This is a genomic window from Psychrosphaera sp. B3R10 (assembly GCF_018861025.1).
Taxonomy (GTDB): Bacteria; Pseudomonadota; Gammaproteobacteria; order Enterobacterales; family Alteromonadaceae; genus Psychrosphaera; species Psychrosphaera algicola.
In genome coordinates, this window is the sequence record NZ_JAHKQH010000007.1 from 173,014 (window position 1) to 230,684 (window position 57,671).

At 40.4% G+C, this 57,671-nt stretch carries 54 protein-coding genes (2 of these 54 only partly in view); 14 read left to right on the forward strand and 40 right to left on the reverse strand.

Going from position 1 to position 57,671, the window contains the following annotated elements; all coding sequences use genetic code 11:
- The 9 genes from fliS to KO525_RS02180 form a co-directional block, all read left to right on the forward strand.
- A protein-coding gene (fliS, locus tag KO525_RS02140) for a flagellar export chaperone FliS (protein WP_215962134.1) crosses the window boundary here: on the forward strand, positions 1 to 335 show its 3' portion. It extends 82 nt beyond the left edge of the window; 335 of the gene's 417 nt are visible here — the last part of the coding sequence; its start codon lies off the left edge, out of view; it ends in the stop codon at positions 333 to 335.
- 165 nt (positions 336 to 500) lie between these two features.
- On the forward strand, positions 501 to 836 hold the full coding sequence (locus KO525_RS02145; protein WP_215962135.1) for a hypothetical protein: 336 nt from the start codon (positions 501 to 503) through the stop codon (positions 834 to 836).
- Positions 837 to 899: 63 nt separating this feature from the next.
- Positions 900 to 1,901: a UDP-N-acetylglucosamine 4,6-dehydratase (inverting) gene (pseB, locus tag KO525_RS02150; RefSeq protein WP_215962136.1), complete on the forward strand. Its 1,002-nt coding sequence runs from the start codon at positions 900 to 902 to the stop codon at positions 1,899 to 1,901.
- Positions 1,898 to 3,049 carry a UDP-4-amino-4,6-dideoxy-N-acetyl-beta-L-altrosamine transaminase gene (gene pseC, locus KO525_RS02155; RefSeq protein WP_215962137.1) on the forward strand — a complete coding sequence of 384 codons (1,152 nt, stop codon included), beginning with the start codon at positions 1,898 to 1,900 and terminating at the stop codon, positions 3,047 to 3,049. The genes pseB and pseC overlap by 4 nt, the downstream gene beginning before the upstream one ends.
- Positions 3,046 to 3,747, forward strand: a complete 702-nt coding sequence (pseF, locus tag KO525_RS02160) for a pseudaminic acid cytidylyltransferase (RefSeq protein ID WP_215962138.1) — start codon at positions 3,046 to 3,048, stop codon at positions 3,745 to 3,747. Before pseC ends, pseF begins: the two co-directional genes overlap by 4 nt.
- A 1-nt stretch (position 3,748) precedes the next feature.
- Positions 3,749 to 4,777, forward strand: a complete 1,029-nt coding sequence (locus KO525_RS02165) for a hypothetical protein (RefSeq protein WP_215962139.1) — start codon at positions 3,749 to 3,751, stop codon at positions 4,775 to 4,777.
- Positions 4,774 to 5,673 (forward strand): DapH/DapD/GlmU-related protein, encoded by a 900-nt coding sequence (locus tag KO525_RS02170; protein ID WP_215962140.1) that lies wholly within the window; start codon positions 4,774 to 4,776, stop codon positions 5,671 to 5,673. Before KO525_RS02165 ends, KO525_RS02170 begins: the two co-directional genes overlap by 4 nt.
- The gene (pseI, locus tag KO525_RS02175; protein ID WP_215962141.1) at positions 5,663 to 6,700 is read left to right on the forward strand and encodes a pseudaminic acid synthase; all 1,038 of its coding nucleotides are present in this window, start codon (positions 5,663 to 5,665) and stop codon (positions 6,698 to 6,700) included. Before KO525_RS02170 ends, pseI begins: the two co-directional genes overlap by 11 nt.
- Positions 6,701 to 6,904: 204 nt before the next feature.
- Entirely contained in the window at positions 6,905 to 7,885 is a 981-nt protein-coding gene (locus KO525_RS02180) for a sulfotransferase family 2 domain-containing protein (RefSeq protein WP_215962142.1), read from the forward strand.
- Positions 7,886 to 7,940: 55 nt separating this feature from the next.
- Here KO525_RS02180 and KO525_RS02185 read toward each other — a convergent pair whose 3' ends face one another.
- Together KO525_RS02185 and KO525_RS02190 are read right to left on the reverse strand one after the other, a co-directional pair.
- Entirely contained in the window at positions 7,941 to 9,239 is a 1,299-nt protein-coding gene (locus KO525_RS02185; protein WP_215962143.1) for a DUF4910 domain-containing protein, read from the reverse strand.
- A gap of 2 nt (positions 9,240 to 9,241) precedes the next feature.
- Entirely contained in the window at positions 9,242 to 9,997 is a 756-nt protein-coding gene (locus tag KO525_RS02190) for a phosphosulfolactate synthase (RefSeq protein WP_215962144.1), read from the reverse strand.
- Positions 9,998 to 10,602: 605 nt separating this feature from the next.
- On the opposite strand from KO525_RS02190, the gene KO525_RS02195 reads away from it, so the two are divergent.
- Genes KO525_RS02195 through KO525_RS02215 form a run of 5 tightly spaced genes read left to right on the forward strand, consistent with a single transcriptional unit; the run spans position 10,603 to position 15,795 of the window.
- Entirely contained in the window at positions 10,603 to 12,294 is a 1,692-nt protein-coding gene (locus KO525_RS02195) for an L-aspartate oxidase (RefSeq protein WP_215962145.1), read from the forward strand.
- Positions 12,287 to 12,646: a 2Fe-2S iron-sulfur cluster-binding protein gene (locus KO525_RS02200; RefSeq protein WP_215962146.1), complete on the forward strand. Its 360-nt coding sequence runs from the start codon at positions 12,287 to 12,289 to the stop codon at positions 12,644 to 12,646. The genes KO525_RS02195 and KO525_RS02200 overlap by 8 nt, the downstream gene beginning before the upstream one ends.
- A 1-nt stretch (position 12,647) precedes the next feature.
- Positions 12,648 to 14,123 carry an argininosuccinate lyase gene (locus tag KO525_RS02205; RefSeq protein ID WP_215962147.1) on the forward strand — a complete coding sequence of 492 codons (1,476 nt, stop codon included), beginning with the start codon at positions 12,648 to 12,650 and terminating at the stop codon, positions 14,121 to 14,123.
- A 4-nt stretch (positions 14,124 to 14,127) separates the two neighbouring features.
- The gene (locus KO525_RS02210) at positions 14,128 to 15,531 is read left to right on the forward strand and encodes a class I adenylate-forming enzyme family protein (RefSeq protein WP_215962148.1); all 1,404 of its coding nucleotides are present in this window, start codon (positions 14,128 to 14,130) and stop codon (positions 15,529 to 15,531) included.
- A gap of 24 nt (positions 15,532 to 15,555) precedes the next feature.
- Positions 15,556 to 15,795 carry an acyl carrier protein gene (locus KO525_RS02215; RefSeq protein WP_215962149.1) on the forward strand — a complete coding sequence of 80 codons (240 nt, stop codon included), beginning with the start codon at positions 15,556 to 15,558 and terminating at the stop codon, positions 15,793 to 15,795.
- Between the two features lie 83 nt (positions 15,796 to 15,878).
- Here KO525_RS02215 and KO525_RS02220 read toward each other — a convergent pair whose 3' ends face one another.
- From KO525_RS02220 to fliJ, 38 genes are all read right to left on the reverse strand, one after another.
- Positions 15,879 to 16,673, reverse strand: coding sequence for an AAC(3) family N-acetyltransferase (locus KO525_RS02220; RefSeq protein WP_215962150.1), 795 nt, complete (start codon positions 16,671 to 16,673; stop codon positions 15,879 to 15,881).
- A gap of 1 nt (position 16,674) precedes the next feature.
- Complete coding sequence (locus tag KO525_RS02225; RefSeq protein WP_215962151.1) at positions 16,675 to 18,687, reverse strand: 6-hydroxymethylpterin diphosphokinase MptE-like protein; 2,013 nt, start codon at positions 18,685 to 18,687, stop codon at positions 16,675 to 16,677.
- Positions 18,688 to 18,925: 238 nt separating this feature from the next.
- Positions 18,926 to 19,615, reverse strand: a complete 690-nt coding sequence (locus tag KO525_RS02230; protein ID WP_215962152.1) for a phosphoadenylyl-sulfate reductase — start codon at positions 19,613 to 19,615, stop codon at positions 18,926 to 18,928.
- Between the two features lie 31 nt (positions 19,616 to 19,646).
- On the reverse strand, positions 19,647 to 21,377 hold the full coding sequence (gene fliD, locus KO525_RS02235; RefSeq protein WP_215962153.1) for a flagellar filament capping protein FliD: 1,731 nt from the start codon (positions 21,375 to 21,377) through the stop codon (positions 19,647 to 19,649).
- Positions 21,378 to 21,479: 102 nt separating this feature from the next.
- Positions 21,480 to 21,929, reverse strand: a complete 450-nt coding sequence (locus KO525_RS02240) for a flagellar protein FlaG (RefSeq protein WP_215962154.1) — start codon at positions 21,927 to 21,929, stop codon at positions 21,480 to 21,482.
- An 82-nt stretch (positions 21,930 to 22,011) separates the two neighbouring features.
- The gene (locus KO525_RS19845; protein ID WP_215962155.1) at positions 22,012 to 23,757 is read right to left on the reverse strand and encodes a flagellin; all 1,746 of its coding nucleotides are present in this window, start codon (positions 23,755 to 23,757) and stop codon (positions 22,012 to 22,014) included.
- Between the two features lie 239 nt (positions 23,758 to 23,996).
- Complete coding sequence (locus KO525_RS02250) at positions 23,997 to 25,754, reverse strand: flagellin (RefSeq protein ID WP_215962156.1); 1,758 nt, start codon at positions 25,752 to 25,754, stop codon at positions 23,997 to 23,999.
- Between the two features lie 289 nt (positions 25,755 to 26,043).
- Positions 26,044 to 26,655, reverse strand: coding sequence for a 3'-5' exonuclease (locus KO525_RS02255; RefSeq protein WP_215962157.1), 612 nt, complete (start codon positions 26,653 to 26,655; stop codon positions 26,044 to 26,046).
- 331 nt (positions 26,656 to 26,986) lie between these two features.
- On the reverse strand, positions 26,987 to 28,810 hold the full coding sequence (gene flgL, locus KO525_RS02260; RefSeq protein ID WP_215962158.1) for a flagellar hook-associated protein FlgL: 1,824 nt from the start codon (positions 28,808 to 28,810) through the stop codon (positions 26,987 to 26,989).
- Positions 28,811 to 28,820: 10 nt separating this feature from the next.
- A complete protein-coding gene (gene flgK, locus KO525_RS02265; protein WP_215962159.1) occupies positions 28,821 to 30,851 on the reverse strand; it encodes a flagellar hook-associated protein FlgK in 2,031 nt (676 codons plus the stop codon).
- 11 nt (positions 30,852 to 30,862) lie between these two features.
- Entirely contained in the window at positions 30,863 to 31,963 is a 1,101-nt protein-coding gene (gene flgJ / locus KO525_RS02270) for a flagellar assembly peptidoglycan hydrolase FlgJ (protein WP_215962160.1), read from the reverse strand.
- Between the two features lie 256 nt (positions 31,964 to 32,219).
- On the reverse strand, positions 32,220 to 32,630 hold the full coding sequence (locus KO525_RS02275) for a hypothetical protein (RefSeq protein ID WP_215962161.1): 411 nt from the start codon (positions 32,628 to 32,630) through the stop codon (positions 32,220 to 32,222).
- Positions 32,631 to 32,663: 33 nt separating this feature from the next.
- Positions 32,664 to 33,758, reverse strand: a complete 1,095-nt coding sequence (locus KO525_RS02280) for a flagellar basal body P-ring protein FlgI (protein WP_215962162.1) — start codon at positions 33,756 to 33,758, stop codon at positions 32,664 to 32,666.
- 8 nt (positions 33,759 to 33,766) lie between these two features.
- A complete protein-coding gene (gene flgH, locus KO525_RS02285; RefSeq protein ID WP_215962291.1) occupies positions 33,767 to 34,444 on the reverse strand; it encodes a flagellar basal body L-ring protein FlgH in 678 nt (225 codons plus the stop codon).
- 65 nt (positions 34,445 to 34,509) lie between these two features.
- Positions 34,510 to 35,298, reverse strand: coding sequence for a flagellar basal-body rod protein FlgG (gene flgG, locus KO525_RS02290; RefSeq protein WP_215962163.1), 789 nt, complete (start codon positions 35,296 to 35,298; stop codon positions 34,510 to 34,512).
- Positions 35,299 to 35,311: 13 nt separating this feature from the next.
- Positions 35,312 to 36,079 (reverse strand): flagellar basal-body rod protein FlgF, encoded by a 768-nt coding sequence (gene flgF / locus KO525_RS02295; RefSeq protein WP_215962164.1) that lies wholly within the window; start codon positions 36,077 to 36,079, stop codon positions 35,312 to 35,314.
- A 199-nt stretch (positions 36,080 to 36,278) separates the two neighbouring features.
- Positions 36,279 to 36,728, reverse strand: a complete 450-nt coding sequence (locus KO525_RS02300) for a DUF2802 domain-containing protein (protein WP_215962165.1) — start codon at positions 36,726 to 36,728, stop codon at positions 36,279 to 36,281.
- A 99-nt stretch (positions 36,729 to 36,827) separates the two neighbouring features.
- Positions 36,828 to 37,322 carry a chemotaxis protein CheW gene (locus KO525_RS02305; RefSeq protein WP_215962166.1) on the reverse strand — a complete coding sequence of 165 codons (495 nt, stop codon included), beginning with the start codon at positions 37,320 to 37,322 and terminating at the stop codon, positions 36,828 to 36,830.
- Between the two features lie 27 nt (positions 37,323 to 37,349).
- Positions 37,350 to 38,240 (reverse strand): chemotaxis protein CheW, encoded by an 891-nt coding sequence (locus tag KO525_RS02310; RefSeq protein ID WP_252736899.1) that lies wholly within the window; start codon positions 38,238 to 38,240, stop codon positions 37,350 to 37,352.
- A 4-nt stretch (positions 38,241 to 38,244) separates the two neighbouring features.
- On the reverse strand, positions 38,245 to 39,012 hold the full coding sequence (locus tag KO525_RS02315; RefSeq protein WP_215962167.1) for a ParA family protein: 768 nt from the start codon (positions 39,010 to 39,012) through the stop codon (positions 38,245 to 38,247).
- A 209-nt stretch (positions 39,013 to 39,221) separates the two neighbouring features.
- A complete protein-coding gene (locus KO525_RS02320; protein WP_215962168.1) occupies positions 39,222 to 40,397 on the reverse strand; it encodes a chemotaxis response regulator protein-glutamate methylesterase in 1,176 nt (391 codons plus the stop codon).
- A gap of 9 nt (positions 40,398 to 40,406) precedes the next feature.
- A complete protein-coding gene (locus KO525_RS02325) occupies positions 40,407 to 42,542 on the reverse strand; it encodes a chemotaxis protein CheA (protein WP_215962169.1) in 2,136 nt (711 codons plus the stop codon).
- A 17-nt stretch (positions 42,543 to 42,559) separates the two neighbouring features.
- Entirely contained in the window at positions 42,560 to 43,303 is a 744-nt protein-coding gene (locus KO525_RS02330) for a protein phosphatase CheZ (RefSeq protein ID WP_215962170.1), read from the reverse strand.
- An 18-nt stretch (positions 43,304 to 43,321) separates the two neighbouring features.
- Positions 43,322 to 43,705, reverse strand: a complete 384-nt coding sequence (cheY, locus tag KO525_RS02335; RefSeq protein WP_215962171.1) for a chemotaxis response regulator CheY — start codon at positions 43,703 to 43,705, stop codon at positions 43,322 to 43,324.
- Positions 43,706 to 43,832: 127 nt separating this feature from the next.
- Entirely contained in the window at positions 43,833 to 44,555 is a 723-nt protein-coding gene (locus KO525_RS02340) for an RNA polymerase sigma factor FliA (RefSeq protein WP_215962172.1), read from the reverse strand.
- A gap of 11 nt (positions 44,556 to 44,566) precedes the next feature.
- A complete protein-coding gene (locus tag KO525_RS02345; protein ID WP_215962173.1) occupies positions 44,567 to 45,421 on the reverse strand; it encodes a MinD/ParA family protein in 855 nt (284 codons plus the stop codon).
- Positions 45,414 to 47,003, reverse strand: coding sequence for a flagellar biosynthesis protein FlhF (gene flhF / locus KO525_RS02350; protein WP_215962174.1), 1,590 nt, complete (start codon positions 47,001 to 47,003; stop codon positions 45,414 to 45,416). The genes KO525_RS02345 and flhF overlap by 8 nt, the downstream gene beginning before the upstream one ends.
- 27 nt (positions 47,004 to 47,030) lie before the next feature.
- Positions 47,031 to 49,133 carry a flagellar biosynthesis protein FlhA gene (gene flhA / locus KO525_RS02355; RefSeq protein ID WP_215962175.1) on the reverse strand — a complete coding sequence of 701 codons (2,103 nt, stop codon included), beginning with the start codon at positions 49,131 to 49,133 and terminating at the stop codon, positions 47,031 to 47,033.
- Between the two features lie 127 nt (positions 49,134 to 49,260).
- Positions 49,261 to 50,391 (reverse strand): flagellar biosynthesis protein FlhB, encoded by a 1,131-nt coding sequence (gene flhB, locus KO525_RS02360; RefSeq protein ID WP_215962176.1) that lies wholly within the window; start codon positions 50,389 to 50,391, stop codon positions 49,261 to 49,263.
- A gap of 14 nt (positions 50,392 to 50,405) precedes the next feature.
- The gene (gene fliR / locus KO525_RS02365) at positions 50,406 to 51,179 is read right to left on the reverse strand and encodes a flagellar biosynthetic protein FliR (RefSeq protein WP_215962177.1); all 774 of its coding nucleotides are present in this window, start codon (positions 51,177 to 51,179) and stop codon (positions 50,406 to 50,408) included.
- A gap of 6 nt (positions 51,180 to 51,185) precedes the next feature.
- Positions 51,186 to 51,455 carry a flagellar biosynthesis protein FliQ gene (gene fliQ / locus KO525_RS02370; protein ID WP_215962178.1) on the reverse strand — a complete coding sequence of 90 codons (270 nt, stop codon included), beginning with the start codon at positions 51,453 to 51,455 and terminating at the stop codon, positions 51,186 to 51,188.
- 8 nt (positions 51,456 to 51,463) lie between these two features.
- Positions 51,464 to 52,216: a flagellar type III secretion system pore protein FliP gene (gene fliP, locus KO525_RS02375; RefSeq protein ID WP_215962179.1), complete on the reverse strand. Its 753-nt coding sequence runs from the start codon at positions 52,214 to 52,216 to the stop codon at positions 51,464 to 51,466.
- Positions 52,217 to 52,220: 4 nt separating this feature from the next.
- On the reverse strand, positions 52,221 to 52,721 hold the full coding sequence (fliO, locus tag KO525_RS02380; RefSeq protein WP_215962180.1) for a flagellar biosynthetic protein FliO: 501 nt from the start codon (positions 52,719 to 52,721) through the stop codon (positions 52,221 to 52,223).
- The gene (gene fliN, locus KO525_RS02385) at positions 52,681 to 53,079 is read right to left on the reverse strand and encodes a flagellar motor switch protein FliN (protein ID WP_215962181.1); all 399 of its coding nucleotides are present in this window, start codon (positions 53,077 to 53,079) and stop codon (positions 52,681 to 52,683) included. The genes fliO and fliN overlap by 41 nt, the downstream gene beginning before the upstream one ends.
- Positions 53,080 to 53,109: 30 nt before the next feature.
- Entirely contained in the window at positions 53,110 to 54,180 is a 1,071-nt protein-coding gene (fliM, locus tag KO525_RS02390; RefSeq protein ID WP_215962182.1) for a flagellar motor switch protein FliM, read from the reverse strand.
- 27 nt (positions 54,181 to 54,207) lie between these two features.
- Positions 54,208 to 54,744 carry a flagellar basal body-associated protein FliL gene (fliL, locus tag KO525_RS02395; RefSeq protein WP_215962183.1) on the reverse strand — a complete coding sequence of 179 codons (537 nt, stop codon included), beginning with the start codon at positions 54,742 to 54,744 and terminating at the stop codon, positions 54,208 to 54,210.
- Positions 54,745 to 54,919: 175 nt separating this feature from the next.
- Positions 54,920 to 57,013 (reverse strand): flagellar hook-length control protein FliK, encoded by a 2,094-nt coding sequence (locus tag KO525_RS02400; protein ID WP_215962184.1) that lies wholly within the window; start codon positions 57,011 to 57,013, stop codon positions 54,920 to 54,922.
- Between the two features lie 242 nt (positions 57,014 to 57,255).
- A protein-coding gene (gene fliJ, locus KO525_RS02405) for a flagellar export protein FliJ (RefSeq protein ID WP_215962185.1) crosses the window boundary here: on the reverse strand, positions 57,256 to 57,671 show its 3' portion. 34 nt of this gene lie beyond the right edge of the window; only the last 416 of its 450 coding nucleotides appear in the window; the start codon falls outside the window, past its right edge; it ends in the stop codon at positions 57,256 to 57,258.

The window sequence follows — 57,671 nt, forward strand, 5'->3', positions numbered from 1 at the left end:
TGGTGTTCAAGGCAATTCTTGGTAAACTTACGGCAGCGACAGTTTGCATTGAGCAAAACAAAATAGCCGACAAAGGGCAATTAATTTCCGAAAGCATAACACTAATCACCTCACTCGCTGAAAGTCTGGATATGGAAAAAGGCGGTGATATTTCGCAAAACTTAAGCGCACTATATGAATTCTGCACATCTTACTTAGTGCAGGCGAATAGTGAAAACGATATTGCTAAAGTCAACGAAGTGCATACCATCATCACAAATATAAAAGAAGCTTGGGACAGTATCCCTAAGCAAGCTCGCGACGAGCATTTAGAGCAACGCGCCGCAGTAGGCTAACAATCCTCTCCTAATATCTTGTTTTATAACTATGTTTGGTTGAAGTTTAGACATTTGAGCTAGATCCAACCAAGCATATTTGCAACCAAGTCACATTTACGTTACAACAAACATAACCATGTTGACGCTTAGTCAATTACGGGTTTGTCTATTCTGGAGAGACCAATGACAAATCATGAAGTTGAAGCACAATGCAATCAATTAATTCAGCAAATCGAACAGATTAATATAAAACTGAACGAGGCTAAATTTAGCCTTGAAACCGATGATGAAATTGACAATACAGAATTGATCAAACAGCGTCAGCACCTTCTTGAAAACCTGTTTTCAACAGACCACTCTTCGTGGTTACAAAACAATGAGTCGAAGCTGTTAGCAATTAAAAAAGAAGTTGATCAGACAACGGCTAAATACCAAGATTGGCTTGAGACAGTAAAAAGCCAATTGTTAAAAAACCAAAAATCAAAAAAAGGCCTTAAAGTTTATAAGAATATTCTTTAGTGGCCTAAAAATTGGATAACAATTTGTATCCTGAGTTCGACTCTTAAATAGAAGATGAATGTTATGTTTGATAATAAAACCATTTTAATTACCGGTGGCACAGGCTCTTTTGGTAAAAAGTATACTGAAACGCTATTAAGACTTTACCGTCCAAAAAAAATAATCATCTTCTCTAGGGACGAGTTAAAGCAATTTGAAATGCAGCAAACCTACAATGACTCCTGCATGCGTTATTTTATTGGCGACGTACGAGATAAAGAAAGATTAAATATGGCGATGCGTGGGGTCGATTATGTCATTCATGCAGCGGCTTTGAAGCAAGTTCCAGCGGCCGAATATAACCCGATGGAATGCATTAAAACCAATATCAACGGCGCTGAAAACGTCATTCATGCGGCCTTACATAATCAGGTTAAAAAAGTCATTGCGTTGTCAACCGACAAAGCCGCAAGTCCGATAAATCTATATGGCGCCACAAAGCTCGCTTCAGATAAATTATTTGTCGCGGCAAACAACATTTCGGGTTCTCAAGACACTCAATTTTCAGTCGTCCGTTACGGCAACGTGGTGGGTTCTCGCGGTTCTGTTGTGCCATTTTTCAAAAAGTTAATCGCCGAACAAACCGACCATTTACCTATTACCCATTTAGAAATGACTCGTTTTTGGATAACTCTCCAACAAGGTGTTGATTTTGTATTAAAAAACTTTGCAAGAATGTCAGGTGGAGAAATTTTTATTCCTAAAATTCCGTCAATTAAGTTGACCGAATTGGCAAAGGCCATTGCTCCTGATATCCCGATCAAAGAGATAGGTATTCGACCAGGTGAAAAATTACACGAAGTTATGTGTCCACAAGACGACAGTTACCATACCTTTGAATTTGAAGACCACTTTGTCATAGGGCCAACAATTCGTTTTTACAGTCGTTCAAATGACTTCTCCACCAATCAATTAGGTGAGACAGGCAAACCTGTTGAACATGGATTTGAGTACAACTCATTAACCAATGAAGACTTTTTGAATGTAGAACAGATTGCACAATTAAATGAAAGTTTAGGTATATGATCTCCTACGGTAAACAACACATTGAACAGGCTGATATAGATGCCGTTATCGACGTACTAAAGTCAGATTTTTTAACGCAAGGACCTGCGGTAGCTGCTTTTGAAAGTGCATTTGCAAGCTATACAGGTAGCACGTATTGCGTAGCTGTTAATAGCGGCACATCGGCACTTCATATGGCATGTAACGCACTTGGTGTTGAACAAGGTAGCCTTGTTTGGACTACACCAATTTCTTTTGCCGCGTCTGCCAATTGCGCCTTATATTGCGGTGCTACCGTAGACTTTGTGGACATTGAGCTTAATACCGGTCTTATGTGTTTAGACACACTCGAACGTAAATTGTTAAAGGCAAAGCAAAATTGTGATTTGCCGAATGTGGTCATTCCGGTCCACTACGCAGGCCAAAGCGTTGATATGGCAAAACTAAGAGCACTGGCTGACGAGTTTGGATTTGGCATTATTGAAGACGCTTGTCATGCTACTGGGGCTAAGTATAACAATGAACCCGTAGGCAACTGCCAATATTCAGACATAAGCGTATTTAGTTTTCACCCCGTTAAAAATATGACGACTGCAGAAGGTGGCGCCGCAACGACAAACAACGCCACAATAGCGCAAAGTATGCAGCAGTTTCGTACGCACGGTATCACCAAGTCACCGGATGTAATGTTAGATAAAGATCCTGCGCCTTGGTATTACGAACAACATGATTTAGGTTTTAACTACCGTCTTTCAGATATCCATGCCGCCCTTGGAATTAGTCAATTGGCGCACTTAGATGACTTTATAGAAAAACGTAATCAAATAGCGGCTCATTACGACTCCCTTTTTGAATCATCAACAAACGTTGCGACGATTAAAACACATTCGTTTAATCGTTCAGGTTTTCACTTGTATCCTATTTTATTGAAAGACGAAGCAACCCGCAGAGAGGTTTACGATTCACTGCGTGCCAATGACGTAATTTGCCAGGTTCATTATTTGCCCATTTACCAACTGCCCTATTACCAAAATCTAGGTTTTAAATCTGGTTACTGCCCAAATGCAGAATCATTTTACAAACGAGAGCTATCCATTCCAATTTTTGTCGATTTAACCTATGAACAACAAGAACTTGTTGTGTCTCTAATAAAGCAGGCGATATCGTGAAAATTGCAGTGATCCCAGCCCGCGGAGGCAGTAAACGGATTCCGAAAAAAAACATCAAGTTATTTGACGGATTGCCTATTATTGCATATTCGATAAAAGCGGCGATAGAATCCAAACTCTTCGACCGTGTTGTCGTTTCGACAGACAATCAAGAAATAGCGGATGTTGCTTTGAAGTACGGCGCTTCTGTTCCATTTCTACGCCCTGATGATTTATCTGACGACTTTACGGGTACTAGACAAATTGCGAATCATTGTCGCCTTTGGTATGAAAAACAAGGTATTGACGTAACTTACACCTGTTGCCTTTACGCCACAGCCCCTTTTGTTACATCAGCTGATCTCACTTCATCGTTTCATCAATTATCGACAAATGCAGATAAACATTATTGTGTTGCCGTCACTGAATTTGAATACCCGCCACAGCGAGGATTTACCATTGATTCAGGCGCTCCAGAAATGATAATGCCACAGCACCTTGACACTCGTTCGCAAGACTTGCCCTCTGTTTTCCACGACGCTGGGCAGTTTTATTGGACCAAAGTCACACCTGAATGGAAAGACGAATCGATGCTGGCCTCTGCACTTACACTGCCATTTTGTTTACCTCGGTATCAAGTTCAAGACATTGATACTCAAGATGATTGGGTAAGAGCTGAAGCAATGTTCCAAGCTCTGAAAACCATTAAACGAGTTTAAATTGGCTAACAAACATGTCTTATTTAGGTTTGACGTTGGCGGTAACGTTGGTGCCGGTCACTTTGTCCGTTGTCAACTTATTGCTAGGCAACTAGTCAACTCAGGTATTACTTGCTTAGCGGTGATCAGTGCTGATTCAGAAATTCCAAACATTAATGAAAGATCAGCATTTACTAAAACGTTAACATTAGCAAGCCCTGACGATGGCAAAGAGCTAACTGAGATTTGTCATGCATTACAGATTACGACTCTCTTTATTGATCACTATCATTGTGACTATGATTACCAAAAGAAGTTATTAGAAGCCGACGTAAAATGGGGCCAATTTGACTATTTTTGTTCCGGCCATTATCTAGGACAGTTTGTCGTAAATATTAATCCTAGCCGCACTGCTGAAGATTATAGGCATTGTATTTTAGGGCAAAAGACCGAAATATTATGCGGACTTGATTATGTGGTTATCCGCGAACAGTTTTGTCAGTTACCCCACAGCGACTTACCTTCTCGAGACAACTCTCACGGCGCGACGGTTTTTGTTAGCTTTGGTGCCGGCACAACAGCCCCATTTGTCCTAGATTTATTGCAAACGATGCAAAAATCAAAAGCGGTAAAACAAATTCATTTTTTGACGACCTCACTCAATAGCCAGCTGCCAAAATTAAAACAGATCATTGACGATAAAAAGTGTCAAATTTGGGTTGACCATAGTGATGTCGCAACACTTTTAGGTGAGTGTCATTATGGCGTCATCAGTTGCGGAACAATGAGTTACGAATTGGCAAAATTAGGTGTGCCTTTTACCGCTGGCTATTTAGCCGATAATCAAAAAGTTTTACTTACTGGATGGCAACAAAGCGGATTAATTGATAGCGTAGGATTTTGGCCAGATGTCGATTTAAAACAACTGCTTTTTGATTTACAAAAAAATCTGGCGAATATCGAATTATTAACAAAACGAAGTCAAAAGCTACGTTTGGCTGTTGACGGCTTAGGTGCTCAACGAATTGCGGAAAAACTAATTTCAATATGACTTTTAATATTGCAGCTGTCTTGCCTGAGTTTGAAACTCAATTAATTGGCGACATCGGCCAACTCAAAAATGTAAAACAAACGGCATTTGCCTGGAGCAATACCCCGTTTTCTATCGCTTTGGCAACCGGTCCAAAATACTTTAAACAAGCTCTAGCAAACCCAAATATAATTGCCATCATAACAACCCAGATATTTTCTGAAGAAACGCATAATAAAACGGTGATTAAAACGGCCAATGCCGATGAGTTATTCCATGTGATCCATAATCGTTTTCCACCTGTGATAAACAATACAAAAGCTTATATCGGCGAAAACTGCAAGATATCACCTCAAGCGACCATTGAAGACAATGTCCGGATTGGTAACAATTGCCATATCGAAGCCGGCGCTTATATTGGCAGTAATACAGTGATAGAAGATGATTGTTACATCGGGCCAAATGCCACGATTGGCACGCAAGCACTGTTAAGTAAAAAAATTAATGGACAGAACCGCCATATTGAACATTTTGGTGGTGTACTGATAAAAACAGGCTGTGCCGTTCATGCCAGTAGTAACATATCAAAAGCGGTTTACAGCAATCATATGACACATATCGGCGCTCACTGCCAATTGGGTATCCAAGTGAATGTATCCCATGACGCCTATCTTGCAGATAACTGTATATTAAGTGGCAATGTTTCAATTACTGGCCGCGCAAAACTAGCGGAAAATGTGTGGGTTGGGACGGGGTCAACAATATCAAACTGGGTCGTGGTAGGCGCAAATGCACTTATACGCGCTGGCAGTGTCGTGATACAGGATGTTGGTGAAAACCAAGATGTTTCCGGTAACTTTGCAAGTCCACATGTTAAACGACTAAAACAACACATCGAGCAAACTCATGCTAAATAAATCGATTAATGTCAACGGTAGGGAAATTAATGAGCAGGCTTCGCCGTATATCATTGCGGAAATATCCGGCAATCATAAAGGCGATAAAGAGCGAATGTTTCACTTGATGCGCGAAGCTGCTAAAGCCGGTTTTGACGCAGTCAAAATCCAAGTATTTAACGCCGATGATATGACGTTAGATAAACACGACGATGAATTTGTTATCTCATCTGGCCTTTGGCAAGGACGTTCTCTATATGATGTCTATCAAGAAGCAGCGACTCCAGAAAGCTGGTTTGACGAATTATTTGCCGTTGCCCGTGAAGAAAACATAACCCTCTTCCCATCTATTTTTTCAGAACGTGGCCTTGCCTTGATGGAGCAGTATCATTGCCCGATCTACAAAATTGCGTCATTTGAAGCAATGGATATCCCGCTGATTGAAAAAGTTGTTGCCACCGGAAAACCCGTCATTATTTCAACCGGGATCATTGACGACAATCAAATAGACGATCTTTTTACACACATTCCTAATGCCAAAGAACTTATTTTATTGCATTGCATTAGTAACTACCCAGCTCCGGTAGAGAGCTTTAATTTGTCTACAATGACCGACATTAAACATCGATTTAACTGCTTAACGGGATTGTCTGACCACAGTGTCGGCAATACGGCGGCTGTTGTCGCGACTGCTCTCGGTGCAGTCGCTATCGAAAAACACATCACGGTTGATCAAAATGATGGGGCCATCGATTCTGAATTCTCGCTACCGATTGCCGAATTTAAACGCTTTATACAAGATATTCGAAATAGTCATGACAGTTTAGGACAAGTTGATTATTCTAGTACTTCACCTAGGAAGAACTATCGTTCCCTTTATGTAGTAACTAATATGAAAAAGGGCGATACGATTACCTACGACAATGTAAAAAGCATTCGCCCCGGTCATGGTCTAGCGCCCAAACATTTAGATGAAGTTATAGGCCAACCTGTTAATCAAGCGATTCAGCGCGGTACACCTTTAGATTGGTCGCATATCAAAAGCTAACATAAAGCCCGGTATGATTTGTGCTTAACTTAATCTACTGCAAATGCTTTATTTGCATGATGAATCAGAGCGACTCTAATAACAATTACGTTCCCGCTATCAAATAAGCTCTAGCGGCGTTTATCAATAATTGCAAACGATAATCAAATAAATAAAACCGAGTTTAAGTCCAAACTTGGTTCGACAGAAAATTAAGGATGTTCCATGCCATTTCAAACCGAATTGCAGGATTTAGTAAAACAAGTCAACCCTGAGCTCAATTTCTATAGCAGTTTGATGAACGTCAATCGAGATTCAATCAAACCGATATTTCTTTATCATGTACCTAAAACTGGTGGCTTAAGTTTTCAAACGGCAATTGAGTGGGCGCGCTTAAACCTTATAACTGCACTTAAACTTAAAGGCATCGATAATCCGTTACCCCTTGTTGCTCGCACTGCAAATCCAAATGAACTTAAAAATTTAAATCATAATTTTTTCTATTTACTCAGTACCCATTTACCTTATGGCTCACATTTTTTGCCCAAAACGAGCGACTTTGAATTAATGTGCATTTTCAGAGATCCAATAGATAGAATCAGCTCGGCATTCAGCTACCAATGTATGCGCCAAAATATTATTCCTACGCAGAAAAATTTCATCAAGTTTTTCCGTAATCCAGAAAACATAAACCGGTTCTGCAAACAATTACACCCGAATGCGATTAACGAAGAAGTTGAAGATAGTAAGGCGGTGATAAAAAATCTAGATGAAAACTTCTCTACGGTAGTGACCTTAGATACATTACATGATGCCATAGAATACTATTTATCTTTGTTTAACTTACCGAATGTTTTGCAAAAAAGAACGAACCGAACATTAAAGCAATTCAAAATCGATACGACGCAATTTACAGACGAAATTAATGAACTGAACGAAGAAGATTTGCTCCTTTATCAAGATGTTAAAAGTAATAGCAAAATTCCGGAATTAAAAGACCAAGAAAGCAACGCCATCAACAATATAACTTCAATTATATTTGAGCAACAATCTACAAAAAAGGTGGCAACTCGAGGCATACCGATTGAAACAAAAGGATTTCAAAAGAAGATGCAAAAGATAGTTAATAATTCATTAACGCCATTCGATTTGATGTTAATGAATTTTCCACAAATTATTGGTGAACAGGAAGGCATTAATAAATAGAAAATACATAACTTGATATGTAGCGTGACAGCAGGTTGTATCCTGCTGCTGCGCTTTATTCATACGAAAGTAAATCTACGGCTTTTAGTTTTTCAACATAACCATATAATTCTGCAAATGGCGCATCTATTTTCTCCGCAATATCTAACAATGAATGTTTCCCATCGCAGTAAGAAATCATATTCATCATCATGCGAAACTTTTTAGCAGAACCTTTAACACTCATACTTGGATATAAGCCTCGTTTACCAAGTTGAGGCTCGCCAAGCACTAATACCTTAGGAACAATATTGTATTCAAGAATGTCTATTGCCTGTATTACTGCGTTTGCTCCACCAGCAAGGCCGCTTGGCGAAATAAAATTCAAGTCATCTAACGAGGTATGATATTCGGGGTACGTCCCGTACTTACTGCGCATAATCGTCGCAACCGGTAAATCAACGCCAGGTGCACAATATTGCCGTTCATCACTGCCCCGTTGAAGCCATGTATATTTTTTGTAGTCCGGTGCAATGTGATGCATGACATGTTTCACGATACGGTCAGACAAGGTGTCTCCGGCGCGGGATGGCAAATAGGAATAAGCATTGTCATCACCAATGCAAGTTAGATTGAACCCAGCAAAAACGTGTTGCTGCAAATGTGCAAGGTGCTGACTTAAATACGTAATCGAGCCGATTGTTTCTGGTATAAAAACAATTCGATAGGTGTATTTTAAGCTTTTTTGTTGCATTAGCCATTGGCACACTGCGGCTGTAACTGTCGGCCCTGACAACTCATTATTTGCCATAGACGGGTGACAAACATAAGTCGATATAAACACTTCTTCGGATGACTCACCGGGAATAACGAGCTCACCATAATTCAGTACGCCGGGTCCTAGTTCTGAGTCAACCACAACTTGATAATCACCTGGAGCAAGCAACTCCCTTTGGTTATTAGCTAAACAAAATCCCCAACGTTTGGAATAATAACTGGTCACATATGGAATCGCATCGGGTTGCTCCGGTAGAGAATACAAATGTGGTTGTAATTGTTCTAACGTTAACGTTTCGTTTGTCGGAATTGAATAACCAACGACATGAAGGTTGTTATCTTTAAAATCAACAACCTTTTGGCCATCAGGACCCAAAATATAGGCATCTTTAATTTGCCACTCATCTGGTACCGTCCAGTCAAATACCTGCGTGCCAGATGGCACAGCATGTATTGTCAAACCTGGCAGCAAATCTTGCAAATAAGTTAGTGTTTGTCGGGTACCCGGGCCGGTAATACTTCGACAAATCGGAAATAAGTCTTGGCACCATTTATAAATTTTTTGCCCTAGCGCATCAATGTCGGCACCTGACAACATAATTACTTCCCGCCGTGAAAGACTTCTAACGTGTCGGCTCTGAGACCTAATCGCAATGTTTCCAGCGAAATAGCGTCTTCAAGCGCAATATTTCCCATATTCACATTTGCGCCATATTGCTTTAATAACCAGACTTGTTGTGATTTTTGCGGTGCTTCAAAAATAAGATCGGCAAGCGTAAGCCCAGACTCAAAAATATCATCAACCAAGCCCATTCTAATTTCGCCATCACCTCGGTAAAGTCCGCTAGTGCCACTTTCTCGGCCTTCCAAAATAACTAAGGATGCGCCGGCTGCACGTTCATTTTTAATCTGCCTTACCCATTTACTTGGTGACATTATGACGGTTTCGTCTTTACTTCCCACTTCAGAATAAACGGTAAAGTCTTTAGCTAACTTTTCGATTATTGCGCCCTTTTCCTTTTCAGGAATTTCAATTGCACCGTCTGAAATTTCAATAATTTTCAAGCCTTGGTCTTTAACGTAGGCAATAAATTCGTCTATCTTATTTGTCATATAAGCATATTCAAATAAAGTTCCACCTAAGCAAATTTCAACGTCGTAGCTTCGATATAACGCTAACTTTTCAGCTAAATTTTGAGTCACAAGGCTAGTTCCCCAGCCGAGCTTAACGACATCAACAAACTGACTTCCTGTATCTAAAATACCTTTGATATGTTCTAAACCATATCCTTTATCGAGTAAATTGGTACGGCCAATCGGTCTTGGTTTTGCTTGTCTAAATTCTATAAGACTCATAATGCCTCTCTCATTCGTTTGCCCTAACTAGGGTGTTTCCTTGAAACAATGGTTTAAACTATCTTATTTGCCAAAATAACAAGATTTATTCATTTTTAACTTGTTACGCTATGGGACAACTTAGTTATCAGTGAAGAAAGCAATTATCGCACCTACTTTTCTTAATCTTCTCTAAATGTAATTTTTGGTACGGTAAGTGCTACACCTATTTCAATTAATATACTAAATCGATATGTGGTCTTCGTTATAAATCAACGAGTATGCCATTAGGTTTCTACACCAGTTGTTTATAACAATGAACCATATTTAGTTTACCGAGTTCACTTTGGTATCATAAACTTAGTTTTACGCCAATTATGAAGTTTAATCATTTAGTATCAGATAGTTAAATTAAAAAATAGTACTATACGTTAGATTAAAACATTCAACTGCGTAATTTGACTATAAAATGTGTCAACTAAAACTCAGTAATTTAATTAATTAGTAAAGCCCCAGTAAACATATAAACTATTGTATAAAAAGATGATAAACCAACTAATGGCAATTAACTCGTTAAATCTTTAGCTTTATCGATAAGTTAATAAAGATAAGTCAACAGGCGTTAAATGGATAAGAAACAGCAAGTCATGCAGCAACGAGCTAAAGCATACGATGTTATAATCGTTGGGGCTGGATTGTCTGGACTCGCAGCCGCTGTGACCTCTAGCGAACAGGGGCTAAGTACGTTAGTTATTTCTAAAATCCCATCTCTACATAGTCACTCGGTCAGTGCGCGTGGCGGTATGAATGCCGCTATTGAAGAACCTAATTCTGAGCAACATAAGTTAGATACAATAAAAAGTGGTAAACACTTAAGCAGCCCAAAACAAGTGGACTTTTTATGCACCGAAGCCCCCAAAGTAATTAAATGGATGGAGCAGCTTGGGGTTAAGTTTGACCAGCAGGACAACCATTACCGTTTAAAAACATTTTCCGGCAATAGCTTGCCTAGGGCTTGTTATTCAAAAGGCCGCACCGGTTTAAATTGTGTCAAGGCATTGCTTGCCCAGGCGAAAAAAAATGGTGTCGAATTTAACGAACACTTTTATGTTGCTGATTTAGTTGTTGATAATAATAAAATCATTGGTGTGGAAGGTATAGATAGACGAACAACTGAAAGCCAAATTGTAGTTTCGCCGCAAGTTGTTTTAGCTACCGGTGGTGGTTTAAATTTTTACCAGTTATCGAGTAACGCGACATCAAGCACTGCCGACGGTCTTGCCATGGCTTTAAGAGTTGGTGCGCAATTGCATAATATGGAGTTTGTACAATACCACCCACTCGGCCTAGCCCACAATGGTATTCAATTTCCGGAACCCGTAATCAACGCAGGTGCTCAACTTTTTAATTCAAACAACGAGCGGTTTATGCTCACTATTGATAAACAAAACGCTGAGCAAGTTAGTCGAGATGTACTTTCAATTGAAATTGAGAAGCAACGACAAAACGGACAGAAAGTTTATATCGACTTCAGTCATGTGCCAGAGGAACAAAAGTCAACTTGTGCAGAAGCTGAACTCATAGCTAAAACCTATACGAGTCTTGCATTATATAAGGATAGATTTGAAATCGCGCCATCGGCGCATTATCTAATTGGTGGTATTTTGGTTAATGAAAACTGCCAAGTAATGACGTCAAACGCTGTAATTGAAGGGCTCTATGCGGTAGGTGAATGTGCTTCAGCTGGTGTTCATGGCGCAAATAGGTTAGGTGGAAACTCATTAGTTGAAACTCTTGTTTTTGGTCGTCATGCGGCAACGCAACTAAAAAAAATTGATTTGGAAAACAATGTCTCTGCGCCTAATAACAGCTCAATTTCAGAAGTAATTAGTCGGTTATTAATGAACAATTATCAGACCGCTTGTTCAGTTTCTAGTATGTCGCTTAAGCTTAAAGTGGGAATGTCCAATAATGTGGGCGTCATTCGGGATCAGACCTCATTGCGAACGCAACTGGCTCAACTAAACGAATGGTTTGAACAACTTAGTTTAATTGGCGTAAAATCACAGTCAAAACTTTACAATGACGAAGTTGTTGAATATTTTGAATTGAAAAACATGCTACTTGTCGCTAAATCAATATGTATCAGTGCGCTACATAGAGAAGAGTCACGTGGTGCGCATTATCGTCTAGACTTCCCGACAACCTTAGCTGAAAACAAGGCAGTTCATAGTTTACTGCGCTTAAAACACAACCAGCTTTATTTAACACATAAATCAGTCGCGACAGAGAAAAATATTGAGGTTGTTAATGGCTAAAGTGAAGCTAAATTTATTTAGGCTTGATCTATTTAAAGCGGCTGATGGATATTTTGAGACAGTCACGGTCTCCTATTCTCCAAATGAAACCTTGTTAGAAGTTTTACAGCGATTTAGAGATCAACAGGATCCGAGTTTTGGTTACGACAAAAATTGTCGCTTAGGCCTGTGTTTAAGTTGCCGTATGAAAATAAATGGCCGCCCCGGTTTGGCTTGCCAAACTAATGTCCATGCACTTGTAGAAAAGTCAGGTCAATTGATCCAACTTGAGCCCATAAAATTAGAACATGCGGTTAAAGATTTGATAGTAGACGCCGATTTAGCCAGCTCGTTAAAAGAGAATAAACGTTAATATGAAAAAAGAATTTTTAGGTGCGAACTCACGCTTTAAAACACCGCCTAGTGAAAGTTTAATAAATGGTGCATTTGCATACGAGTTGGAAGCAAGTAAGTATCTATATCAAGGCTTAAGTTTTGCTGACCTAGCCCACGTCGCCGCCCTGAAAAAAGGAGGCATAATCTCAGATGCAGTATATTCAGAATTGGTCACTAAACTCGTCGAATTTCACCATGTAAAATTAGAGCAATTAGATTTTGACCCCTACATAGGGGATGTTTATAACAATCGAGACGAAATTTTAAAACAACACATTGGCGATTTAGCAGGTTATATACACATTGGTCGAGCTCGTAGAGAAGCAAGCACCATAAGCTGGCAGTTGTGTTGTCGTGAAAAAATAACCAGCCTGATTAAGCAAGTTGTAAACCTAATTTCGAGTTTCGAAACTGTTTGCAAGTCTCATAAATCCACCTATATGTCAGACTTCACTTATTTGCAACATGCACAACCAACGACATTAGAGCATTACTTATTAACCTTTGTCATGCCGTTAACCCGTGACTTAGAACGTTTAAAAACGGCACTACAATTTGTCAATAAAAGTCCAGCCGGTTCAGGCAGTGTTAATGGTTCCCAACTTAATATTGACCGTGAGTATTTAGCAGATCTACTCGGCTTCGATGGGTTAGTTGAACACACTCGTGACGCGATGTGGGCACCGGATATGGTGCTTGATATTATGACCCCTGTCATCAGTATCATGACCACGCTCGATAGGCTTTCAGAAGAGTTTATTATTTGGGGAAGTAAGGAATTTGATTACATTGATTTTTCAGATCAAACGTCCCGCACTAGTGTGATCATGCCACAAAAGAAAAATCCATACGGCCTAGCCTACATAAGAGGGCAAGCTCGATCATTAACTGGCGTATTTATGTCATTAATCAACACTAATCAAACAATAAGTGGCCAACCAGACAACCGTATTTTTGCCTATTACGAAGTGCCACGAGCGCTTGATTATGTGATTACTTGTGTTGACCTGTTTAACGACGTATTAACACAATCGACGTTTAATAAAAAACAGCTTAACGCGGCTGCTGGCGAAGGTTTTACCTACAGCACAGATATTTGTGACATGTTGATCATGGAAACCAACCTAGACAATAGAAGTGTACACAAAATTGTTGGATTGGCAGTTAGGCAATGTATTGATAACCACACTTCTGAGTTAACTTTAGATGATATATATCAAGCGGCGCAAAAATTAGATATTAGTTTGCCCAAAATTAATCCTGACAAATTTGCCCAAAATATAGACCCGAAAAGTATTGTAAATAATCGCCAAGGAATAGGCAGTGCAAACCCAGAGGCGATACAAACAATGTATATCAACATTAACTCTGCGATACAAAATACGGTAGGTTATGTCGATTCGTTACAATTGGAATCATTCGAGCAATCATTTTTTACTAAGTTGGCTAAATAATAGAATGTTAAATCTGTACTCTGAAATCAGTTACTCTTCCCCGGAACATTTAGCAATCATCGGGGAAGATAAGCAACTCACTTACGAACAGTTGCATAATCAAATTGCTTCGTTAGCATGTAAACTGGTATCCGATGGCGTTACCCAGGGGAACCGAGTTGGCATCCATTCCGTTTCTAATGTCAATTTATTGATATCCTATTATGCTTGCATGGCGGTAGGTGCGGTACCCGTCCCTATTCCATTTAAAGATGAAGAGCGTATCGCCGGGGCGCTGGAAACTGCAAACATTCAATATCAAATTGATCCAACAATAGATATCGAAACACTGCCAAAACAAGAAAACTTAGACCTAGCCTTTTACTCCGAAGCCATCGTCATCTTCACTTCGGGAACCACGTCATCAAAACTCAAAGGCGTGCGCTTAAGTCATGAAGGCATTTCTTCGATTTGCCAATTTATGAATGATGAAATGGAAGTTGATGCCAATATTGTTGAGTGTGTCTATGCTGCAATTGATCATGCCTATGGCTTTGGCCGATGTCATAGTGTGTTTAAAGTAGGCGGCACCGTTGTTTTACCCAAAGCAATTAAAGGGTTTGTGAACTTATTTAGTTTATTACACAAACATCAATGTAATGCGTTAGCAATCGCCCCTTCTATGCTGTCGTCAATACTGCAAGTGGCCCACGAGCACTTGAATGAACTGAGTCATCAGATTAAATGGATCCAAACCGGTGCGATGAAATTTGATCCTTTCTTTCGGGAAAATTTAATTAAAAGCCTGCCAACAACAAGAATATTTTTACACTATGGGCTATCTGAAGCGATGCGAGTAACATTTTTTGAACTCAATCGTCACTTAGATAAATCCCATACAGAGGGCAAGCCATCTAGGGGTTGTGAATTACAAATATTAGATGAGAACAATCAACCATTAGGCAATAATTGCCAAGGAACGATTGCTATCAGGGGAACAAATTTGTGTTTAGGCTATTTAGATGACGCGTTATGGCAAAGTAATTTGGTAGATGGTTGGTATAAAACGTCCGATCAGGGCTTCATAGATGACGCGGGTTATCTCGTATTTGGTGGCCGCGCTGACGATGTCATTAACTGCAACGGTGCCTTAGTACACCCTGATGAAATTGAGTCAAAGCTGGTTAATTTAATCAAAACCAATGCGTTCTCTGTAGTCGGGATACCAGACCCTAAAAAGCTAAAAGACTCAATAGCGGTAGTTTGTATAGAGGGAAAATCCACCTTGTCCATGAGGGATATTGTTGACCATCTGAAATCGACAGATGCGGCTTTGATACCCAACCAATTAGTTCATATCGAGTCGTTACCTAGGACTAGGTCTGGTAAAATAAATCGGAATGAACTGACAAAAATTATAAGTCTATAAATCGAAAGCCCTTCGGAATAAAATATGAATATAAAACAAAAAGTTACAGATATAATTTTACAACAAAATAGCGACGCCCATATTGAGTCGGAAGCAGACTATCAGTTAACCTTTGCACAAATTGGACTAGATTCGTTAGATTCTATGACCGTTATCTTAAAGGTAAATAAAGAATTTAAAATCGAAATTTCTGACGATAAAATGGAAGAGTTAAATACGATTAATTCACTAATTGTAGAAATAGAAAAACAAACCGCAGTCTAAAACTTATCAGAATATTGAGTGAACCAGGACTAAACACTCTGGTTCACTGGATTCTATACTGGATGCAATTTAGCCCATAAAAATCAGTTTTGATATGGTCGCTTTGTCGGTGGGGTTTGTAGCCAACTGTATATATCCTGTGACATCAGTTCCGTAGTCGATTGATAAAAAGACTTCATGTTAAACGCCCAACACGTACCCTTACCCATCGAGACTTGATGCAATTTGTGCTGCTGCTTAAAATGTTCAAATATTTTAATATTTTTATCACGAACAATGTCGCAATCTAAATAAGTGACTAAATGATAAAAAGGTTCAACGGTTACCCGGCCATCTCGAATAACCTGATGCATAAACTCTTTGTTATATCGGTAAGGCACCCCCATCTCCAACTCGCACTGATGCACTAAACTGACGATTTGTCGCGGTTCGATTCCAACACTTATAAATAAGGCATCAAGCTCAAGCATTCTCGAAAATGGTGTATGCCCGCCATAGCTGTGTCGTGAATTATGTCCACAAATATATTCGGCCTTGGCACCTATTGCCGTGCGAGAAAAAAACGGATGAAAAGAACGTACGGAACCCTCTAATAAACGAACGTATTCACTAAAAGGTCCCATTTCACTTTTGGTTAACGCTAAGTCAAAAATTTGATCAGTATTACAAATAGAAGCGCTGTGGGTAGGCACAACAATAGTTCCCTGTTCGCCTAATATTTGCCAAAGCGCCTGTAAGTGACGCTCAAACAATTCCACCTTAGACACATCAAGCGACACACCTAAGCGACCAAAGTTGCCAGTTAAATAAACAACTTGACCAGCCTTTACGCCACAAGCTTGATAACTCGTAACCAAATCATTAACACTGTATGGCAAACTATTTTCTCTCTTCCATAAATTCACTTTCAAAAATGTATTTCATTTCTTGCAGATATTCATGAAGTAAAGCAAGTCCTTCTTTACCAAATTCTGTTCTCAGTTCAGGGCTTTTAAGCGTAAATAAAAATCCTAATATGGCAATTTGTATATAGGTCAATGACCCAGTCGCCATACGCATACCAAAGATCTCTTCACTGCCATCGTGCGACATCAAATGCATGTAATTTCGATTCATTATTTCAATAATGTTTTTAGGCGTTAGCTCCATTTCTAAAAACCGTTCATCGGTAAAAAAGTCTATCATGTCACATAAAACTGTACCGCGCTTTTGTAATGAGCGACTAAGCGTGTCGTACTTTACGGTACTTTTAAATTTCATATTTTTAACCAAGGAAACAAACTTATTTTTATCAAATTCATAACCAAAATTAATGTCGTCAATTTGTAACGGCTCAGCACCAATGATCTTCGCCCCGTCTGAACAGTTAAAACAATCGCCGCGACTTGTTTTACGCCGTAAAGCGTATTCCATACTGGTTCTGGCCCAATCAAATACATGATTTACAAACACCGTACCGCCAAAATTAGCCTCTGCAGTTTTTTTCGAATTAAAACGCTTGTGGTTTACTTTATCTTTTAGCTCATTGTAATAGGCACTGTCTTTTGAGTGATGCTGATTCGGATCTTTGTATCCCAAATCTACCCCAAACAAATAAACTTCTTTTGCGTCTAAATAGTTACAAACCGCTACCGCACTATTGGTAACTGTTGGGTTAGAGCCAAATAGATGGGCAATATTATTTTTGGGATGTGTTACTCGAATAAGGTCAGTGCCGCCATCGTTTGGTTTCAAATACAATAAAGTTTGACCAAATTTTTCAACCACTGTCGACATTACATTTTGCATTGCAATCAGTGTAATTTTAGAAAAATATTCAGGATCATCGATCGTGTCTAAAAATTCTTTAACACCTTTTGTTCGCTCTACTTCAATATGAAAATCTGGCACGATGCCAGCTTTATGAAATACTTTTAATGCTGTACCACAGGAAACAACTACCGCTTTTTCTTGGTTGTTTTTAATAAAATCAATTGCATCATCAATGGATGGCCCTGAACCACAAACAAATACTCTAGGTCTTAGCTCTTCATTAACTTTAAGGTTTTCTGGTAAAAAATCAGGCTTTAATTTAACGTTTGCTAATGTATTGCGAACTGACAATATTTCATCTTCAAAAAAGCCAAAACCACCATAAATAGCGACAACATTTTTAAAGAAGTTTTTCATCACTTCATCAGACTCTTCACTTGCGTAATGCTGATAAACCGGAAGGCAGCCTGCTTTAAACAAACCGAACTTGTGGAAAAGCTTCTGAAATCCTTCAAGATATTTTTCGAAAGGAACCCCAACTAAAATAGTAATACTTTTGTTTGCCTCTGTGAACTTACCTACAAGCCACTCCCAATCTGTCGTAAACATAGAGGCATAAAACATATCTTCATTAGGCTCATAAATGTATAAATGACCAATATCTTGTTCAGCCAAATATTCCAAGTGATACCCTAGTCCAACGCCAACTACAGAGAAAAATGGATAATAGTTTAATGGGTCGTAACGAAGTTTATATTCGTTTCCCATTTTAACGTACTTCTGGGCAATTTCTGCGAGTTTATTCAAATACAAAGGGTGTAAAAACCCCATCGGATGGCGTCGCATTCTGTCATTTGCATCTAACGGTGAAATTCGATAAACACTGCGAGTCGGTTTAGACAAAAACAATTTCGCCTGATCTATACTGGTCTTTTTAGGATCATCTTGATAAATAAAATTACCGTTACCAGCTATATTTAAATTGCCTTTAGGATCTAATTCCAATCCATAATTTTGCGCTTGATAGTCTTTGAAACGCTTAAACAAGTGGGGGAACTGTGTACGAAAAAACGCTAAATTTTTATTGAATGTGAGTTGTAATACACTTCTTAGCATTTCTACATTTTGATTGTCTGACATTGTAAACTCGATAATGTTGTTCTAAACATATGCATTGACCAAACTCCGCAGAATAAGATTCAATAAACATATTCGCTAAATATGGACTTGCCCTACATAAACATATTTTTGTAACACATTCAAAGTATTGACGGCAAAAATCCTAATACATTGAATGTAGCAAGGAATATTCCATAGGCAACGGAAAAATTAAATAAAATGAAAATAAGAAAAGTAGGATGCTTAAATGGGACAAAAACTAGGCGTGTAGGCCGCATTCACGTTTAAAACCCATAAAGCGAGTATCACTTGGATCATCAACCTCATGCAACGATTGAGTCGTAACAGTATCACCAACCGAAAGATAGCCTTCAGCTTCTAGCGGATGTCGGGGCAAATGATTTTTAACCATATACTCATGCACCATTTTGTCAGTCCAATCTAACATTGGATGGATTTTTGCTGTATTGAAACGCTCTACAGCAAATAACATGTTTTGCCTTTCTTGCGATTGCTGTCGTCTTACACCACTTAACCAAATAGTGGGCTTAGTTTTCGCTAATGCTTGCTGCAACGGTTGCAGTTTCGTTAACGAGTTAAATTGTTCAATACCTGTAGCACCATTTAACCAAAGCTGGCCGTATTTATTTTCTATGGTTTTAGGACTGAGTTTGGGTTTGATTTCAACGACATTTAAATCTAATTCAGATTTGAGGTATTTGGCGTAGGCGAGTGTTTCTTTAAAAAGGTAACCTGTATTCACAAAAAAAACAGGGGTTGATGGCCTGACGACTGACATCAGATGAAGTAAAACGGCTGATTGTAACCCAAAACTGGAAGACTGGATAATAGTATCAGCTGGCCCAAGAGTATCTAAACAAAACTCAATCCGTTGGTGAATATCAAGCTTAGGGAAATGTTCGTTGACTGTTTTAAGCAATGTCGACATAGGGCCTCCAACTTATGGCAATCGCTAAATGTTAGTTATTGGACTTATTTAACGAGGACAATTGCTCAGTTAAATAATCACCTGTAGATTGCAGTTGCGCAACTTGTAAGTCCATTGCTAAAAATTGCGAATACAATCTGGCTTCATAAGCCGTCATTTTAATTTCGTGTTTTTCTTTGTCTTCATCCAGTCGCGTTATATTGTCATTAAACGTATCGATTTTCTGATCAACTACTCCGCCGGTATTCTCATATTCACCAACTCGGTTGTAAAGGGTCGTCGCGACCCCATCATCTCCAGTAAACAAGGCGCTAAAATAGTCAAAGTTTGTCTCAATTTGATTATCCAACTCTTCCGCGTCTATTTCTAAAGTGCCATCTTTGGTCGTTGTAATCCCAAGAACAGACAAACTTAATGAAACTCCAGGCGCTACTTCGACCGCATCACCGATAGAACGTCTGAATTGACTTAACATAGTTCTAAGCGAAGACTCCGACACTAAGATACCAACTTGTAAGGCGTCTTCTTCATCGGATTCTTCATCCTGTTCAATACTAGTTAAAGCATTTACTGTTTGAATCATCACATTATAATCAGCAACAAATTTCTCAACTTTCTCTTTTGTGCCGTCAGTATCAAGGGTTACAACAACAGTGTCTGACTCACCAGGTTCGTGAACTTCGGTTGCAACAATACTTGTTCCTAATACGGCATTTTCAATGGTATTAGACGAACTTGTTACCGTAATACTGCCATCAATAGTAATTTTTGCATCTACTGCTTCATTCACAACAGAATAATTTCCTGTGAAATAATCATGAGCTAACTTACTTAGTCCAAGTGCGTCAGTATCGTCACCATCATCGTCGCTTACTATCGCTATACTCGCCTTATTGTCCGGGTAATCATTTTGCGACTCTAAAACAAGCTTAAATCCACCACTTCCATTATCCTCAAGGGTCGCCGATAAATTTAAGCCAGCTGAGTTGATATTCGCGACAATGGTTTCTATCGTGTCGGTATCGGTAATGGCGATATCTAAATCGGTTAAGCCGTCAGAAACCGTAATAGATCCATTAGAACCTAGTACTTCTGCTGCGCTAAAATCTTCCGCCAAAACGGTTTTTGAAGTATCAAATGCTAACCTTGATAGACCGGAATCATCATGTAAATTACCATCGTCATCAGTGACTTCTATCTTTAATACTTGATCTTCACCTGTTTCAGACGCCGCTAATACAAGATATTGACCATCATCACCATTAACAATGTTTGCCACAACGTGGCCATCGTTAACCGTATTTTCGTTAATTGCGTTTTTGATGTCATCTAAGGTATCTTCAGCGCCGACGGTTAGGCTAAATGAACCGCTTCCTACTGAAATATTAAGATTACCAGCACCGATAAATTGACCATCAGTAAATGCCTGAGTGGCGACTTTATGTGCTTCGGCCAACTGATCCACGGATACATCAAACGAGCCTGGTGAGGCAGCACTACCTGCTGAAACTGAAAATACAGTAGCTTCACTGGTCGCATTTCTTTGGGAAAAGGTAGTTGGCAGTTTAAGATCGAATAACGAATCTTCAAGTGTCGCTAACGCACTTTTAAGCTGCCCCATTGCAGTAATTTTATTTGAATTAGTTTGTAACGTGTAATCATAGTTTTCGTCAAAAGGTGTTCTTTCGGCGGCAACAAGCTCTGTCACGATACTGTTTACATCTAGACCTGAGCCTATACCTGTAGATGTGATTGTTGCCATGATTTACCTCAATACTTGACTGTTATAAAAACTAAGTACGCTACTTTATACAAGTGTAGTGCAAAAACCTAACGACCTAAAGATCGTTATCAATCGTTCTGACTAAACATCTTCGTTAAACAAAATGCCAGTGGTTTTGCCTAAACTTTTAATTAGGTCTAACACTTCTTGGGATGGAATTTGTCTAATGACATCACCTGATAGTGAATCTTTGACCGTAATCACATTCCTATTGGCTTCATCGTCTACAGAAAATTCGATTGAACGATTTAGTGACTCAACAAAACTTTGCAAAGACTGAGCCATATTGGTCATTTGTTCCTTTGACAAATCCGATTCAACCGTTTCGGCTGTTTCCTGTTGAGTATTTTGATCATTTTGATCATGTCCAATTTGCTGCTTAATATAGACGTCAGTTTGAGGAGCCGCACCTGAATTCTTATCAACAGCCACAACGAGTTCATTCTCATCCGTTTTATTCAATACATCTGGCACATTACTTTTTGTAACTGCCGATGTCTCAGTGTGGCCGATAGGATTTAGAGTATTCATGTCAAATCTCCGATTTTAAAAACGAAAAAAGCAAAAGGGTTTTGACACGCCTTTTGCTTTCCATTGTGTCTAGCTTGAAATATTACCCAAGTAAACTTAGCGCCGACTGCGGCAGCTGGTTTGCCTGTGCAAGTATTGAAGTACTTGCCTGTTGCAATATTTGGTTCTTCGTCAACTGCGCTGTCTCAGTAGCAAAGTCCGTATCACGAATTCGTGAACGTGCTGCCGATGAGTTTTCTACAACGTTAGTTAAGTTACTAATTGTTGATGTTAGACGATTTTGAATCGCACCTAAACCTGCACGTTGACTGTCGATGTAGCTTAATGCACCGTCAATGATATCAACCGCTTTTTGAGCACCAATCGCTGTACCGATATTAATATCGTCAACAGTATTTTTCTCAGACAAAGTTGCTGTATTCGCAGTACCTTGCAAGATATGCGCATTCTCATTCATTGCAGTTGTAGTATCAACAAATTTCATTTTGAAATCGTCATTTGATTTCATATTTACCACACCAACAAACTCTGCATATACGGCGTTTGTCTGAGTGAAACCAGTTTCAGTTGTACCACGTGATATCAACCAACCCTGTGCGATAACGTCTTTATCGTTTTCAACATCACCTTCATATGTGTAGGTATTTGCACGGATAGCCGCCAAACTTGCTAGGTCGCCAGAAACTTGCATGTTCTCAATACGGATATTGTCGCCACGTTCACTCGTTAGAACAACACGTCCATCACCAGTAAGTGAGGCTGAAATACCAGTCTCAGAAGCTGCTTCGTTAATTGCGTTAACAACTGAACTAAGTTCTTCTGTTTTTTCCAAAGTGAATTTAACACCTACGCCTTCGTCTTGATTTTGCCCTTTAAGGTCAAATGTGAAGGTTACGCCGTCTAACTCATTTGTACTTGTATTTAAGAAGATACCTGTATCTGTAGAACCGTGCCAGAAGTCTAACGTAACTGTGTTACGTGCGTCGGCATCAACACCAGTTTTAGTTGCAACTGATTGGATTGCACGCTGAGTTTCATATGCGCTACCAAACTCGTCTAAAAGTACAGCGTTTGCACTTCCTAAGTACCCTTTGATACCTAGCTCAACAGTTTCACCTGAGTTAGCTAAAGATTTGTACGGGTCGGTAACAGCTTGAGAAGTAGTGCCATAAAAACCAACTGAGAAATTACCTAAACCAGCACCTGCACTTAATGTTGTAGCTGTATTGGCAAAGGCCGATAAACTACCAGAACTCACTGCTGATTTTGTTGCAATAGTATGATTCGAGTTGTACGCACCTAATTCATAAGATTCATTACCCATGTCTTCTGAGTAAAATGAACCTACGCTAACCGCAATGGTTTCAAATGAACGAGCGCCAACTTGGAATTGCTCTGTACCGAATGTACCGTCAAGTAATTTACGGTCACCGAATGTAGTAGAACTAGCGATACGGTCTAACTCTCGTTGTAACTGAACCACTTCTTCTTGAAGAGCAGAACGGTCACCGTCAGAATATGTACCATTGGCTGCCTGAACAGACAAGTCACGCATACGATGTAAGATGTTTGTGCTTTCTTGTAACGCACCTTCAGCGGTTTGCGCCATTGAAATACCATCGTTTGCATTACGAGTTGCCACATTCAAACCATTTATTTGCGATGTTAAACGGTTTGAAATCTGCATGCCCGCAGCATCATCTTTCGCGCTATTAATACGCAAACCTGATGACAAACGTTGCATAGATGTTTGTAAACTTTCACCTGATTTACTCAAGTTTCTTTGAGCATTCAACGAAGTTGGGTTTGTTTGAACGGTTAAAGCCATGATAATTCCCCTTCCGGTTTATCTTTTTTAAGCTAATTTTTAAGCCTGTTACCTTCTATTTCGGAAGGTTCTACGAATTCTTTAGTAAAAATTTAAAGTTTTTTTTATTTCTTTAAATTTCTCTATCAAGGTATTTATCGACGGCTAATTAGAAAACTTAATAAAAAAACTCAAAAAAAAACTCTCCAAGGGCCTTGGAGAGTTTAAAATGAGGGATAAACAAGGGGTTAGGGCAAAAATTAACCACCCAGTAGTGATAGAGCAGACTGCGGTAACTGATTAGCCTGGGCTAAAATAGACGTACCGGCTTGTTGCAATATCTGATTTTTTGTCAGTTGCGCAGTTTCTACAGCGAAGTCCGCATCTCGAATTCGACTTCTAGAGCCACTGGCATTTTCAATAACATTTGTTAAATTCGAAATAGTACTGGTTAATCGGTTTTGTACCGCACCTAAACCTGCACGTTGACTATCTATGTGTGACAAAGCACCGTCAATAATATCGATTGCTAATTGCGCACCGATGGCAGTACTGATATTAATGTCGTCAACCGTTTCTTTATTAGAAATTGACGTCGTACCTGCGGTACCTTGTAATATCATCGCATTGTCATTCATCGCAGTAGTCGTATCGACAAGACTCATTTTGAAATCATCATTGGAGCTCATTCGAACGACACCAACAAATTCCGCATAAACCGAGTTTGTATCAGTAAATACAGACTGTCCATTACCAGCACTGACTAACCAACCCTGAGAAATTGCGTCTTTATCATCCGAAACTTCACCTTCGTATGTATAGGTCGTCGCTCTGATAGCAGCTTGACTTGCCAAGTTACCTGAAACTTGCAGGTTTTCCATGCGAATATTGTCGCCACGCTCACTCGTTAGAACAAGTCGCCCGTCACCTGTTAATGAAGCGGAAATACCCGTTTCACCAGCGGCTTCATTTATAGCGTTAACTGCTGTAGATAAATCTTCAGTATTTTCAATCGAAAATTTAATACGTGCCGGATCATCATCCATCCCAGAGTTTAAACCTTTTAGGTCAAACTGGAAGGTGACAGCGTCTAGCTCATTAGTATTGGTATTCATAAAAATACCAGTGTCTGACGAGCCTTGCCAGAAATCCAACGCTACAGTGGTTCTTGCATCTGCATCAACCCCTGTCTCAGTTGTAATCGCCTGAACAGAACGTTGTACATTGTAGGCACTACCAAACTCATCTAGTAATACCGCGGTCGCGCTACCTAATGAACCTTTAACACCTAGTTCAACTGTAAGACCAGAATTTGCTAGTGCATTAAACGGATTAGAAACAGCACCCGATGTATTCGAATAAAAACCTACCGAGAAGTTACCTAAACCGGCACCTAAACTCAACGCAGACGCCGAATTGGTAAAGTTTGATAAGTTGCCAGAACTAGTCGCCGCTTTACTGCCTACCGAATGATTTGAATTATACGCACCGAGTTCATAAGACTCACTACCCAAATCTTCCGCATAGAACGAACCAACGCTTACCGCGATAGTTTGGAAAGCTTTTGCGCCTACCTGGAACTGTTCTGTACCAAATGTACCGTCAAGCAACTTACGATCACCAAACGTTGTGGTTTCCGCAATTCGGTCTAGTTCTCGTTGCAACTGTGTCACTTCTTCTTGAAGTGCCGCCCGGTCGCCGTCAGAATAGGTACCATTGGCTGCCTGTATCGACAGATCTCGCATACGATGCAAGATGTTTGTACTTTCTTGTAATGCACCTTCCGCTGTTTGCGCCATAGAAATACCATCATTAGCATTTCGTGTCGCAACGTTAAGGCCATTAATTTGCGAAGTTAATCGGTTTGATATTTGCATACCAGCCGCATCGTCCTTCGCACTATTGATTCGTAATCCCGACGAGAGTCGTTGCATAGATGTTTGCAACATTTCTGTCGAGTTATTTAAATTCCGTTGCCCATTAATCGAGGCAACGTTTGTGTTAATAAACATACCCATTATGTTATCTCCTCAATGACAAAATTTTGCCGTTACACATAGTGAGCAACATGCGTGCCAAAGTTAAAAAACAAAAATGAAGTCGATTTATTTATACTCAAGTCTAATATATTTCGATTTGAATAATAAGTTTTATTCTTTATATAACAGTAACTTAATTTAAAATTAAGAAAATAAACAACAGAGATCTTTATAGGTTTAGTGTGAGCTGGCTTTAACTAGCAGATTATTGACGTCTGAGAAAGTAATGGCAATCAGTTGCCGTTTAAATTGTGTTAGGGGAAAACTATTAACAATTTTCGACGGGATCTAACAAGTTGATGCTAATCAGATTTTCTTTGACCAGGCGATCTACAGTGGCCACAATACTATTTACGTCGTGTAATGCGTCATGAACATGACCTTTGAGTTGTATGCCTATTTGTTTATGTAACAAACCACTGCATACTTGAAAGTTATATTTCTCTATTTTACGCAGCGGCACACTTAAATCGATGTGTTCAAGTAACTTCGGCGCTAATCGAATTCCATTTAGCTCAGCATTTTCTGCTAGGACCTTTTGATCATTACCCCAACTCGCCAGTTTAACGTCATCGCCCTGGCAAAATTTGTTAAAATCATAAATCGCCGCCGGAAAACTGACGCCTTTTTGATCGATCAATGTTTGAGTTATTCCAGTTAGGTCAATCACGTATTGACTTAAGGTTGGATTTATAATTGGCTTTATATGTCTAGAAAAGGACTCTAAAATTTGACATCCCGTGTCGCAAACTTCAATTTTAAGTGCCGCCAGCTGGATAAGTTCTCTATGCTCCCAAGGTTCTGACCAACGTCTTGCCATTGAGCCTTCCCATGCGGTGAACTCAGTGTCGTAGATTACAAATAACAAATGAATATCCATTACCAATTCTGATGAAATTACAGATTAATAATGCCAATAATTTATAATTTGGCAAGGATTGAATTGGGACTAAAACGATTAGGTAATGAAAGTAGTCGATACTAAAAAATATTAGTAAAACTATGAGAGATATAAATGATTAAAAGGACAGAAACAAACAAACTGAGACTTGATGGCTTTGCCGGCATGATTCTAATTCGTTTAGCGTTTTCGTAGCGCATTCGTTAAGCTTATTAGAAGTAGAATTAGAATTAGATTTGAAGGTAACGTAATGAGGGATGAAACGTCATGTTAACGAGAATTATATGATTCGTTAACATGACATTATACGTTAAAGGTAATTAAATAAACTTAGGTTTTGAATTTTAACAAAGGATTGTTGAGCTGCTTGTAGTGCAACTTTCGACGTTTCTAAATTGTTTACCGCTTCGTAAATATCCACTTCTTCTAGCGTCGCCAACGTTGAAATCGTAATCGATTGGAAATTTAATTGGGCTTGTTCCATATTATCGACAATATTCAGACGAGAACCAATTTCAGAACGAGTATTACCGGTAGTTACAAGTCCTTGATCCAACTCATGTAATAACATACCTAACACCTCTACTCGGCGCGAGTTTTCTGGCCGAGCGACTTCAAACGTATCTCCTACTGCTGGAGTACCTGTGACTTCATATTCGATACCCGCAACAACAATTGCTTCACCTGAGGTGAATTCCGTATCAAAACTTTGACCTTCAGGTTGCGGTTTAATTCGTTTTGTGACTGGATCAATTTCATCCATTCTAACACTATCTGCAACCCCATCGCCGATAGTATCGATAAAAGATATCCTAAAATCACCAATGACATTATCTTCAGGATACAAAACAATGCCCCCCGACAGTATTCCGGTACCAGTGTTTGCCGGTATTACCATCGAACCTGAAGTTCCCGGAGTGTATAAAGGATGATCCGGTGGTAACAGATCACCAGGAGGGGTGTTTAAATCTACAGAATTGAGAGCTTCATCATTAGCTGTTGCTACAAATCGCGAGCCATTAATTGTCATGCTATTGGATGCTTGAGACATAACCCACTGCGTGTTTTTTGTTGGTTCACCAAAAGTAAAACTTGTGCCAACAGCTGGTAATGCGGCGGCTGGATCAGATGGGAACTTACGCCCTCCCCACTCGATGGTATCTCCCATTACAAATGGTACTGGACCAGCCACAACCTTGTTTCTATCTAAATCAACAATTTCATACTCGCCTGCAGCAGTAAAATTAACTTCAAAGTTTGATAACTCAGAATCTCGCTGTGGTGACAGGTCTATAGTTTCGCCCGCGACTGGAGGATTTGAGCCATTAGTTTGAAACGTGATCCCTTGAACGGTTATTTCGTCTCCAGGCAAATAACCCGTCACCGAATCTAAGACTTGATTCGCAGGGTCTAGGCCTAGGTCTATTATATCGTAGCCATCACCCGTTGCATTAAACTGAATTTGATAGGTTGTTTCTGGAAATGCTGGCGACCTAAAAGCCGAAGGGTTGGTAACTGTCCCCGTGGATAATTTGTCTGAACTTGGCGTAAAATAACCATAATCTGACGTTAAATTATCCACAAATGCGTTGCCTGTTGCATTTGCATCTACGTAAGTATTCGGTGCGATAAGCAAATCTCTTATCCCTTCATCCCCTTGGTATTGAGCAAAACCAAATTGATCGATTTCATAGGCAGGTGAAGTTGTCTGGTACCCAGAAAATATGTAATCCCCTGCTGAATTTGTTGCATTTACTTGCCCCATAAATTCACTAACCCTAGCGCCAATTTCATTGCCTAAAGCCTGCAAGGCAGCAGAATCATAAGCTCCGTTTATGGCTTGGGTTAACAATTCTTGAGAACGGTACAAAGTATTAGTCATGGAATCTAACTGAGTCTCAGAAACACTATTGTAGCGACGGGCACTATCTTGCGATGCTAAATATCTATCGCTGACCTGGATCTCTTTTTTCAGTCTTATTACCGTATTTGCCCCTGTTGGATCATCCGACGGATTAATGATCTTCTTACCCGTGGACAATTCTAACTGAGCTCTATCAAGGTTTGCTTGACGCGTTTGCAACTGAGCAACGTTTCGTTGGAAATAATTTGCTGTTGCTATTCTAGTGGCCATAAATTACCTCCTAACCTGCCGCTGATAAGAGCGTTTGGAACGTCTCACGAGCAACGGTAATGATCCGCGCTGATGCTGAATATGCTTGTTGGTACTGAATTAAATTTGCCGCTTCTTCATCTAAATTAACCCCTTGAACTGCGGCTAATCTTGCGGATGAACCACTTAATAAGGTTTGATAGGAATCCCGGGCTATTTCTGTACTTTTAGTGTCTACACCTACCGCTGTTACTAGATCTGCATAACCCTCAGAGAAACTATTTAGTCCATTATCCATGGTCTTTTTACTCTGAAAGTTCAACATGCTTAACATATTAGTGTTATCACCCGGCCCAAACTTTTTGTTGTCATTTGGTATCAGATCATTATCTGCATGGGTTAAATTAAACACTTCATTGCCTGCCAACTCACCTTCAAATTGCATGGTAAATCCAGGGCCGTTTATAATTTTATCTGCAGCAATATCTTGAAACCCACCATTAACGGAGTTGCCCGCACTATCTTGAATATCGTACTGCGTGCCGGTTGCGTCTACTACTATTTGCAGCATAGGATCCGGTAAAGGTGGAACATTGTTCGGTGAAGGATAACTGGCATTGCTCACATTATTAATTTCATAAAGTGACAAGCTCACGTTATTTGTATTGGTCACAGAATCTATTTCAAAATAATTATCTGCCGCAGCAATGAGCTTTGGATCTTCAATCACAATATCAATTTTACTTGCGCCATTCTTCAAGGCATTGATTTGCCACCTATCGCCCGCTGTCATATTGTCTGTATCAATGGCCATAGACAAACCGGTATTGCCGATTGTTAACTCAGTGCCTGCATTCATTTGTGCGATCTGCGCAGGATCAAAACTCTCGATAACATTGCCTTTTGCATCAGACACGATAAGATCTGTACCGTCATAGTCTAGATCATAAATATCGGTTGTAAGTTGGCTGGAATTTCGAATATTGATTTCAAATTTAGATTCAACTGGGTTAGTGACCGCACCAAAGGTTCGACTTAGCACTAACTGTGGATCATTAATATCGCTAAATAAATTAGACCCCACTTCGCCATTTAAATCACGCCCTAGTGACTGTTGCCTGTTGAACGAATCTGCAATAACGATAGCAAGTTTCCCTAACTCCCTTATCGCTGGCATTATCATTTCATCGCGGACATCGAGTAAACTAGACACAGAACCGCCGCTTAATTGGTCGGTAACAATTGATTTTGATTCGGAATCTTCTTTGGTCGAAACGCCAATCTCTAAAATACCAGAATCAAATTCATTGCGAATAACAGACATTGGCAATGCAAAGGCACCAGTAACCAAAGTTACGCCCTGGCCAACGGTGACATTCACAGTGCCATCATCTAGCTGTATTGTGTCGACCTGCGTCATCTGACTTAGTCTTTTTATTAGTTGCTCGCGGCTATCTAGCAGATCATTCGGGGCAAAGCCCTCAGATCCAACAGCATTCTCAACCTGAATTTTACTGTTTAATAGTGCAATTTCAGAAGTAATAGAATTGATTTCTGAAACGGATGTATAAATCTCTTCATTAATTGACCCCATATGCTGAACAGCTACTTCTTCATAAAGAGTATTAAAACGTTTTACTGTATTTTCAGCCGTCGACAAAACGACATTTCTAGCTGAGATTAACGTTGGCTCTTCAACAACACCGTTAATGCCATTAAACATTTCTTCAAATGTGGCGGTTATGCCAGTGTCAGGATCGGCCAGTAGGTTATCTAATCGACTGGCGTTTGTTAGTCTTGTTTCATTATAATTGTATTGGCTTTCGTTAAAGATAACTTCATTGTAATTAAATTCATTAAACGTTCGGGTAATGGCAGCTAATTGAGTTCCGTTGCCAAGAAAAGTAGAACGAAAGGCGTTACCTACCGTAGACTCAGTTTCAACACGTTGTCGGCTGTAACCTTCGGTATTAACGTTAGCAATGTTATGACCTGTTGTGTCTAACCCAAATTGAGCTGCTGCTAACCCCGATACACCAGTACCTAAAATGCCACTAGCCATTTTCTAACCCCTTATTCGACTTGCGGTTTAACGTCCAAATCGCCAATCATTGTTTTAAAACTGTTGCTTTGCAAAATGCCAAGGATCTTGTCTGCATAATTCGGATCCGTTGCATAGCCTGCCTTCTGTAAACTATGCAAAAAGTGTTCCGTATTGTCAGTGCGTTCTAATGCCTCATCGTATCGGCCGTTGCTTTTTAGAAAATTGACAAAGTCGTCAAACGACTCTGAAAAATTGTCATAGACACGAAACGGTTCAATTTTTCTTACCGGTAAGCCATTTTCAAACTCCAAAGTAGATTGTGCAGCTTTAGCGCCTTCCCAATCTCGATGCGCTTTAACGTTAAATAAGTTAAAACTCGACTCACCATTTTTATCTTCGATAATATGTTTACCCCAACCTGTCTCAAGCGCCGTTTGAGCAACCATAACTGCGGGGTTAAGACCAATTTCAGATGCCGCTTTTTTGGCATAACTCCAAATTTGACTAACAAAATCTTTCGGTGTATCAAATTCCACCGGCTCTTTTTTCTGCTGTTGGGCAATATCTGTTGCCACTGGGTTGACCGTAAGACCGACATGTTTAAACGCATCATCGACCATTTGGTTGAAGTGATTTTTAACGCCGTTCGGAGATAGCAACGCAGGGTCTAACAATGATGCGCTTAGAGGCAACTTATCCGTAGGATATTGATTTAATGGATCTGTAGTTTGAGCGTTTGTTTGAGAGGTATTCCCAAATTCATGGCGCTCGAATGTTGCGTCGTTTCTCAGTGTCGTGCCATTACGATATCGTTCGGGAGCATTGGACAGCTGTTGCACGATAAGTTCTGAAAGGCCTAAACTGCCTTTACTGGCCATGTCAGTAGCGAGTTGTTGGTCATACATATCACGGAAAAACTTAGTCGTGTTTGAATGCATAGGGTTACCCTCTTCAAACGCGGCGTTCGCTTTTCGCATCGACTGCAACATCATATTGATGAAAATAGACTCGAAGTGTTCAGCAGCTTGCTTCAACGCTTCTTTGTCATCAGGGTTCGCTCCCGCATGCGCTTTGAGCTGCTGGATCCCCGCTATGTCTAGATAATTACCTGCATCGCCTAACTGATTCATATGACGTTATTTTGACATTAGTTAATAATAACGTGATTACTTCAAGAAACGCGCCAACTCGTTAGAAGCCTTATTAAAGTCGCTTTTGTTAAGCTTTGGATAATCTAATTTGTCATAACTAAAATTTTCTAGTTACTAATGCTGGGATTGAGATTGAGATTGAGATTGAGATTGAGATTGAGATTGAGATTAAGATTGGAACTCAAACGTCAAAAGCCGCTTTTGCGGCTTTATAACAGGATATATAACGAGGTGATTAGTGAGCTAAAGTAAAATATTTACCTAATTCATTTTGCATTTCATCATTCAAATTACCAATGAAACATACACGAGATTTATCTGGTACACGCGAAAAAACCTCTTCGATTTGCGCTGCAATGCCACCTTCGGCTAGCTCGATTTGCTCAGCAAAATACTCAGAATCTTCTTCATCTTCAATATTGGTAAGTGCTTCAAATGCGCCAAGCCCAACCGGTGTAAATTGAATTTCATTATCTTCAATTACGCCACCTGAGAGACAGCAAAATATCTGTTTTTCAAAGTAAGCAACTTCATAAACATGGTATTGAACCTGTTGGTCTTTGTCCAATTCTAACATCTCTAGAATTGCATGATTTGTATCTTGATTCGCAGTTACATTTGTTAATAATACTTGGGCGAAACTCATATCGATCCCCTTCCTGTTTTTTATTTAGTTAAATTAAATTACAACCAATTGCCCGTCAATTGCGCCAGCTTGCTTTAATGCCTCTAATATTGCCATTAAGTCACCTGGAGCAGCTCCCACTTGGTTTATCGCTCGAACTAGGTCGTCAAGGTTAACGCCTGGGTCAAATACAAACGCGCGGGTATCATCACGAGCTACATCTATAATGGTTTGGTTTGTTACCTGAGTTTCACCATTTGAAAGCGGCTCAGGTTGATTTACGTCTTGATTCTCTGCAATAGTCACCGTCAAGCTACCATGCGTAATAGCAGCAGGCTTAAGCTTAACGTCTTTACCTATAACGATAGTGCCTGTTCTTGAATTTACAATAATTTTGGCGGACGTATCGGCTGGCGTAAATTCTAAGTTTTCTAACGTTGATAGATACGCAACACGCTGTCCAATATCTCTTGGCGCTATGACTCTGACAGAAACTGAGTCCAATGGTTTTGCCGTATTAGGACCGACTAGGTTGTTAATTGTATCAGCTAACCTTTTAGCTGAAGTAAAATCAGCTTCGTTTAAATTGAAAGTGATATAATCCCCGTTTCCAAATGGCGTTGGAACGGTTCTCTCAACGGTAGCGCCATTAGGAATACGCCCCACTGTCGGAATATTGACTGTGACCGAAGAACCATCTTGGCCTTGAATGCCTAGACCGCCAACAACCAATGACCCCTGCGCAACGGCGTAAATATTGCCGTCAGCACCTTTTAACATTGTCTGTATTAATGTGCCGCCTCGCAAACTTCCGGCACTGCCAATTGACGATACGGTAATATCTATACTTTGTCCTGGTTTCGCAAATGCTGGTAGATCAGCGTGGACGGCAACCGCAGCAACATTTTTAATTTTAGGTTTTAAATTTGGATCCAATTGAATACCAAAGTTACCTAACATCGCTTTAAAGCTTTGTTCCGTAAATCGTGTTTGTTCACCGGTGCCTGGTAAACCAATGACTAACCCGTAACCTACGAGTTGATTAGACCGAATACCTTCGACCATCGATACGTCTTTAATTCGTGTTGCTTCTGCTTGCATCGAAACGACACCAATTAAGCAGCTAAATAGCAGTATTAAACCTTTCATATTTGCTCCTAAAATGGCCACATCGAGCTCATAAAAAATTGTGATATCCAGCCAGCTTCATTGCTTTCTGCCAAGCTGCCTTTACCACTGTACGAAATTCTTGCATTCGCAACGCGGGTTGAATCAACAGTATTCTCAGAACTGATGTCTTCTGACCGTACAATGCCTGTCAATCGAATAAATTCTTGTCCGGTATTTAACGTAAGCCATTTTTCGCCACGTATTATTAAATTTCCGTTTGGTAATACTCTTAAAACATGGACAGTAATTTGGCCACTTAAGCTATTACTTTGATCTGATTTGGCATCACCTTTAAAAGTGCCATCGGAGCCTATCCCCATCTGCAGCGTATTACCGCCAATGGTTGGTGCAAGACCGTTTAATCCAACTAACGGTGATAAACTCGCGTCTGTTTCTTTTTTAGTTTCTGTTTTAGCTGACTTAGATGCCTGAGTATTTTCCATTAATAAAACTGTGATGATGTCACCAACACGGCGTGCCTTAGTATCTGAATATAGGCCATTTGACCAACCACTCTGATACAAACTCCCCGTTGCAACAACTTCATCTGATTTGATTTCAGGCATTATAGGTGCGAAAAACGTATCTTCTTCTTCAATATCATGATTCACCGCACAGGCTGATAAATAAACAACACATAATGACGCGGCTAATGCTTTTGACATGCGTTTGGTAAACTGAACCTTGGGTTGTTTTGCCGTGAATAACATCATAATAAATCTCCAGAACTCTATAGCTGCTGAGTAATAAAGCTAAGCATTTGGTCAACTGTCGAAATTACTTTTGAGTTCATTTCATACACACGTTGACTCTCAATCATGCTAACTAGCTCTTCAGTTACGTTTACATTTGACGTTTCTAGAGCCCCCTGTACGATGATACCCAAACCGTTAACCCCTGGGTTACCTTGAACCGGGGCACCACTTACTCCAGTTTCAATATATAAATTTTGACCCGTTGGCTCTAAGCCGGCAGGGTTAATAAACTCTGAAATGGTCAACTGTCCAATAACAACACCAGCACCTTGACCCGGTACTTGAACTGAAATTTCACCTTGCTGGGAAATTGTTATCGACTGCGCTTCAGCCGGAATTGTTACTTCAGGCTGCAATGGGAAACCAGCCCCAGAGGTTACCAATCGTCCATTTTCATCAATTGAAAACTGGCCATTTCGAGAATAAGCTAACGTTCCATCTGGGCGTTGGATTTCAAAAAAACCTTTACCTTGGATCATAAAATCCAGGCTGTTTTCAGTCGTTGTCATATTCCCTTGCGAGAAGTTCTTTTGAGTCGCGACAACTTTAGTACCAGCACCGAGCATCAAACCATTTGGCATTTCAGTGTCCTGGGACGACCGACCACCAGGTTGGTTAATGTTTTGATAAAGTAAGTCTTCAAATACGGCTCGACTCTTTTTAAATCCGATAGTACTGGCGTTGGCCAAGTTATTGGATATTACCGCAATTTCAGTTTGTTGAGCGTCAAGCCCAGTTTTACTAATCCACAATGCCGGATGCATACGCGCCTCCTAATTAAAATATTCTGAGAAGTTGATCTTGTGCACGGTCTATTTCTTCCGCTTTTTTCATCAACTTAATTTGTAATTCATATTGTCTTTGATGTGCGATCATCGCTGTCATTTCGCTTACTGGACTCACATTACTAAGTTCTAATGCGCCACTTTCGATACCGATATTAGGCGAAGCGTCACAAAATCCACATAAGTCATTGGTAAGTACCGATTCTTTTGAACGAAATAAGCCATCATTACCTTTAGTCATCGAATTAAGACTTGGCGGTTCGATCAACTTAATTCGATCGACCGTTTCAAGAAAATTTGCCGGAGCGCCGGAAGGCCGTATCGTGACAGAGCCATCTGGGCCTATTTCTATTTTTTCTATTGGCAAAGGGATAACAATTGGGCCACCCTCTCCCATCACAGGAGCGCCACGTGCTGTCGTTAACAACCCTTCTTTGGTAATTTGTAAATTACCTTCCCGGGTATAAGCTTCAGAGCCTGTTCTGTCCTGTACCGCCAACATACCATCGCCTTTGATAGCGATGTCCAAATCACGACCCGTTGTCGCTATTGAACCATGGTTCATTTTAGAACCTGGACGTTCGGTTACCGCAAATACTCGCGTTGGATGCCCTTCACCAAATGCTTGCATGGAGCGCTGCTGTTCAAAGTCAGCACGAAACCCTGCGGTCTTCGCATTTGCCAAGTTATTGGCATTCATCGATACACCGATCAAATTTTGTTTAGCGCCAGACATGGCGACATATAACATCTTATCCATCTATAGCCTCTGTCAATAATTCGACGATGGTTATTTTGGTTTTAATACTGCATGAATTGTGCCAGAGAATATTGGCGCTTGTTAAAGGGAGGTATTTATTAGGACAGTAATGACTAATACAGTAGCTTTGGTAACGATTTTATCGATTACATTTATTAAGGGGCTTAGTTTTGAATAGATTAGAAAAACGTTATTATATTTACTGCTTCGCAGATAGTGAAATAAGTAATTCAGCCTCGGTTCGGCTAATACCACATTCATTAATGATTTCTTCAATGTCAGCGCCTAATTGAATTAACTTTTTAGCTCTAACGTAGAGTTTATCTTCTTGCCCTTCACTTTGAAGTAATTGAATATCATTTCGCAACTTTTCAGTGGTCTCCTGCAATTCGAGCAATCCTTGTTTATTCGACTGCATTTCGTTATTTTGCTGAGATTGTATTTCAATTATTTTTGGAATTTGCTGTATCGACGTTTGAATGTCGTCAATGAGGTGGTTAACATGAGATTTATCATTAAGAGCTTGCGACTCCATCAACTCTATTTTTGCAGTCTGATTTACAATCTTTTTAGATAGTATTAGCAAGGCTACAATCAGCGATGCTACAGCAACAAACAAGATGATTATTGCAATAATAGGTAATGACATGTGACCTTTCTTAAAAAATAGAACAATTAAGCAGACTGAACTTCAACTAATTTAGTCTCCATTCAGCCAGCTAAGATGATTGACGCTATGCAGATTGACTTAGATGTCTGCAATATCATCCCACTCTTCATCTGTCATCAGTTTATTTAAGTCTACTAATATTAATAATTCGCCATCACGGTTACTAACACCTTGAATAAATTTAGCGCTTTCATCAGTACCTACATTAGGTGCACTGTCGATTTCTGACGTTTTTAAATAAACAACTTGGGTTGCACTATCTACCATAATACCAATAACCTGTTTTTCAGATTCGATTATGATTATTCGCGAATTATCACTTACATCGCCAGGCATTAACCCAAAGCGGGCTCTTGTATCAATAACGGTTACGACGTTACCACGCAAGTTAATGATTCCTAGCACATAGTCAGGGGCACCAGGTACGGGAGCAATTTCAGTATGACGTAGTACTTCTTGAACCTGCATAACGTTTATACCGTAGGTTTCTTCCTCTAGTTTAAACGTGACCCATTGCAATACTTCGTCATTGCCATCCGTAACGTGATTGACTGGGGTTCTTTCTTCACTCATATGAGCAACTCCTAAATTGAATACTGACTAAACTTGTCTTGCGTCTATACCTTGTTCAAGCATGGCAATTAAATCACTTACATGCAACAAAGCACACATTTTTTCTTTAATCGTGCCCATCAACCAGGGACGTTTATGTGCATTTTTTCGCCACTTAACTGCATCTGGTGTAATTGACTCTGTTTCAACCAAACTTTCGGCTGCTAATCCCCAATTACTCTCACCTAACATGATGAGATAGCGATAGTTAAGCGACTCTTCCATGGCTTGGTTATACTTTTCAGGCATAACCCAACGCGCAGAATCGACAACATTTAACTTCTTATCTCGATTTAGCATCACGCCTTTAAACCATGCAGGCTTGCCAAACAAAGTACTTAATTCTGTTAAATTATGGATCCCACCAAGTTCCTTCAACGGCACGGCTAGTGATAAACCCGCTACGCTAAAAAATAACGCTTGAAATGGTTCATCTGGGAAACTTTCAATAACCTCTTTTTCAACCTTAATTGGCGGTTGTAGAGCTATTTCTTGTTTTGTTTCAACAGAAGGTGGCGCGATGTCTTGAGATACACTTCTTACTAGATCGACAGTTTTCTGACGTTCTTTAGCTATTTTTGCATCTTGTTTTAAATTTACTTGTTCCAGTAATTTAGCGACCGTACTTGTTTGCGGTGGGGGTAACTCAACTTCTGGCTCTTTAAATGGTTTTGCTGCTGGAGTTTTATGGGAAACTTGAGGTTTTTCACGCGCAAGTGGGGTCGCCATAATATCGTCAGATAGTATCGCAGGGCGTGATTGTTTTTCTGCCGTCAAAGATCCGCGATGCGTATTTGCAACCGTGTTAATGTCATTTTCTTCTTCGTCACTTAGTAGCTGGTCGAAATACTCCAGCATGACTTTTTCACTTGCAAACATCGACTTAATTATTCTCTAATGATTTTAATAATTCGTTATAGGCGTATACGCCTCTTGCACCTTTAGCATAAATAGGCAATGGCAGTTTTTCCATCGACGCATTTCTAAATTTTGTATCAATTGGGATAACCCCTTCCCAAACCTGATCACCATAAGTACTTTGCAACTCTCGATACGCTACGATCGACGCTCTTGTCCGTTTATCGTACATAGTCGGAATGATGCAAACATCGTATTTTTTCGCCTGAGAGGTCTTTATCAATTGCATTGTACGATGCATGCGTTCCAAGCCCTTTAAAGCCATACATTCGGTCTGTACTGGGATCAATACTTTGTCACTTGCGGCAAGCGCATTGACCATCAAAACACCTAATACCGGCGGACAATCTATTAAAACGTAATCGTAATCAGATGCAAATTTGTTTAAGGTTTTTTTAATAATTAAGCCCATACCAGACTTTTTACTCAAAATACCATCTAATGTGGCCATTGCCATCGTAGCGGGAAGAATACTTAAATTTGGTACTGGAGATTGCCAAACACACTTTTGCCAATGTTCCTGATCCATAGAGTCTGAGTGCAAAAATACATCATAAACGCTATGCGTTAATTCTTCTGAATCAATGCCAAAATAATAAGAAAGTGACGCATGGGGATCGGTGTCTAACATAAGGACTTTTTTACCTTTCAGCGCCAATATTGCGCCTAAGGTTATAACAGAAGTCGTTTTACCTACTCCACCTTTCTGATTTGCAACAGTCCAAACCTTCACATATTCACCTAGTTATTATTATTTAGTGGTTACTGTTTAGTTTATCTAAAACGTTTAACACGCCATCAAATTCGATTAAAAATCGTTCGCGCAATTAGAAGTTATTAATAGTATCAGCTATCTAATGAGATTAGTGCTTTTATTTTAACGAGCTGCGGTTTAAGTGCTTTACCTCTGAATCTAAGTTCAGGGAACACATAAACTGCAATTTAACGTAAATTAAATTCTTTAAGAATGGAAGGGCCAATTTGCTCTAGTGAAATCGACTGTTCTGAAACACCAGCACTTGTTACCGCTTGTGGCATACCATAAACCACACAAGATAATTCGTCCTGCGCCCAAATCTTAGCGCCACGTTGTTTCAACATTCGACTGCCTTCGCGGCCATCCGCTCCCATGCCAGTCAAAATAATTGCCAATACATCACCACCATAAACTTTCGCAGCACTGCCAAATGACAAATCAACACTTGGTTTATAAGTTACACGAGCTGCCTCATCATCCATAATTTTAATCGTCCCGTAACCAGGTCGACCTTCAATCAACATTTGCTTCCCGCCTGGTGCTAAATATGCCACACCTGGTCTTAATGGCTCGCCATTAACTGCTTCTTTTACCGAAATATTGCATAACGTATTTAAACGAGAGGCAAATGCTGGGGTAAAAGCTGCTGGCATGTGTTGAACAAGAATAATCGGGACGTTAAAGTTTGCAGGTAATGTTGTAAGTACTTTTTGCAACGCAACGGGTCCGCCTGTTGACGTACCAATCGCTAATAATTTATATGACTTTCCAGACGAGTTTCGAATCGCCGACGTTGCCTGCCGTTGAGGTGCCGCTTGACTCGTTTCAGTTGTTCTTCGAGTTGATGAACTTTGCAGGCTGCTACCCAGTCGCGAAGACATTGTTGAAGTAGAGGTCGCTGGTTTAACTATTGCTCGTTCTGACACTTCAGAACGAATTGGACGACGTCGAGCTAATATACTGGATTTTGCGCCTAATGCTTTAACTCGCTCCTGCAGTAAAGCGGTTCCTTCTTTTTTATCTTTGGCTATGTCTTCAAATTTTTTCGGAAGAAAATCAAGGGCACCAGCTTCAAGTGCATCTAACGTTGCAGTGGCCCCATCGTGTGTTAAAGATGAAAACATAATAATAGGCGTAGGTGTCACTGCCATTATTTTTTTGACGGCTGTAATGCCATCCATGACAGGCATTTCGATATCCATCGTGATCACATCTGGACGTAACTTTGCGGTTTGTTCAATTGCCGCTTGCCCATCAGCTGCATCCCCAATAACTTGTAAGTCAGGGTGCGAGTTCAAGATTTCTGTTACTCTACGTCGAAAAAACGCAGAGTCATCTACAACCAATACCTTTATTGTCATTTTTAAATACTACTTAAACCTTAAGTTAGACCGTTTAGCATAATGTTTTAACAAGTTCGGTACATCAAATATAAGCGCGATACCACCATCCGATGTAATCGTCGCCCCTGCCATTCCCGGAGTTCCTTGCAACATAGCGTCCAATGGTTTAATGACAACTTCTTCTTGTCCGATTAATGAGTCCACAACAAAACCAACTTGTTGTACACCAACTTGAATAACAACTACATGGCCTTTACCAACAACTCGGTCAGCTGGGTTATTGCCTTTGATCAACCAGTCTTCTAAATAAAATAGTGGGATCGCTTTTTCTCTAACGATAACAGTCTGCTGGCCGTCAACTATATTTGTCTTTGTTAAATCCAGATGAATAATTTCATTTACCGTTGATAGCGGCAATGCAAATATCAACTCACCAACAACAACCATTAAGGTTGGAAGAATTGCTAGTGTCAGTGGTACTTTAATTTCTAGTGTAGTGCCAACGCCTAATTCAGACTGGATATCGACAGAGCCGTTAAGCTGAGTGATTTTGGTTTTAACCACATCCATACCAACGCCACGACCAGAGATGTCTGATATTTCTTCTTTCGTTGAGAAGCCAGGAGCAAATATTAAATTATATGCTTCAGTGTCTGACAATCGAGCTGCAGCATCCGCATCGAGAACGCCTTTATTTACGGCTATATCTTTAAGCTTTTCAGGGTCCATTCCTTTACCGTCATCTTCGATGACTAACAAGATATGATCGCCTTCCTGTGACGCCGATAAACGAACTGTACCGACTCGGCTCTTACCAGCGTTTTCACGTTCGTCCGGCATTTCAATGCCGTGGTCTACGGAATTTCTAACTAAATGCACTAGCGGATCGGCTAGAGCTTCTACTAAATTTTTATCTAAATCGGTTTCTTCACCGAGTAATTCCAATACAATTTCTTTATTTAAACTTCGAGCCAAATCTCGAACAACCCGAGGGAATCGACCAAATACCTTTTTAATCGGTTGCATACGCGTTTTCATTACCGCGCCTTGCAGGTCTCCAGTTACAACATCTAAATTAGATATTGCTTTGGTCATCGCTTCATCAGATCCTAAATTAACCCCTAAGCTCACCAACCGGTTACGGACTAAGACAAGTTCACCAACCATATTCATAATTTCGTCAAGGCGTTTAGTGTCAACACGAACAGTTGTTTCAGCTGCCGGTGGTGGTGGTGCCTTTTTCTCACCAGGTTTAGGTGACTTAGCCGACGCAGCTTTAGCAGGAGCGGGTTTAGCCGCTACAGGCGGTTTTGGTGCCGGTGCTGGCGTCGCTTTTGGCGCTGGCGGTTCAGGTGGTTTTGGTGCCTGAGCTTTTGGTTTACTTACTGTTGGTGACGCGCCTTTGCCATGTAATTCGTCTAACAAAGATTCAAATTCGTCATCACTTATCTCATCACTTTCATTTGAAAACGAGACAGGTTGTGCTGGAGCCGTTGGTGCAGCATTACCAGCCGAAGATTTTGATGTTTCAAACGACCCTTTCCCATGTAATTCATCTAATAATGCTTCAAATTCATCGTCTGAAAAGTCATCACCACTACTAGCAATTGCTGACGACGTGGGAGAAGTAGGTGCTGGCGTCGCTGTCGCGGCCGGCTTACCATGGAGTTCGTCTAATAATGCTTCAAATTCGTCTTCTGATATTTCATCTATATCGCCGCCAGTCAAATTAACTTCTGGTTCGACATCTGCAACCGTTTCAACTACTTCGGCCTCCGGATGACTATAACGATGTAGACGTTCTAACAGTTGTGGATCAGCAGGAGCTGGGTCTTCACCAGCTTGAACTTGAGCAAACATTTCGTTGACGGTGTCGAGCGCTTGGAGAATAACATCCATCAATTCAGGTGTTACGCTCCGTTTGCCAGTCCTCAGAATGTCGAAAACATTTTCTGCACCATGGCACGCGTCCACCAAATGCGTTAACGCTAAAAAGCCAGCGCCACCTTTGACGGTATGAAATCCACGGAAAATGGAATTCAAGAGACCAGCGTTTTCTGGGTCATTTTCCAGTTCAACTAGCTCTTCTGATAGTAATTCTAAGATTTCTGCAGCTTCTATTAAGAAATCTTGTAATATCTCTTGATCCACTTCCAACGCCATTCGGCAGCTCCCCTAACTTAAAAGCCTAAACTAGATAATAGGTCGTCAACTTCATCTTGATTCGAAACAGCGTCTTCACGTGTTTCAGCATCGATGATTGGACCTTCTACACCATTGTTATCGACAGCAGCCTTAACTTCATTAATAGATTCTCTACTAGGTTCACCAAATACTGTCAGTAAGTGAATTAAACTATCTTCAACTTCTTTGACTAACTCGATAACACGTTTGATTACCTGACCAGTTAAATCCTGAAAGTCTTGAGCCATCATGATTTCAGTCATATAAAGATGAATTTGGGCTGCGTCTTTTTCTGCAGTCTCCATAAACTCATTCACTGAAAAACATAAGGTTTTAAATTCGCCCAACTCAAGTTGGCGCTGCATTAATTTATCCCACTCAGGTTTTAAACTGGAAATATCGCTATTAATTTTGTCAGCTAACGGCAAGCTAGCGTCAACGGCGTCCATTGTTTTATTGGCAGCCTGTTCCGTCAAACTCATGACGTAACTTAATCGTTCTTTTGCATCAGGGATATCATCTGTCGCCAAATTTGCAATTTTCGGATCTAATTGAAAACTAGAAAGCGAATCATGTAATTGACGTGTGAGTTTTCCAACTTCTGCAAATAATTCTTTTTGCTCAGGTGCAGCAATGCCCATTAAAATGGTGTTTGCTGTTGTATTGTCACCCGACTCTAGCGCAGCTACTAAGGCTTTAGCCTCTTCAAGGCTAATCTGCGGAGCAGTCTCTAAAGACATAGTGTACTCCTAGTTAGATTATTCTAAGCGCTCGAATATTTTTTCTAATTTGCCCTTCAACGTCGCTGCAGTAAATGGCTTAACAATGTAGCCATTAACACCCGCTTGAGCGGCGGCAACAATTTGTTCTTTTTTAGCTTCTGCAGTTACCATCATGACAGGCATATGTTTTAGGCTTTCGTCTTTACGAATCTCACGTAATAAATCAATCCCTTGCATACCTGGCATGTTCCAGTCCGTAACAACAAAATCAAAGTCACCATTTTGCAACATTGGTAATGCAGTACTTCCGTCATCTGCCTCTGAAACATTGGTAAAGCCCAAATCTCTCAATAGGTTCTTGATGATTCTTCTCATTGTTGAGAAGTCGTCAACAACCAGAATTTTCATATTCTTATCCAAAGCGTCCTCCAGTGAGGTTTTGTTAGTTCCCAATCCAGTTTCACTTATAGTAGTTCGTACCGGCTTGAAAATACATGATTAACGTAAATAAATATTATTAATAAAAATTAGGAAGTTACAAGTTTTATTATAACCATTCCTTTAATCGAGCTCGAAGCCGCACCATAGCTTGGCTATGGATCTGGCTAACTCTCGATTCACTCACGTTCAAAACGTTACCAATTTCACGTAAGTTTAGCTCATCATCATAATATAGCGAAAGAATTAGTCCCTCTCGCTCGGGCAATGACTTAATTGCCTTTATCATTGATGATTTAAAATTGTTTCCTTCGACACCGTCATAGACATCGTCCGAACCGTCAGTATGTTTTGTCACCACATCTTCCGCTACACCTAAGCTGTCCAAATCGAGGACACGGCCTGCGCTCGTCTCTTTTAACATTTGGTGGTATTGGGCAAGTGATATATCCAATGCAGCAGCGACTTCTACATCTTTAACGTCGCGTCCAAGTTCAGCTTCTAACGCTGATATTTTATTGGCAACTAATCGGGTATTACGGTGTACCGAGCGGGGAGTCCAGTCGCCACGTCGAATTTCATCCAACATGGAGCCTCGAATTCTTATGCCAGCATAGGTTTCAAAACTCGCCCCTTTTGACCCATCAAAATTCTTTGATGCTTCAATAAGACCAATCATACCTGCTTGGATGAGATCATCAACTTGGACACTGTCGGGCAATCGCGCAGCCAAATGGTGGGCAATTCGTTTCACTAACACCCCATGTTTGTTTACAAGGCTAGTGAGCGATTGTTCTTTAGCCTCGTAGGCTGCGGCAACTTTGTTGTTCAAACGAGCGCCTCTTAATTTACTAACTGCTCTAGAAAAAATTCTAAATTACCAGTCGCGTTTGTCGGCGTCGGCCAGTTATTTATTTTGGCAGCTAAAGTTTTAAATGCGACAGACGATGGCGATCTTGGGAAAGCGTCCACAATTGCCCGCTGGCGTCGAACCGCTTTTCTTAAATTGTCGTCAAATGGAATTATCGCAGTTAACTCGAGTGTGACGTCTAAAAATCGGTCCGTCACTAAAGATAATTTTTTATATAGGTCCTGGCCTTCTTTCATCGAACGAACCATGTTCGCCACGACTTTAAATCGATTGACACCATGGTCACGATTAAGAATTTTGATCAGTGCATAGGCGTCAGTAATTGACGTTGGCTCATCACAGACAACAACTAATAATTCTTGGGATGCGCGTGAAAAGGACAATACCATGTCTGAAATGCCTGCCGCAGTATCAACAATAAAAATATCCACTGGCGTTCGCATTTCACTGAAAGCTCGGATAAGTCCGGCATGCTGGGTAGGAGAAAGGTCGACCATATCTACAGTACCTGAAGTTGCCGGTACTATTTTAATGCCGTACGGCCCTTCAACTAAAATATCGTCAAGTTCAGCTTCACCGGAGATGACATGTGATAAGTTTTTTTCGACACGTAAACCTAGCATAACATCACAGTTAGCTAAGCCTAGGTCAGCGTCTAGCACTAACACTTTTTGCCCGATTTGAGCTAGGGCTATAGCGGTATTTAGCGAAACACTTGTTTTGCCAACGCCACCCTTTCCGCCTGTAACAGCGATTACTTTGGTTTTATTTGCTAAAGACATATTTCTTAAGCCACTAGCCTGGTCAGATGAACTTGCTTTAATCATACATGCCTACTGCTTTTGGCACTACCTTATTATTTTCGTTAGTTACTTTTTGCTTTAATTCAAACAATTGATTAGCTTTTTGCACAATTTTTCCTGAATTTGCAACTCTAATGTCCTCTGGGACGCGTTGACCGTTGGTTAAATAACCAATTGGCAACCTATTGTGAATTGCAACACTCATTAACTCTCCCAAACTTAAAGATTCGTCTATTTTTGTAAATATACAACCCGAAAGTGGAATTGTTTTAAAATGTTGTACGCTTTCTTGCAGTACACTCATTTGTGAAGTGGCTGATAAAACTAAATAATTTTTAATGTTAACACGTGATCGCGTTAACAAATAATTTAATCTTTCTGTCAATTTAATGTCACGTTGACTCATGCCAGCTGTATCAATCAAAACTAACTTTTTGTTTCTTAGCTGATAAATGGCTTCAGACAACTCTTCAACATCTTTTGCTTGTTTAAGCGGGCACCCTAATATTTTGGCATAAGTTGCCAATTGTTCAAGTGCGCCGATACGAAAGCTATCAGTCGTAATTAAGCCAACTTTGTCGGCACCATACATTTGTGCATAACGAGCCGCTAACTTAGCTATTGTCGTAGTTTTACCAACGCCAGTTGGACCGACCAATGCATAGACTCCACCACGTTTGATAATTTCGTTATCTGTTGTATCAAGTTGTTCAGTTAACAACGCTAACATTTTAGGCCAAACATCAGAGTGTTTAGTGTCTTCGCCAATAAAATGCGTTAAATGCTCAGCGACTTTAACTGATAAACCCATTTCTTTTAATTTGCTAGTTAACATCGCTTTTACAGGTTGACGACGATTGACGTCTTGCCACATTAAATTTGAGACTTGATGTTCTAATAATTGCTTAATTGAGTTCATCTCGGCCTTTAATGTCGCCAACTCACTAATAGAAGCAGAAACTGGAGCCGAGTGTGGATCAGACAAATCATCACCATCTAACTGTGCTTGGTGCGCTTCATTTGTATTTGAGTCATAACCAATATCATTATTTAGCGAGTTAAAATCAACCTGAGAAGGTGCTGACTCTTCGGCAACTTTATCTCGGGCTTTAGATAACCATTGTTCAAATTCTGATTCTGCTTGTTGTGATAGTGCCTGGGTCATAGTCCCGACTGGATTTTCATTTTCTTGTAAAGCTTGAACAGGCTGTGACTGACGAGGAGCAACAGTCGCTTGAGCAGGCTTACTAAAGTTGCTTTGACGCTTTAATAATTCGTCTAACGAGCTGGCCACATTAGTTGCAGGCTGACTTTGCGTTTGTGCACCTTCTGGCTTATTCATCAGTGCTTGAATTGATCCACTAGCACCGGCCATTTGTTGGTTGTTCACTCGTTGATTTGATACCGATTGCTGCGTTTCGGCTTCACTTACCGGTTGTGTAGAAGGTTTAGTTGTTAATTCTGCATCAGAATCTACCGCTGCAACAAGCTCTATACCTGTTGCCGTCTTTTTGTTTGACATGATGACTGCGTCTACACCTAACTCTTCTTTTACTTGAGCTAGTGCTGTTCTCATATCTTTTGCATAATAACGTTTTATTTTCATTCTAAATCTCCGTCAAAGTTCTGACAACTAACCAACCGAACTGACAATTTTAATTTGTTTCTCTTCTGGTATTTCTTGATACGACAGAATTACCAAACCAGGGACACTGTGTTTTAGGAAACGAGACAACACACTGCGTAACATGCCTGACGTAAGAAGAATCGAAGGTTCACCCTGTAATTCTTGATTCTTATGTGCTTCTGCAAGTGACGTTTGCATACGTTCAGCAAGTCCTGGTTCAATACCAGCGCCTTCGTTTCCAGTCGACTGCATAGACTGTTGCAACATCTGTTCCAGCTCTGGCGCTAAAGTTATGACGGGTATTTCTGCCACCGAACCAGCGGTGTCTTGGACGATGAATCTACGAAGTGCGATACGACACGCAGCCGTTAACACATCGGGGTCTTGGCTTTTTGGAGCATACTCAACAAGGGTTTGTAAAATAGAACGAATATCTCGAATTGGCACACTTTCATTTAATAAATTTTGCAGAACTTTTGTAAGTACCGACAAACTCATCATTTCTGGCACTACACCATCGACTAGTTTTGGATAATTTTTACCAATCATTTCAAGAAGATTTTGCGTTTCTTCATGACCAAGAAGCTGCGCTGCGTTATTAGTTAACAATTGGCTTATATGCGTTGCAACCACAGTAGCTGGGTCAACAACCGTATAACCTAATGACTGTGCTTTATCTCGATTTTTAGCTTCTATCCAAACGGCCTCTAAACCGAATGCAGGGTCTATTGTTTCGATACCATCGACCTTGCCAAACACTTGACCTGGGTTAATTGCTAACTCGCGATCATGTCGAATTTCAGCTTCACCTATTGTTACCCCCATCAGGGTAATACGATATACATTTGGATCTAAATCTAAATTGTCACGGATGTGAACCGCTGGCACTAAGAAGCCAAGCTCTTGGCTAAGTTTACGGCGCACACCTTTTATACGTGACAGCAATTCACCGCCTTGGGTTTTATCAACAAGAGGGATCAAACGGTAACCAACTTCTAAACCTATGGTATCGACATGGGCAACATCGTCCCAACTTACGTCTTTGTTCTCAGCCGCTTCAACAGGATCACGAGCCGGCGCTTTAACAGCTTCTTTTTTCGCTTCTAATACCGCTTCCGCCGCCCGTTTATTAGTGATATAAGCTGCGCCAAGTAAAATCGCACCAAATCCTAAAAACGTTAAGTGTGGCATACCTGGCACTAACCCCATCGCTACCAATAAACCACCAGCAACGTATAAAACTTTTTCGCCGCCAAGCTGCGATGTAACCTGAGAGCCCATCGCTTCTTCAGTGTTTTGTCGAGTAACAACAATCGCCGTGCCAATTGATAATAACAGTCCTGGAATCTGTGCAACCAGACCATCACCGATGGTTAGAATAGTATAAATCTCTACTGCTTCACCAAACAACAAGTCGTGTTGGATCATGCCGATAAACAAACCACCAATGATGTTTATAAATAAGATAATAATCCCAGCGATAGCATCACCTTTAACAAACTTAGACGCACCATCCATTGACCCGTAGAAGTCAGCTTCTTTGCCAATTTCTTCACGGCGTGCTTTTGCTTGTTCTGGTGAAATAAAACCGGCATTTAAGTCGGCGTCGATAGCCATCTGTTTACCAGGCATTGCATCAAGTGTGAATCGAGCGGTTACTTCAGAGATACGACCTGCACCTTTTGTAACAACCGCAAAATTAATGATAACGAGAATTGCGAAGACCACTAAACCGACGGCATAGTTACCACCAATAACAACGGAACCAAACGCCTCGATGACTTGTCCAGCGGCGTCTCCCCCTTTGTGTCCTTCAAGTAAAACGATACGGGTACTTGCAACATTCAGTGCAAGTCGCAGTACGGTCGCGATCAAAATAACGGTAGGGAAAACGCCAAAATCCAACGGTTTTAGGGTGTAAACCGTTACGAGTAAGATGACTAATGCAAGGGCTATGTTGAAAGAAAACAAGATATCCAGCATAAGCGATGGCAGCGGTAAAATAACCATTGCAAGCGCGGCAAGAATAAACAAGGGAGCACCTAAGCCACTAATATACTTGTTGTTTTCTTTAGAAAAAACCTGATTAAATTTTGCTACCAGTTCCATAAGATGACCGAATAAACCTTCTGATACTCTGTAAAGAGCAAGGATTAGGCCAAAGTAACTGACAATATTCTGACAAAGGATTTACCTCTGAACATTAAATTTGAAAAACGTGATCCCAAAAATAGAATTAGTGCCGCATTTCAGGCGGGATCTGCAGGTTTTTAGCCAACGGCTTGGGTTTTTGCCCCTTACCTTTCTGATGTTGATCTAATTGATAAACGTAGGCAAGAACTTGTGCGACAGCGACAAATAGCTGCTCAGGAACTTGTTGATTGATGTCTGTTGTATAGTAAATTGATCGAGTCAGCAATGGTGTTTCGACAATAGGTACGTTACGTTCTTTAGCTATGGTTCGTATGTGCATGGCTATAATGTCCGCACCTTTGGCAACCACGTAAGGGGCACTGGATTTTTCAACGTCGTATTTAATAGCAACTGAATAGTGCGTAGGATTTGTAACAACCACATCCGCATTAGGGACTTCAGCCATCATCTTACGTTGGGATATTTCACGCTGAGCTTGCCTAATACGGCCCTTAATTTCAGGGTTACCTTCGGTATTTTTATACTCGTCTTTTACTTCCTGTTTACTCATTTTTAACTGCTTAGTGTGATTGTAGACTTGATACGGTACATCAACTAAAGCAATAATAATGGTGGAGCAACATAGGCCTAAGAATATCCACGCCAACATTTCTGTCGCGTCAAAGGTATTATTTGGTAGGTCTTGAATGCTTAGGTATAAAATATCAAAAAGATAGACTTTGATAAGTAAAACGGCGACCGTAGCAACAACAAGTACCTTTAACACCGACTTAACCAACTCGACGACTGCCTGCAAGCCAAACATCCGCTTCAATCCTTTTAAAGGGGACATCTTATTTAATTTAGGGGCCATCGCCTCCCAACTAAAATTAACTCCCCCTAGCAAACTGTTGGCAATAAATGCGGCCAACAAAATAATTGCAAAGATGCCGGCTAATGGCGCGCTAATGTTTTCGATAACGGCGCCAAATACAGAAAATACTTTTTTCGGGTCAAATGCGTCGTCGCGCTCTAACTGAAATTGAGATTGCATCACTTCCATCAAGGAAATACCCAACTTATCACCCAACATGATTAGCGCTACGGCACTGGCAATTAGAACACCTGTTGTGCCTAATTCCTTCGAACGGGCAATTTGACCTTTTTTTCGAGCGTCTTCTAAACGCTTGGCTGTGGGGTCTTCTGTTTTTTCATTGTCGCTATCGTCTGCCATTGAAGTACCCTAAGTTAACAACCGATCAGTGTGCACATCATTTCTAATGAGCGTTGCCAGTTTTTTTCAAAGTGAAAGACAAAGTTCTCCATCGTGATCCACATGACGATCAATCCAGACATCATAGTAAATGGAAAACCAATAGCAAAAATATTCAACTGAGGTGCTGCTCGGGTCATAATTCCAAAGCTTAAGTTGATAATTAGCATACCGACAATCGGAGCTAAAGCTAATACTAACGAGGCAGCAAACATCCAACCACCAAAATCGACTAACTCTCTGAAACCACCAGTGGCGTACCAAACTTCAGTGATCGGCATCAAATGAAAACTTTGCACGACCATTTGCAACATCACAATGTGACCATCGATAGCCCAAAACATTAACGTCGCTAGGATCAGATAAAATTGACCTACCGCCGGTACGTTCATACCATTTGTCGGGTCAACCATCGAGGCAAAACCTAAACCAGCCTGCATTGCAATAGCTTGGCCTGCAATAACAAATACTTGCAAAAATACCGTGGATACAAAACCAATTGCGGTACCAATTAAAATTTGTTGCCCGACTCTGATCACCATCTCAAATGAAAATAAATTATTAAATGGTGTTGGTGGCAAGACAGGCATAACCATAATAGTAAATGCCACAGCGTAGGCGGTCTTAATGGGTGTGGGGATACCTTTGCCGCCCATACCAGCCATTACCATTAACATCGCTGATATGCGGGTTAAAGGAAGCAGAAGGTCTGCTTGGTATTGCAACAGGGTGTTGAGTAGGATTTCCATAACGGATCAGCCTATTACTGATGGTATTCGATTTATTAGCTCAAACGTAAAGTCCATTATCTTACCAATGATCCAGTGGCCTGAATACATAAGTGCCAATAAAGTCACTATTAATCGAGGCAAGAAACTTAGGGTTTGTTCATTGATAGACGTGGCCGCTTGGAAAATAGCAACCATTAAACCAACTAATAAACTTGGTACAACAATGGACGCGACCAGTAAAATGATCAACCAAAGTGCTTCACGCAGAATATCAACAAAAACCTCAGGAGACATACGTTATCCTATGTTCCTAGACCAAAACTTTTAGCCAATGTTCCCATTACTAACGTCCAACCATCTACAAGCACAAACATCATTAGCTTAAATGGCAGTGATACAATCATCGGTGATAACATCATCATACCCATTGCCATCAAGACCGAAGCAACCACTAAGTCTATGATCAAAAATGGTATGAAAAACATAAAACCGATTTGAAAAGCTGTTTTTAATTCAGAGGTGACAAACGCAGGAATAATAACCGTCATAGGTAACTCTTCTGGCGCATTGAGTTGAGTATAGCCGGCGATTTCAGCAAAAGACTGCAGATCAGAAATTCGGGTTTGGCCTAACATAAACTCTCTCATGGGCAGTTTCGCTTTTTCGAAAGCCTGCAATGACGTAAGTTCTTCGCTTAAATAAGGCTCCACCGCTGTTTGATTAATTTCGTCAAATACAGGGGCCATAATAAATAAACTTAAAAATAGCGCCATACCAATAAGCAATTGACTGTTTGGTGTTTGTTGTAACCCCATGGCCTGTCGCAATATAGCTAATACCACGATGATTCGAGTGAAAGAGGTCATCAACATGACAATTGCTGGAATAAAACTCAGCGCTGTCATCATCGCCAATACTTGCAATGTTACGCTGTATTCTTTTGAACCATCGGGGTTATCAACAACAGTGACAGCTGATATACCGCCGTTTTCGGCTAACGCCTCTGGTGCCAAAAATAGCAATATGGCAATGGTAATTGAAACTAAAATGCGCATTAACTCATCCGTTCTTCTGCGTAGAATTTGCGTCTGTTTGCGGTGGTGTATACCCAAACAATTTATTGATTTTATTAACCAACGTCGAGTTGGCCATAGGCAATGTTTTTGATTCTATGGGATTTTCAAGAGAAAACAAATGATTTACATTTTGCGGTGTCACGCCAATGGCATGTTGTTGCCCTTGAACTTCAATAATAATGATCCGTTCTCGGCCACCTAGTGACATACTTGAAACAAGCTTAAAGTGCCCTGTATTGTTTGGGGTCAAGTTAAGTTTTTTCGCGACAAACGCAACAACAATTATAATAAAAACCACTAATAACAAAGCCAGCAACATAGGCATAAGCGCGTCGCTGGCTGGTGTATTTGCCGGTGTTTTCGATGCAAAGTTTTGTTGTTTTACAACCTCTTCAGCAAACGCCGTTTGGCTGATGACAGCAACAAAACTAAAGCATAACCGTTTAACGTAACTTTTTAATACGTTCAATTTGACTGATAACATCTGTAAGTCGAATACCAAATTTGTCGTTAACAACGACCACTTCGCCGTGAGCAATCAACGTGCCATTAACTAATACGTCAAGTGGTTCACCCGCAACACGGTCAAGTTCAACAACGGAGCCTTGATTTAGTTGCAATAAGTTACGAATACTAATTTTACTGCGGCCAACTTCCATTGAAATATTAACCGGAATATCTAAAATTGTTTCTAGCTTACGCGTCTCATCTTCATTTAAGTTGCTTCGTGCTTCTGTTAGTTCGTCGAGTTCAGCGGTTTGAATACCGTCATCGCCACCACCATCTTCAGCTTCGGCTAGGGCTGCTGCCCACTCGTCCATAGTATCTTGATCATCACTCATAATCATTTACCTTAAAAAATTTATAACGACTTATAATTCCAAATCGTCTTCTAATGCTAATAATTCGGAATCGTCGTCTAGTCGACGACCACCTTTGGTCAATACGTTCATTTCTGACTTAGCAGATTCTGGACGTTTTATCTTCTCTGAAATCTGGATCGCGACATTGTCACGACATTGTCCTAATTTAGCTCGGTACGTTGGCAGACCTTCGACAAATACCGTAATGTATTCTGGCATTTCAATTGGAATAATATCGCCGTCTTTTAGATTCATAACTTGATGTAATGGTAAGTCCATTTCTAACATCTGAGTATGTAAATCAACATACACATCCATTATTTCGTCTCGAAGTGCCTTACTCCAACGATAGTCCGTATCTTCTCTATCACTTTGAACACCAGCATCTAACAGCTCACGAATGGGTTCTAACATTGAGTATGGTAGCGCTACGTGGAAGTCTCCACCGCCGCCGTCAAGCTCAATATGGAATGAACTAATTACGATAACTTCAGTTGGTGAAACAATATTTGCCATCGCTGGATTCACTTCAGAATCAAGATATTCGAAACTTACGTCCATGACCGGCGACCAAGCTTCTTTGTAATCTTCGAAAATGAGTTTCAGCAACATCTGAATAATTCGACGTTCTGTTGGAGTAAATTCGCGGCCTTCTATTTTTGCATGGTAACGACCGTCACCTCCAAAAAAGTTATCCACTAAGATAAATACCAGACGTGCTTCCATGGTGATTAAGCCAGTACCTTTTAACGGTCTGAATCGAACCATGTTTAAGCTAGTTGGTACAAACAAGGTGTGAATATATTCACCAAACTTAATCATTTGTACGCCGTTTATTGACACTTCAGCAGTACGTCTCATCATGTTAAACAGACTGATCCGCATATGACGCGCAAAACGCTCATTCACCAACTCAAGAGTTGGCATACGGCCACGCACGATCCGATCCTGCGAGGAGAAGTCATAGTCTAGGGTACCGGCTTCACCGCCGCCACCGCCTTCCTCTATTTCTTCTTCTTCGACATCATCGACTCCGTGGAGCAACGCATCAATTTCATCTTGTGACAGAAGATCAGTCATATTAGTTCTCTTATTATTACCTGCCGGTTATTGCATTACAAAACCAGTAAACAATACTTCCTCTACAATTTTCGAGCCAGTTATATCAATTACTGCTTTTTGCACGTCTTTGGCTGCTTTTAACTTCAATGCATCTTTACCTGCAGTGGTGGCCAAGTCATCGGCTGTAGCAGTGCTGAAAGCCTTTAACAACGTGCCTTCAATCAAAGGTATATGTTTCTGCGCTAACTCTTGATTGTTGTCGCCGCGCACCATTAATTGTACACGAATTTGAACGAGTCTATCGCGAGTTGTACCAGGTACGTTAAACGTAAATGGTCGCGGCATCGTCACATATTTGGCGTTGCCCATTTCAGCTGGTTGAGAAGGTTCGGCGTCAGCAACACTTTCTTCCGTTGTCTGTTCGCCTTCGGCAACAGGTGCTTCGTCATCACCAGATAACAAAAAGAATGCTGCGCCAGCGCCAATTAAAACAACAGCTACAACAATAATGATTAACATCATTTTATTGCCACCTTTGCCCTGTTCTTCCTCTAACGTTAAATCACTTTCTTCTTCAGCCATTATTATGTATCCCAAATTACACGGTATGGTAGCCATGTTATTGCGCACAGTCAGTTAACGCAACGATTTAAGTCTTTAATCTGCAATTCGCTTATCTGTTGAACAAAAAGCACAATAATTAATGTGTTTACGCCAATATTTTTAAACCGCTTTACTTTTTAACCGTCCAAAATTGCTATGCATAATAATCAACTTTATAAGGTGACGGAATATCAACGACCACTTCAGTTGCATCACCTAAATGTTCGTCGGTGCTGTCCTCGCCTTTTGTACCAGCATGATGCGTTTCAGCTCCAGCCTCTGTTCCACCTTGACCACTTTGCTCATGTTGAACGTCGGAATCAGCCAATTCCATGCCCTGTTGCTCTAACATCTCTTTTAACTTAGGCATCGCGTTTTCTAATGCATCTTTGGCCTGTTGACTCGACACCATAAAACTGACAGCAGCTTGATCACCATTTAACTGCATTTTAATTCGAATTGACCCTAACTCAGGCGGGTCTAGACGAATATCAATAGACTTCATGTTTCGCGCCATCATCATGCCGACTTGTTGCTGCACATTGGCTGCTAATTCTTGTTTATTAAAGAGAACATTTTCTTTAATGATAACGTCATGCTTAATTTGAGTTTGTATATCGAGCTTAGCCGCCATCATTGTTTTTTCTAGCTGAACGGCCCCTAACTCAACGCGGGCTGTACTGTCTGCCAATAGGCTACCGGCTTCGGTGCTACCTAATGCTGTACCAGCATTCAAGACCGTTGCCACTGGGCTAGTGATGTCTCGAGAAGCGAGTTTTTCTTCCCCTGCTAGTTTAGCTAACAGTTCATCGTGGATTTGTGATTCAGATGTTAATTTTGATCCATCAACGCTTTGGCTAACATTGTTGTTCTTACCAGCTGCATTTTCATCCATATTGTTTTTATTAATAACATTTGCCAAGGCCGCCGCTGTTGTGTTGCTATTCGTTACACTAACAGGCTTTGATGTTTCACCTGCTGCAACATTATTTTTGTTAAGCTCAGCCTCAATTGCCGAGGTAACTGCATTTAACGCCTGCCCTTGAACCTTAACCTGTTGCTCGTTTTCACTTGCCGTGGTAGAAGCGTCTGCTCCTACAGATTGTCCGGCTGTTACCTGCAATTCATTTGAAGTCGACTTAATGTCATTGGTATCAATTTCTGCTTCACTCAGTTGTAGCGTTTTCAGTTGTTCATTTAGACCTGCGGCATCTTGAACTGCAGCATCGATTTTCGTTTGATCAGCTTCGATAGTTGCATCCGACTCAGCCGTAACTAGGGCGTTTTCGCTTGTCTCGGCACTTTTGAATGATGCGATGAGCTTAGCAAATTCGTCGAGTTCATTTTGTCCCGCTGTGGTTAATTCATTATCGGCATCAGCGGCATCTACTTTTGAAATTGCTTTTTCATCACTGGATTTATTGGCATTTTGATTTGCTAGTTGCATTATACCGTCGAGCCAGCTTGCTTTGTCATTTGTGGATATCTCTTTAAGTGACTGCTCTAGCTTCTGCGCATCAGCTTTTAGATCCTTTACTACGCTTATTTGCGGTTCGAGTTTAGTATTTAAACCGGCCGAATTCTCACCTGCCGCACTAACTGTTGCGACGCTCTTAGCAAGTTCATTTGCGCTTTTGGTCAGCTCAGCAGTGGTTTTTGCTTTACTCAATTCTTGTTGTACGGCTATCTCACTACTTCCATTCGTCACTTGCTGGAACAAAACTTTTGCTTGCTCTGCGGTAAGATGAGTCGTACTTATTTTTACTGACTGTTGCTCGTCTGTGCTAGTTGAAAAAGCCTCTATTTCTGAAGCAACCGATTGATAATTTTTTTCTGTTTCTAATTTTTGACTTTGTAAATACGCCTCTTGTTCTGAGTCGGATAACGGTTGCTCAATACTTTTTTCAGCTTTATCGCCCTTGTTTGTGTCAAAAGGTTGGGCTGTTGTCGATTTATCACTACGGCTGATCTGTGCATGTTCTGCACTTTGAGATGTTTCAACGCGTTTATTTTCATTTTTACTTTGCAAATTTTGGTCTTGTTGACGTTGCAGCCTGATGTCATTTTCTTTTGCTAATGCTTTTGAACGCAAATCGTCAGTTTGAGACTGACGTTGCTTGTTTTCATCTAACATACGTTCAAATTTAGAATCCGCAGCCTGCACTTGTTTTTCTGTGCGATCCGCAATTGCCCACAGCGCTTTGTCGTCTATAGTTTTCGATTGCGTGAGTTGTAGGTTATTTTGCAAAATTTATACTCCACTACGACAACGAATATATGTTGTCTTGATTACTTGCTGCATTAAATTACGGTTCCGTTGTTTTTGCTTTTGGCTGAAACGAGTGAGAACCGAAATTGTGCCAACTCTCAAATGATTACGATAAGGCGACTTTTAAGGCGCGAAACATTGAGATATAAACCTTTCTATAACCTGTTTATTCAATATCCGTTCCAATTCGATTTTTAATCGTCGTTTTGAACTAAATAGGGTTAAACATGTTGTTGTCGAACAAACTTTTGAAGTGCAAACTCGTCATTATCTGCCTGTTCTAATTTGTCCATAACCAGTTGCTTTTTCGCTCTTTTATTGGCTAAAACCGTTTCAACGGCCTGGGTTTTTGACCTTTGTTCTAACCAAATAGCGCGACGTTGTTGAACAACTTGTTTGGCAACATCCACAGCATGGCACTGGGCAACAATGCCTTCGTCTAGTTGAACAATAAAACGCTGAAAGTGCATATAGTTGCCACCCTGTAATCCGGCATTGCCTCTTTGTTGCAACTGACGTAAATAGTCCAATTTGTAACCCTCAACTTCTTTCAGTTTTTGAATGTTTAATTGGTAAAACGACTGGGCAGAATTGAGATCTGTGGCATAGCCTTGTTCTTTATCTTTTTCAATTTTGA

Excerpts from the sequence above, each read along its gene's own strand:
- KO525_RS02145 (WP_215962135.1), top strand. The coding sequence starts at position 501 with ATGACAAATCATGAAGTTGAAGCACAATGCAATCAATTAATTCAGCAA.
- pseB (WP_215962136.1), top strand. The coding sequence starts at position 900 with ATGTTTGATAATAAAACCATTTTAATTACCGGTGGCACAGGCTCTTTT.
- pseC (WP_215962137.1), top strand. The coding sequence starts at position 1,898 with ATGATCTCCTACGGTAAACAACACATTGAACAGGCTGATATAGATGCC.
- KO525_RS02170 (WP_215962140.1), top strand. The coding sequence starts at position 4,774 with ATGACTTTTAATATTGCAGCTGTCTTGCCTGAGTTTGAAACTCAATTA.
- pseI (WP_215962141.1), top strand. The coding sequence starts at position 5,663 with ATGCTAAATAAATCGATTAATGTCAACGGTAGGGAAATTAATGAGCAG.
- KO525_RS02180 (WP_215962142.1), top strand. The coding sequence starts at position 6,905 with ATGCCATTTCAAACCGAATTGCAGGATTTAGTAAAACAAGTCAACCCT.
- KO525_RS02185 (WP_215962143.1), bottom strand. The coding sequence starts at position 9,239 with ATGTTGTCAGGTGCCGACATTGATGCGCTAGGGCAAAAAATTTATAAA.
- KO525_RS02190 (WP_215962144.1), bottom strand. The coding sequence starts at position 9,997 with ATGAGTCTTATAGAATTTAGACAAGCAAAACCAAGACCGATTGGCCGT.
- KO525_RS02195 (WP_215962145.1), top strand. The coding sequence starts at position 10,603 with ATGGATAAGAAACAGCAAGTCATGCAGCAACGAGCTAAAGCATACGAT.
- KO525_RS02200 (WP_215962146.1), top strand. The coding sequence starts at position 12,287 with ATGGCTAAAGTGAAGCTAAATTTATTTAGGCTTGATCTATTTAAAGCG.
- KO525_RS02205 (WP_215962147.1), top strand. The coding sequence starts at position 12,648 with ATGAAAAAAGAATTTTTAGGTGCGAACTCACGCTTTAAAACACCGCCT.
- KO525_RS02210 (WP_215962148.1), top strand. The coding sequence starts at position 14,128 with ATGTTAAATCTGTACTCTGAAATCAGTTACTCTTCCCCGGAACATTTA.
- KO525_RS02215 (WP_215962149.1), top strand. The coding sequence starts at position 15,556 with ATGAATATAAAACAAAAAGTTACAGATATAATTTTACAACAAAATAGC.
- KO525_RS02225 (WP_215962151.1), bottom strand. The coding sequence starts at position 18,687 with ATGTCAGACAATCAAAATGTAGAAATGCTAAGAAGTGTATTACAACTC.
- KO525_RS02230 (WP_215962152.1), bottom strand. The coding sequence starts at position 19,615 with ATGTCGACATTGCTTAAAACAGTCAACGAACATTTCCCTAAGCTTGAT.
- fliD (WP_215962153.1), bottom strand. The coding sequence starts at position 21,377 with ATGGCAACAATCACATCTACAGGTATAGGCTCAGGTCTAGATGTAAAC.
- KO525_RS02240 (WP_215962154.1), bottom strand. The coding sequence starts at position 21,929 with ATGAATACTCTAAATCCTATCGGCCACACTGAGACATCGGCAGTTACA.
- KO525_RS19845 (WP_215962155.1), bottom strand. The coding sequence starts at position 23,757 with ATGGCTTTAACCGTTCAAACAAACCCAACTTCGTTGAATGCTCAAAGA.
- KO525_RS02250 (WP_215962156.1), bottom strand. The coding sequence starts at position 25,754 with ATGGGTATGTTTATTAACACAAACGTTGCCTCGATTAATGGGCAACGG.
- KO525_RS02255 (WP_215962157.1), bottom strand. The coding sequence starts at position 26,655 with ATGGATATTCATTTGTTATTTGTAATCTACGACACTGAGTTCACCGCA.
- flgL (WP_215962158.1), bottom strand. The coding sequence starts at position 28,810 with ATGGCCACTAGAATAGCAACAGCAAATTATTTCCAACGAAACGTTGCT.
- flgK (WP_215962159.1), bottom strand. The coding sequence starts at position 30,851 with ATGGCTAGTGGCATTTTAGGTACTGGTGTATCGGGGTTAGCAGCAGCT.
- flgJ (WP_215962160.1), bottom strand. The coding sequence starts at position 31,963 with ATGAATCAGTTAGGCGATGCAGGTAATTATCTAGACATAGCGGGGATC.
- KO525_RS02275 (WP_215962161.1), bottom strand. The coding sequence starts at position 32,630 with ATGAGTTTCGCCCAAGTATTATTAACAAATGTAACTGCGAATCAAGAT.
- KO525_RS02280 (WP_215962162.1), bottom strand. The coding sequence starts at position 33,758 with ATGAAAGGTTTAATACTGCTATTTAGCTGCTTAATTGGTGTCGTTTCG.
- flgH (WP_215962291.1), bottom strand. The coding sequence starts at position 34,444 with ATGTCAAAAGCATTAGCCGCGTCATTATGTGTTGTTTATTTATCAGCC.
- flgG (WP_215962163.1), bottom strand. The coding sequence starts at position 35,298 with ATGCATCCGGCATTGTGGATTAGTAAAACTGGGCTTGACGCTCAACAA.
- flgF (WP_215962164.1), bottom strand. The coding sequence starts at position 36,079 with ATGGATAAGATGTTATATGTCGCCATGTCTGGCGCTAAACAAAATTTG.
- KO525_RS02300 (WP_215962165.1), bottom strand. The coding sequence starts at position 36,728 with ATGTCATTACCTATTATTGCAATAATCATCTTGTTTGTTGCTGTAGCA.
- KO525_RS02305 (WP_215962166.1), bottom strand. The coding sequence starts at position 37,322 with ATGAGTGAAGAAAGAACCCCAGTCAATCACGTTACGGATGGCAATGAC.
- KO525_RS02310 (WP_252736899.1), bottom strand. The coding sequence starts at position 38,240 with ATGTTTGCAAGTGAAAAAGTCATGCTGGAGTATTTCGACCAGCTACTA.
- KO525_RS02320 (WP_215962168.1), bottom strand. The coding sequence starts at position 40,397 with ATGACAATAAAGGTATTGGTTGTAGATGACTCTGCGTTTTTTCGACGT.
- KO525_RS02325 (WP_215962169.1), bottom strand. The coding sequence starts at position 42,542 with ATGGCGTTGGAAGTGGATCAAGAGATATTACAAGATTTCTTAATAGAA.
- KO525_RS02330 (WP_215962170.1), bottom strand. The coding sequence starts at position 43,303 with ATGTCTTTAGAGACTGCTCCGCAGATTAGCCTTGAAGAGGCTAAAGCC.
- KO525_RS02345 (WP_215962173.1), bottom strand. The coding sequence starts at position 45,421 with ATGATTAAAGCAAGTTCATCTGACCAGGCTAGTGGCTTAAGAAATATG.
- flhF (WP_215962174.1), bottom strand. The coding sequence starts at position 47,003 with ATGAAAATAAAACGTTATTATGCAAAAGATATGAGAACAGCACTAGCT.
- flhA (WP_215962175.1), bottom strand. The coding sequence starts at position 49,133 with ATGGAACTGGTAGCAAAATTTAATCAGGTTTTTTCTAAAGAAAACAAC.
- flhB (WP_215962176.1), bottom strand. The coding sequence starts at position 50,391 with ATGGCAGACGATAGCGACAATGAAAAAACAGAAGACCCCACAGCCAAG.
- fliR (WP_215962177.1), bottom strand. The coding sequence starts at position 51,179 with ATGGAAATCCTACTCAACACCCTGTTGCAATACCAAGCAGACCTTCTG.
- fliQ (WP_215962178.1), bottom strand. The coding sequence starts at position 51,455 with ATGTCTCCTGAGGTTTTTGTTGATATTCTGCGTGAAGCACTTTGGTTG.
- fliP (WP_215962179.1), bottom strand. The coding sequence starts at position 52,216 with ATGCGCATTTTAGTTTCAATTACCATTGCCATATTGCTATTTTTGGCA.
- fliO (WP_215962180.1), bottom strand. The coding sequence starts at position 52,721 with ATGTTATCAGTCAAATTGAACGTATTAAAAAGTTACGTTAAACGGTTA.
- fliN (WP_215962181.1), bottom strand. The coding sequence starts at position 53,079 with ATGAGTGATGATCAAGATACTATGGACGAGTGGGCAGCAGCCCTAGCC.
- fliM (WP_215962182.1), bottom strand. The coding sequence starts at position 54,180 with ATGACTGATCTTCTGTCACAAGATGAAATTGATGCGTTGCTCCACGGA.
- fliL (WP_215962183.1), bottom strand. The coding sequence starts at position 54,744 with ATGGCTGAAGAAGAAAGTGATTTAACGTTAGAGGAAGAACAGGGCAAA.